The sequence below is a fragment of the Paenibacillus campi genome (genome assembly GCF_034659835.1).
GTDB classification, from domain to species: domain Bacteria; phylum Bacillota; class Bacilli; order Paenibacillales; family Paenibacillaceae; genus Saccharibacillus; species Saccharibacillus campi.
Window position 1 is genome coordinate 1095758 of record NZ_JAXSQZ010000001.1, and the last position, 57671, is coordinate 1153428.

Annotated in this window: 41 protein-coding genes, 1 pseudogene and 1 riboswitch (2 of these 43 running past the window's edge); of the genes and pseudogenes, 34 read left to right on the forward strand and 8 right to left on the reverse strand. The window is 45.5% G+C overall.

Going from position 1 to position 57671, the window contains the following annotated elements:
• Positions 1 to 1724, forward strand: the 3' portion of a protein-coding gene (locus U1I11_RS04420) for a hypothetical protein (protein ID WP_322904127.1). 49 nt of this gene lie to the left of the window's left edge; the window shows 1724 of its 1773 coding nt (coding positions 50-1773); its start codon lies off the left edge, out of view; it ends in the stop codon at positions 1722 to 1724.
• A gap of 412 nt (positions 1725 to 2136) precedes the next feature.
• Here U1I11_RS04420 and U1I11_RS04425 read toward each other — a convergent pair whose 3' ends face one another.
• The gene (locus tag U1I11_RS04425; RefSeq protein WP_322904128.1) at positions 2137 to 3060 is read right to left on the reverse strand and encodes a GNAT family N-acetyltransferase; all 924 of its coding nucleotides are present in this window, start codon (positions 3058 to 3060) and stop codon (positions 2137 to 2139) included.
• Positions 3061 to 3734: 674 nt separating this feature from the next.
• Here U1I11_RS04425 and U1I11_RS04430 point away from each other — a divergent pair.
• From U1I11_RS04430 to U1I11_RS04450, 5 genes and pseudogenes are all read left to right on the forward strand, one after another.
• Positions 3735 to 4436 carry a class I SAM-dependent methyltransferase gene (locus U1I11_RS04430; RefSeq protein ID WP_322904130.1) on the forward strand — a complete coding sequence of 234 codons (702 nt, stop codon included), beginning with the start codon at positions 3735 to 3737 and terminating at the stop codon, positions 4434 to 4436.
• A 423-nt stretch (positions 4437 to 4859) separates the two neighbouring features.
• A pseudogene (locus U1I11_RS04435) lies at positions 4860 to 4994 on the forward strand (DUF4256 domain-containing protein); the annotation flags it as partial.
• A gap of 29 nt (positions 4995 to 5023) precedes the next feature.
• Entirely contained in the window at positions 5024 to 5569 is a 546-nt protein-coding gene (locus tag U1I11_RS04440) for a hypothetical protein (RefSeq protein WP_322904132.1), read from the forward strand.
• 174 nt (positions 5570 to 5743) lie between these two features.
• A riboswitch (M-box (ykoK) riboswitch) is annotated at positions 5744 to 5912 on the forward strand.
• Positions 5913 to 6131: 219 nt separating this feature from the next.
• On the forward strand, positions 6132 to 7769 hold the full coding sequence (locus tag U1I11_RS04445) for an NRAMP family divalent metal transporter (RefSeq protein ID WP_322904134.1): 1638 nt from the start codon (positions 6132 to 6134) through the stop codon (positions 7767 to 7769).
• A 148-nt stretch (positions 7770 to 7917) separates the two neighbouring features.
• A complete protein-coding gene (locus tag U1I11_RS04450) occupies positions 7918 to 8487 on the forward strand; it encodes an SF0329 family protein (RefSeq protein WP_322904136.1) in 570 nt (189 codons plus the stop codon).
• Positions 8488 to 9009: 522 nt separating this feature from the next.
• Here U1I11_RS04450 and U1I11_RS04455 read toward each other — a convergent pair.
• The 5 genes from U1I11_RS04455 to U1I11_RS04475 all read right to left on the reverse strand — a co-directional run bounded on the left by U1I11_RS04455 (position 9010) and on the right by U1I11_RS04475 (position 15675).
• A complete protein-coding gene (locus U1I11_RS04455; protein WP_322904138.1) occupies positions 9010 to 9768 on the reverse strand; it encodes an SDR family oxidoreductase in 759 nt (252 codons plus the stop codon).
• A gap of 339 nt (positions 9769 to 10107) precedes the next feature.
• Positions 10108 to 10701 (reverse strand): GNAT family N-acetyltransferase, encoded by a 594-nt coding sequence (locus tag U1I11_RS04460; RefSeq protein ID WP_322904139.1) that lies wholly within the window; start codon positions 10699 to 10701, stop codon positions 10108 to 10110.
• Between the two features lie 294 nt (positions 10702 to 10995).
• Complete coding sequence (locus U1I11_RS04465) at positions 10996 to 12405, reverse strand: multicopper oxidase family protein (RefSeq protein ID WP_322904141.1); 1410 nt, start codon at positions 12403 to 12405, stop codon at positions 10996 to 10998.
• A gap of 14 nt (positions 12406 to 12419) precedes the next feature.
• On the reverse strand, positions 12420 to 13637 hold the full coding sequence (locus U1I11_RS04470; protein ID WP_322904143.1) for a multicopper oxidase family protein: 1218 nt from the start codon (positions 13635 to 13637) through the stop codon (positions 12420 to 12422).
• Positions 13638 to 14073: 436 nt separating this feature from the next.
• Entirely contained in the window at positions 14074 to 15675 is a 1602-nt protein-coding gene (locus U1I11_RS04475; RefSeq protein ID WP_322904145.1) for a phospholipase C, read from the reverse strand.
• Between the two features lie 1008 nt (positions 15676 to 16683).
• Here U1I11_RS04475 and U1I11_RS04480 point away from each other — a divergent pair.
• The 23 genes from U1I11_RS04480 (at position 16684) to U1I11_RS04590 (ending at position 47516) form a co-directional block, all read left to right on the forward strand.
• Positions 16684 to 17883, forward strand: coding sequence for a saccharopine dehydrogenase family protein (locus U1I11_RS04480; RefSeq protein WP_322904147.1), 1200 nt, complete (start codon positions 16684 to 16686; stop codon positions 17881 to 17883).
• Between the two features lie 17 nt (positions 17884 to 17900).
• The gene (gene nspC / locus U1I11_RS04485; RefSeq protein ID WP_322904149.1) at positions 17901 to 19052 is read left to right on the forward strand and encodes a carboxynorspermidine decarboxylase; all 1152 of its coding nucleotides are present in this window, start codon (positions 17901 to 17903) and stop codon (positions 19050 to 19052) included.
• A gap of 511 nt (positions 19053 to 19563) precedes the next feature.
• A complete protein-coding gene (locus U1I11_RS04490) occupies positions 19564 to 20460 on the forward strand; it encodes a protease inhibitor I42 family protein (RefSeq protein ID WP_322904151.1) in 897 nt (298 codons plus the stop codon).
• A 252-nt stretch (positions 20461 to 20712) separates the two neighbouring features.
• Positions 20713 to 21537 carry a protease inhibitor I42 family protein gene (locus U1I11_RS04495; protein ID WP_322904153.1) on the forward strand — a complete coding sequence of 275 codons (825 nt, stop codon included), beginning with the start codon at positions 20713 to 20715 and terminating at the stop codon, positions 21535 to 21537.
• 425 nt (positions 21538 to 21962) lie between these two features.
• On the forward strand, positions 21963 to 22625 hold the full coding sequence (locus U1I11_RS04500; RefSeq protein WP_322904155.1) for an RNA polymerase sigma factor: 663 nt from the start codon (positions 21963 to 21965) through the stop codon (positions 22623 to 22625).
• Positions 22615 to 23340, forward strand: coding sequence for a hypothetical protein (locus U1I11_RS04505; protein ID WP_322904157.1), 726 nt, complete (start codon positions 22615 to 22617; stop codon positions 23338 to 23340). The genes U1I11_RS04500 and U1I11_RS04505 overlap by 11 nt, the downstream gene beginning before the upstream one ends.
• 658 nt (positions 23341 to 23998) lie before the next feature.
• The gene (locus U1I11_RS04510) at positions 23999 to 25594 is read left to right on the forward strand and encodes an ArnT family glycosyltransferase (protein ID WP_322904158.1); all 1596 of its coding nucleotides are present in this window, start codon (positions 23999 to 24001) and stop codon (positions 25592 to 25594) included.
• Positions 25594 to 26514: a hypothetical protein gene (locus tag U1I11_RS04515; protein WP_322904159.1), complete on the forward strand. Its 921-nt coding sequence runs from the start codon at positions 25594 to 25596 to the stop codon at positions 26512 to 26514. The genes U1I11_RS04510 and U1I11_RS04515 overlap by 1 nt, the downstream gene beginning before the upstream one ends.
• Positions 26515 to 27404: 890 nt before the next feature.
• Positions 27405 to 28817 (forward strand): amino acid permease, encoded by a 1413-nt coding sequence (locus U1I11_RS04520; RefSeq protein ID WP_322904160.1) that lies wholly within the window; start codon positions 27405 to 27407, stop codon positions 28815 to 28817.
• A 481-nt stretch (positions 28818 to 29298) separates the two neighbouring features.
• The gene (truA, locus tag U1I11_RS04525; RefSeq protein ID WP_322904511.1) at positions 29299 to 30042 is read left to right on the forward strand and encodes a tRNA pseudouridine(38-40) synthase TruA; all 744 of its coding nucleotides are present in this window, start codon (positions 29299 to 29301) and stop codon (positions 30040 to 30042) included.
• Positions 30043 to 30464: 422 nt separating this feature from the next.
• Complete coding sequence (locus U1I11_RS04530) at positions 30465 to 30629, forward strand: hypothetical protein (protein ID WP_322904161.1); 165 nt, start codon at positions 30465 to 30467, stop codon at positions 30627 to 30629.
• Between the two features lie 302 nt (positions 30630 to 30931).
• A complete protein-coding gene (locus U1I11_RS04535) occupies positions 30932 to 31828 on the forward strand; it encodes an SDR family oxidoreductase (protein ID WP_322904163.1) in 897 nt (298 codons plus the stop codon).
• 385 nt (positions 31829 to 32213) lie between these two features.
• Positions 32214 to 32753: a histidine phosphatase family protein gene (locus tag U1I11_RS04540; RefSeq protein WP_322904165.1), complete on the forward strand. Its 540-nt coding sequence runs from the start codon at positions 32214 to 32216 to the stop codon at positions 32751 to 32753.
• A 79-nt stretch (positions 32754 to 32832) separates the two neighbouring features.
• Positions 32833 to 33936, forward strand: coding sequence for an NADH:flavin oxidoreductase (locus tag U1I11_RS04545; protein ID WP_322904167.1), 1104 nt, complete (start codon positions 32833 to 32835; stop codon positions 33934 to 33936).
• A gap of 434 nt (positions 33937 to 34370) precedes the next feature.
• Entirely contained in the window at positions 34371 to 35660 is a 1290-nt protein-coding gene (locus U1I11_RS04550) for an NAD-dependent epimerase/dehydratase family protein (RefSeq protein WP_322904169.1), read from the forward strand.
• Positions 35661 to 35935: 275 nt separating this feature from the next.
• Positions 35936 to 36589 (forward strand): M48 family metallopeptidase, encoded by a 654-nt coding sequence (locus U1I11_RS04555; RefSeq protein WP_416235596.1) that lies wholly within the window; start codon positions 35936 to 35938, stop codon positions 36587 to 36589.
• Positions 36590 to 36716: 127 nt separating this feature from the next.
• On the forward strand, positions 36717 to 38483 hold the full coding sequence (gene dhaK / locus U1I11_RS04560; protein WP_322904173.1) for a dihydroxyacetone kinase subunit DhaK: 1767 nt from the start codon (positions 36717 to 36719) through the stop codon (positions 38481 to 38483).
• A gap of 475 nt (positions 38484 to 38958) precedes the next feature.
• Complete coding sequence (locus tag U1I11_RS04565) at positions 38959 to 40542, forward strand: GGDEF domain-containing protein (RefSeq protein WP_322904175.1); 1584 nt, start codon at positions 38959 to 38961, stop codon at positions 40540 to 40542.
• Positions 40543 to 40837: 295 nt separating this feature from the next.
• Positions 40838 to 41488 carry a TetR/AcrR family transcriptional regulator gene (locus U1I11_RS04570; RefSeq protein WP_322904177.1) on the forward strand — a complete coding sequence of 217 codons (651 nt, stop codon included), beginning with the start codon at positions 40838 to 40840 and terminating at the stop codon, positions 41486 to 41488.
• A 213-nt stretch (positions 41489 to 41701) separates the two neighbouring features.
• On the forward strand, positions 41702 to 42355 hold the full coding sequence (locus U1I11_RS04575; RefSeq protein ID WP_322904179.1) for an HlyD family secretion protein: 654 nt from the start codon (positions 41702 to 41704) through the stop codon (positions 42353 to 42355).
• An 18-nt stretch (positions 42356 to 42373) separates the two neighbouring features.
• Positions 42374 to 43897: a DHA2 family efflux MFS transporter permease subunit gene (locus U1I11_RS04580; RefSeq protein WP_322904513.1), complete on the forward strand. Its 1524-nt coding sequence runs from the start codon at positions 42374 to 42376 to the stop codon at positions 43895 to 43897.
• A 65-nt stretch (positions 43898 to 43962) separates the two neighbouring features.
• On the forward strand, positions 43963 to 45477 hold the full coding sequence (locus tag U1I11_RS04585; RefSeq protein ID WP_322904180.1) for an efflux RND transporter periplasmic adaptor subunit: 1515 nt from the start codon (positions 43963 to 43965) through the stop codon (positions 45475 to 45477).
• Between the two features lie 524 nt (positions 45478 to 46001).
• The gene (locus U1I11_RS04590; protein WP_322904182.1) at positions 46002 to 47516 is read left to right on the forward strand and encodes a sensor domain-containing diguanylate cyclase; all 1515 of its coding nucleotides are present in this window, start codon (positions 46002 to 46004) and stop codon (positions 47514 to 47516) included.
• On the opposite strand, the gene U1I11_RS04595 is transcribed toward U1I11_RS04590, so the two are convergent.
• Positions 47513 to 47704: a hypothetical protein gene (locus U1I11_RS04595; RefSeq protein ID WP_322904184.1), complete on the reverse strand. Its 192-nt coding sequence runs from the start codon at positions 47702 to 47704 to the stop codon at positions 47513 to 47515. The genes U1I11_RS04590 and U1I11_RS04595 overlap by 4 nt on opposite strands.
• Before the next feature lie 539 nt (positions 47705 to 48243).
• A complete protein-coding gene (locus U1I11_RS04600) occupies positions 48244 to 49944 on the reverse strand; it encodes a methyl-accepting chemotaxis protein (protein WP_322904186.1) in 1701 nt (566 codons plus the stop codon).
• 421 nt (positions 49945 to 50365) lie between these two features.
• Between U1I11_RS04600 and U1I11_RS04605 the strand changes: the two genes are divergently transcribed.
• The 5 genes from U1I11_RS04605 to U1I11_RS04625 form a co-directional block, all read left to right on the forward strand.
• A complete protein-coding gene (locus U1I11_RS04605) occupies positions 50366 to 51718 on the forward strand; it encodes an MATE family efflux transporter (RefSeq protein ID WP_322904188.1) in 1353 nt (450 codons plus the stop codon).
• A gap of 438 nt (positions 51719 to 52156) precedes the next feature.
• Entirely contained in the window at positions 52157 to 53257 is a 1101-nt protein-coding gene (locus U1I11_RS04610) for an ATP-binding protein (protein ID WP_322904191.1), read from the forward strand.
• Between the two features lie 72 nt (positions 53258 to 53329).
• A complete protein-coding gene (locus U1I11_RS04615) occupies positions 53330 to 55933 on the forward strand; it encodes a DUF5682 family protein (RefSeq protein WP_322904193.1) in 2604 nt (867 codons plus the stop codon).
• 120 nt (positions 55934 to 56053) lie between these two features.
• Positions 56054 to 57232: a VWA domain-containing protein gene (locus U1I11_RS04620; RefSeq protein WP_322904194.1), complete on the forward strand. Its 1179-nt coding sequence runs from the start codon at positions 56054 to 56056 to the stop codon at positions 57230 to 57232.
• A 193-nt stretch (positions 57233 to 57425) separates the two neighbouring features.
• Positions 57426 to 57671: the beginning of a DUF4132 domain-containing protein gene (locus tag U1I11_RS04625; RefSeq protein WP_322904196.1), read on the forward strand. Its footprint extends 3315 nt past the window's final position; the window shows 246 of its 3561 coding nt (coding positions 1-246); it begins with the start codon at positions 57426 to 57428; its stop codon lies beyond the right edge, outside the window.

Consider the following 57671-nt stretch of genomic DNA (forward strand, 5'->3'; position numbering starts at 1 on the left):
CAAGCGAAGCACCCAATTGGCTCAGAAACCGGATGGACATGAAGCGAGCTTTCCCTTCGCCATTTCAGGCTGGGCAAATTGATCCGCTGGCGATTGAAGCGGCTCTAGCTATTCGCAAATTGGATGCGCTGAAACAGTCTGCTGGAGGACCCGCTTATCTGGGGGACACTCCGTCCGTACAGCCTGATTATGATCATGTTCAACAAGCCGAACTGGCGCCTCATATGGAAAGTGTAAGCCAAGTGGTGGAGGAAGCGGTAAACCTGTTCAAAGGGCTGCCCAATTGGAACCATCCGTTAACGATGCCCAATGTCATTCCGCCTTCCAATATTGCCTCCGCTCTTGCTGCAATGTTGACAGAGGTGTTCAGTCCTAATCTTATCGAAGGCGAGTACTCATGGAATGTAGAAGTGTCCGAACTGGAAGCAGCCGTAATCGTTGCCAAGTTGATCGGATGGTATAATAAAGATCATACGCCTAAGGAAGGGATTAAGCCTGGCGGCTTGTTTACCTTCGGTGGGTCGGGTTGTTATTTGTACGGCTTGAAGTATGCGCTGACTAGAGTGCTCGGCAAAAATTGCCGCTTCGAAGGCATCCGTACCGATGCCAAGTTGCTAGTTTCCCAACAGGGGCATTATTGCAAGCTGAATTCGACAGACTGGTCCGGTCTTGGGATGAATAATATTGTCCAGATTCAAACTAACGAGAGCAATTGTATGGATTTGCACGATTTGGAAGCGCAGATGAAGCAATTGCATGAGCAACAGATACCGATTGCTTCGATTGTTTGTACGATCGGTTCAACAGATGCTTATGGAACCGACGATGTGGCAGCTGTTCGACAATTAATCGAGAAGTATCCGAATCCAGATGGATATGGAAAAACCTTTTTGTATTGCGATGCGGTAATTGGCTGGTCTTGGCTCACGTTCAATAATTATGACTTTGCAGCGAATCCGCTCGGATTTTCCACGGCGATCCTGCCTATTATTCAAAGCAATTACAATTTCGCCAAGCAGATGATTCATGCCGACGCGATTGGCTGCGATTTTCATAAAGTAGGCTGGTCTCCGTATAATTGCAGCCTTTTCATGATCCGCGACTATAAAGAATTTGTAGATTTGATGAATCGCCCTCCTTCCAAATATTTGCAGGAACGGACGTCTTATAATCCAGGGCTGTATACGTTGGAGGCGTCCCGTTCGGGAGCATACTCTATGGCGGGTTGGGCTACGCTGAAGTTTTTCGGTCACGAAGGCTTTCAGTCCATATTAGGTAGCACGCTTGAAATGGAATTTTATTTAAGAAAAAAAATGTTGGAGCTGTCCGCTATTGATCCTTCAATTTTATGTGTAAATGCTGAAGACCACGGCTTTGTTACGTTGTTCAGAGTTTATCCTAAAGGTGTCCATGCGCGAGAACAATACAATAGAGAGCTGACTGACCCACAGTATAGAGAGAAATTGATCGAAAATAATAAGTTTCAGGCGCAAATAGCGGATAAACTATGGAATTGGTTCCGGAGCGGCGAGCTGCATCATGGCTCCTATGCACCTTACATTAGCTATACCTCCGGCTTCCGTCCGACGACGTATAATAAAAATATGCAGGATGAAGAAGCAGTCATCTTCGCCCTTAAAGCTTTTCCTATGAATGTAAACATTGATGCTAAGTCTATGGATACCGTTATCGAGCAAGTATTGGCAGCTCGGGACGAACTGTAAGCTCACTAGTAAGCGGATTTCCGTGATCTGATCGGGCGAAGAAGCTCAATAATATAAATAAACAGCCGCTCCTAATCGTTGGTTGGTCAACACCTTATTTAGTACGCATTACAAAAGACATTGGTCTGCAAACTGACGTCGGTACTTTATCGGCGTCAGTTTTTTTAGTTTCCGTTGTGGTCATTGTCGGTTGTAGAAACGGATATAGGTTTCAATAGGTGCTGAAAGTATGGCAAATACATCATTCTATTAATCTTTGTATAAGCAAATGCTATGCTGAGATAGCCTTGTTTTACATTGGTAGATCAATAAGGACTCTAATAGAAAGAGCAATGGAGCATAAATATTATGTTATCCAATGCGCAAACATAGGTACGACAAAACAAGAGGAGCAATATGCCCCTCTTGTTTACTATTCCAAATTGATAAAACATCTTCTTTCTTCCTTAACAACACGAAAACCAACCGACTGATACAAACAAAGCGCCGATGCATTAGTAGTAAACACCTCTAAATTAGCCGATGGCAGCCCCTTTGCTTTCAGATCAGACAAAGCTTGCGTTAACAAATATCGAGCGAATCCACGTTTTCGCCAAGTTTCACGGACAAAAACGTCCTCAATTACGCCATCATCATCTTCCTTCCACACCATCAGCCCTGCGACGATGATGTTTTGTTGGCGTATGACCATCGATGTCCATAATTCATTTTTTTGGTATTCCGCTAATTTATTGCTGCCAAGCGGGGTATCAGGCCAAACTTCGGTTTCGAGATCAAGATAATGTTGTTGTTCTGCAACTGTTTCCATTTTCCACTGGGAGAATTGGAAACCTTCTGCAAGTTTAACCTCAATGATTGGTTCATTTAAAGCTCGTGTCATTCCGTACAAACTATTTAAGTATACATATCCTTTTTGCCTAAAAAACTCGTTATTTGCTATTTCCGTCGCATCATTGCCTACACATAGTATCGTTGCATATTCGTTTGAGAGCGTTTGCTTTAACTGCTGTGCTCTTATGAATACATGTTCATAAACGTCTTCGAGTAATGCGAAATCATTTTCTCGTTCAGTGATCGTTTTCAGGTTAAGATAGATAGAATGGCAGTTATTGTTAAGACGACCAGGAGGCACAATGTTGACAATGCTAACCTGTCCTTTAGCGATCATTTTACCATGTTCAAATGCACAATATACATTGTTCCAATTATGTTCGTCTCCGACCCACCAAAATGTTGCGTTTTCTGTAGCTGTTACGGATTGATACAACTCGCCAAGCAGTGGCATATCTTCCTCTTGAAAATTACGGATAAACCATTCTGTAGATGATAGACTCACAACAATACCCCTCTCAATAGTGGGGGAGTTCGCAGTTTGGAGGGCTAGCTATACGAGTTCCCCTTCATGAATTCGCCCTTTGTCAACATTGGATTGATCAGCACAAACGCCTCCTTTAACGGTTATTACTACGACAGTACCATAGGATGGATATTGGTTCAAATATAATTTGAAATGATACTTATTTTCTACCAAACAGTCAGCATCCCGCTGAGAACATTAAAGCAATCGCAATATTATGCTTCGGACATTTGCAAGGATATATGGAATGATGGAGCAAACGCTAGTCATACCGATCCTTTGCGAGGCAATACATGATGAAAGTTCGTTTGTCAAAGTTCATGCGGAAGCGGCGTTGGACGATATTCGTATGTTTTGTCCATCTAATGAGTAAGGAAAGAATCAGTTTCTTCGTAGCAGAAAGTCTACAGTTGAAACAGATGCAGCGAGGAGAACGCTTACTGTTACTCGTACAATGAAGCTATAAACTCATTCCAGTTTGAACAAACACGAGCTAACCATGTACAATAAGACTAATCTATCGACAGCCTCCATTACTATCGCTAGATGATACAGTTAAATTGGCAGAGTTGAAGAAATGATATTGCAACAGAGCAAGCAATATGACTAATGATTCACAACGAGCACAGTATAGAAAGGTGAGATGAGCGAAGATGAGTAGAGACGAGATGAGTTTAGATTTGAGCCGGATTGTATTTATTGGGAGAACGTTTCAAGAATATTTGTCCATGTTCAATTTGACAGCACAGCAGCTAATCGGGCGCCGAATATTGGATTGTCCGGCAGGTGCATGTTCGTTTACAGCGGTTGCCAGTGCGTTAGGGGCGGATGTGACCGCAACCGATATGGCGTACTATTATCCATTTGCACAACTTGCGGAAAAAGGGCTTGCAGATATTGAACATACGATGCTGCATATGGAAAAGGTGCAGTCCAATTATGTATGGGATTATTTTCAGTCTGTTGCTGGATTGCAGCAGCATCGGTCGCAGGCGTTAGCGGATTGTGCTGCGCATATGCAGCAATTTCCAGAACGTTATATTCCGGCTACATTGCCAACGTTACCGTTTGAGGATGATGCGTTTGATTTGACGTTGTCGGCTCATTTTTTGTTTACGTATGCGGATCGTTTGGATATTGAGTTTCATTTGCAAACAATCGGGGAATTGTTACGTGTGACAAGGCAGGAAATACGCATTTTTCCATTGGTCGATCTGTCGTGTCGAACCTATGAGCATTTGGATCAATTGCTTACGTATATCGAAAGTAGCGGTTATCGAACGGAGGAAGTGACGGTTGCTTATGAGTTTCAAAAAGGGGCTAATCGGATGTTGCGCATAGTGAAAGATGAATGAGAGATCGACAGTAATCGTTAGACGACAAAACCGTATATTGTTGCAAAAGACAAGTGCATACGCGTAACTTGTCTCCATTTCATTCACGATATGTTTAGCTCGTCATCGCTTGATCATAAACATGTTTAGTTACGTCCAAAGCTGATTTTGAATGCAGACAACGGGACTAGCCGCTAACCTGCTATAAACAACCTAAGATAATAACTAGGAAAATAGAGTACAGCGTACTAACGATGTGGACGTACAACTCCATTTTATATCGACAAGAGGGGATAAATTTCCCTCTTTTTTATATTATAAGCTGCATAAATTTTTGTGCTTGTAAAACAGGCATGATGGTCATTAAATAAACTGAAGCGAACTGATGGCGAGCCGGATGTGCTCGGACAAGATGCTGTAACTGAGTGATATTTAGTTGGCGATTGTACTGCCAAAAGTCCAAAAGGACACAGAAGTATAGGTTATGATCGCGCCGCATTGCAGTCGAGAAAAGAACATAAACCTGCGTTTGAGGCAGGGTTTTCCACACCAATCGCGAATGTTACTTTAGGCAGTTAGAGATATACGATTGGATAAGGAGGATCAATATGGCGCTTCAAGCAGAGACGTTAGTTGAAGAATGGCTGAACAAAAATGGATATTTTACGATTCGTGGAATACGGGAAAAGGTAAATGAGATCGATTTCCTGGCGGTCAAATATGACGCTGAAACCGGATGGGAATATATTCATTGCGAAGTACAAGTCAGTGTCCGCCCGGTCGCTTATATTAGCAAGCTGACCAAAACACAGATGGAAAAACTCGGTGTACAATCGAAAACGAGTGCTAAAGCTAGAAATTCCGATAATATAAAAGATAGTGTCAAAGCATGGGTCGAACTGAAATATACGTCCGATAAAAAACAAAAGCTAAGAGATGCGGTCGTCAATGGAGCGAATTGGAGTTACTGGTTTGTACATGGAAAAGTAAAAGAAAGCCAGGAGCTGGAGGCAATCGAAAAGCAAGGGGTACGGCTAATTGCATTTAAAGATATTTTGCATGACTTGACGCTCAATACGACGGAGCATAAATATGCGGCTGCTGCTGCCGGTGATCTGATCGAGCTGATGAAATTGCTCAATACGCAGGAGTAAACGCTGTGGCGGATTTTCCATCATTATTTATGTTCAAAGATGGCATTTATGCCACAAAATAGTTCGCTATCCATTAGTAAAATGAGCACAAAATCGATATAGTTTTTTTGAAAAAAAAGCAGTTGACAACTCGTTCATACGCGAGTAGACTTACCTTGGATATGAAAATAATATAATATTTCTCGTTAGGCGAGGCTCCTGTACAAACACAGGCTACTGCCCGGAAACATCGAAAGATGCCAATGGGTAGAACAGGTATTGCCGGATTAAGGCTCTACTTAAGGTAGCTGAGTGAAGTTCACTCTACGTTGTACAGTGCCGAAGCTCAACCAGGGGAAATGCTCGTGAACAGCCATGTTTTTTTGGCATGTGTCTTCATCCCCCTGTGCTTTTGACAGGGGGATTTTTGCCTCTAGGGGCTTTGATGAATAACCAATCCAAGCATAAAGGAGGTGGCAGGTATGAGTGATGGCGCCAGTATACCAGGTCGATCGTGTAGTTTACCGTTCATTTTGGCTGATCATTTTAATCCATATCGTATATTTCAAGGAGGTCGTTCGACATGCAAAACCAAGCTCAAGCTCGTAACCTGCCACCAGCCGTACTCGATCAAGCACATGTAGGGGATATTCGTGGTGCATTTGGCACCGTTCGTGAACATGATCTAGGTCAACGTAAAACATGGCTCGCTCGTCTGCGCACATTGCTCGTCATTATGGGTCCAGGTCTGATCGTTATGGTCGGTGATAACGATGCTGGTGGTGTAGCCACTTATGCACAAGCGGGTCAAAATTATGGAACTCATCTGCTGTGGGTGCTGTTGCTGTTAGTTCCAGTGCTGATCGTCAATCAGGAAATGGTCGTCCGTCTCGGTTTGGTTACCGGTGTCGGTCATGCCAAACTTATTTTTGAACGGTTCGGTCGTTTCTGGGGTGCGTTTTCGGTAGGTGATCTGCTGTTTGTTAATTTTTTGACATTGGTGACCGAATTTATTGGTGTCGATCTGTCGATGTCGTATTTCGGTGTTAGCCCTTATATTTCGGTACCTGTTGCGGCAGTGCTGCTGATCGCTTCGACACTAACCGGCAGCTTCCGCCGCTGGGAAACCGTTATGTATCTGTTTATTGCCGTTAACTTTTTGGCGATTCCGCTGGCGTTCATGAGCCATCCGGTTGCAGGTACAGTGATTCATGACTTTTTCATTCCGCAAATGGGATCGCATTTTGATTCCAATATGATGTTGCTGATTATTAGCATGGTAGGTACAACGGTTGCACCGTGGCAATTATTTTTCCAACAATCGAATGTGATCGACAAACGTTTGACTCCACGCTGGATGGGATACGAACGGGCAGACACTGTGATCGGTTCGTTTGTCGTCATTATCGGAGCGGCTGCACTCATTATCGCGACCGGCTTTGCGTTTCATGGCACAAATCTGGCAGGCGCGTTTGTCGATGGAGGCGCTGTTGCCAAAGGATTAAGCGCTACGCTCGGCTCCTTTGCTGGCACCTGTTTTGCGATTATTTTGCTGAATGCTTCGTTAATCGGAGCGGCTGCGGTTACACTGTCTACTTCGTATGCGATTGGCGACACATTTGGCATTAAACATTCACTGCATCGCAAAGTGTCGGATGCACCCGGCTTTTATATCAGCTATGCACTGCTCGTACTGGTAGCAGGCGGAATCGTACTCATTCCACATGCACCGCTCGGTGTGATCACAACAGCTGTTCAAGCGCTTGCCGGCATTTTGCTGCCTAGTGCGACTGTATTTCTGCTGCTGCTGTGCAATGACAAAGAAGTGCTCGGCCCTTGGGTTAACAAACTGTGGCTCAATATCGTAAGCAGCTTTATCGTCGGTGTGCTCGTGATGTTGTCCTTTATTCTCGCTGCACAAACGCTGTTTCCAAACATCGATATTTGGCTGTTTATTAAAGTGTTGATCGTCGTATTTGCAGCCGGACTGCTGGCAAGCATTATGATGCTGTATCGCAGCAAAGGCAAAGCGAATACGGCTGCAAAAGAAGCAGCGATTGAGATTGATCCACGTATGTGGCGGATGCCACCACTGCAAGAGCTGTCCAAACCAGTATGGTCGAAAACACGCAAATTCGGCATGATTGTGCTGCGCGCGTATTTGCTGATCGCTGTCATTATGATGATCGTGAAAGCGATCCAGCTCGGACTAGGAATGTAATTATACAAACGACGAAAGCTACCGAATACATTGTGTTCGGTAGCTTTGCTATGTATTCCTCACACGATCCGTGCTAATCTAAAGAGAAGTTGAAAATAAGCATGGTCATTAACGATACCAATGATCGGCTCGCAAAATAGGAGGGTTTATGTCCTGGAGTAAATTAAAGCAAAATTTGGAAAGTTTTCTTTGTCCGGCATTACAAGGAAAAGTGGAATACCGTGCTACAAGTTATCGGTATGCCCCCGATAAATCGGGCAATTGTTATATTACGGTCGACAAAAAGAATATTTTAAATATGAAAGACACGACCACACCGATTCGTTGGTACGAAAGCGAACAGGAGATCAAAAACAACCCGGATATCGATGTGCCGCTAACTGCACAAGAGATCGAAAACGTTAAACAGGATCGCAACGGCAATATTCCGGACGATCGTTTGCAGATTATCGCCCGCAATCGCAAGCTAACCGAGTGTGCGAAACAGATTTTGTCCGCCCAGACGGCGCTTAGTAAATCGAATTTTGATACGATGGCGAACCGATTTTTGGCACGTCCGATTGAGGAAAGTTTGGACAGTCCGGATATACTGCTTAATATTCTCGCTTTGATCGATCGTCGTGTAGGGAAGAAGCGGCTGCAAAATATGAGTGATACGGTCAAATTGAAGCATCCGGCGGTGCAATATTTCTATGAACTGCGGCGGCGTAGTTTTTGATCGTTACGGGTGGAGTGGTGCATCGCTCTTTTCGTTGCAGCAGTGTCGCGCAAAAGTTGATTTTGCCTAGCCAGGACGTGTAAACAAATTCGTAGGTTACGAGCTGCACTTCACTGTGGAAAGGAAATAAGGAGTAAGGACGGCTTTTGAGCATGGGAGTCTATCCCTTATTCCGTACCGCAGTGGTGGTTAGAATATTGGATCGTCCATTTTGAATGACTGTGAACTAGGCAGTGTCTTCAAACTTTCAGCGTTGTCATTTTATTGTTCAAGTTGATCGCGTTTTAGGTGAGTTGAGCTGCGTATACAAGCGTAATCTAATAAAAAAACGCATCGAACTGCCTACGAAGCAGTTTGAAGACACGCCCTAGTATGTTGCCATAACAAATAGTATACGGTTGGAAAACAAGCCTTTTACGAAGTTAGCAAAGCCGATCTTCTATTGCAGAAGATCGGCTTTATTTGTTATGAGCTGTATTTTAGGCTGTTCCAACAGCAATATTTCGTTTGTTCGTGTTCCGCTCACACCATATTTTTACTTGCCGCATACATTTGTTCTGTATATTTATCGATATCATCGCGTGACATACGCAGGCGATCTGCTGAGCTGCCGTAACCAATTTCCAGCTTGCCAGCTTGTAGTCCTGCAAAAATACCATCCGCAAATTCAGCGAGCGGTTCGCCATGAGTATGCAAATTGGCTCCTCCCAAATCGGTATTAACGGCTGGTGGAACGACTTCGATTACTTCAACTGCCGTATCGGATAGCTGATGCCGCAAACTCATCGTAAACGAATGCAGCGCCGCTTTAGTTGCCGAGTAAATCGGTGCAATCGCAAATGGCGTAAATGCAAGCCCGGATGTTACATTGATGATCGCCGCTGCTTCTTTTTGTGCCAGAAATGGAGCAAACAGCATACATAGATGAATCGGCGCGTCTACATTGGTTTCAATCTCTTTGCTAAAATAATCCCAATTGCGGCTCGCATCCGCTTTTAACATATGAAAACGCTGCTGAATCCCCGCATTGTTAACGAGCACATTGATGTCTGGACGATGTTCGTTCACCCAATCAAATAAGGCAATACGTTCGGAAGCAATGCTCAGATCGCATACCCGTATTTCAAGCCTGGACAGTTTGGCTTGTGCTTCTTGTAGCGCGCTCTCACGTCGTCCGCATATAATGACCTGATTACCAGCTGCGATAAATCGTTCTGCAAACGCAAGCCCGATTCCGGTTGCTCCACCTGTGATCAAAATCGTATTCCCTGACATGTTCATTCGTATCCCTCATTTCTTGGATTGTTGTTGCCACAATCATTAACGTTTGAACACAATCAACCTGCACGATCATGTCGCATCAGGTTGTCCATATTGTGCATAGAGCTTGTGCATTAATCCATCGTCTAGTCCGATGAATGTATCATCTACGCTCATTGTCGATTGAACAGATCGAACAATACAGTCTATAGTTTTGGCTATAAAATGAAGTTGTTAAGCGCCAACGAATTAAGATGTATGCACCATCGCATAAATATAGCTTGAAAACCATTACCCATAAATTAGCGATTCATTACCGTATAAATTGATTCGTCATGTACAGATCGATTTGTGCTGCCTTTACTCATATTCAGCCCCACGCACTTTGGCAAAAATCAGCGTATGTCGCAACGATCCTTGTGTATCCAGCTTATGATTGCGGAGCGTTCCTTCCAATGTATAGCCGCAACGCTCCGCTACCCGTGCGCTTGACACATTGCGTGCATCACAGCGGATTTCGATCCGATTCGCTTGCAAGCGTTCGATCGCAAATTCGGTTATCGCACGCACCGCTTCGCTAATGTAACCTTGTCCGGCATAAGCTGTAGACACCCAGTAGCCAATCTCGAATTTGCGCACTTGCCAGTCAATCGCATGTAGACCGCTACTGCCAACAAATTGCCCGGTCTGTTTATCGAGCAGTAACAGCCGCAAATCCCGCCGTTCCATAAATTGCACCTGCGCCAGCCGCAAATTTGCCTCCGATTGTTGCACTGTCGGAAGTTGCTGTGCCCACGGCATCCACGGTTGCAGCTCGTTAATGCTAGTACGAATCGCTTCATTCATCGCCGCACCGTCGCCCGGCTGCGGTGCTCGGATGAGTAGACGTTTGCTTTCGAAATGGTTGGGGATGTCGAGCAGGATAGGGTGGGAGGAGGTTGGGTGATTGGGCATGGGAGAGGGCTCCTTTCAAAAACGAGCTGGTGTAAAAATGATGTAGTCGTTCGTCTCATTTTAATTCAGAATATGTGAATTTCTCGTTCATTTAATTATAAATATAAGTGAGAATATTTAAACCTGATTTTAATATAGAACGACATAGCAACGTATAAAAAAGCATAATGACATACAACAAGCCTTATAGTTGATTGGCTTTGAACGGTATGTCATTATGCTCCAAGTAGTAGAGCTATGTTATTTACGTACAAATTAATTTCATTGTGCAAAACAATACGATAAACAATTCAATTAGGAATGACCCATCATATCCAGCGATTTGCTAAAATTTTTTGCCCTATTAGAACCAGTAGTACTTGCCGAACCCATCGAACTCATATCACTCATCGAACCCATCGCCCCCGCTGATCCCGACTGCTCCGTTCCCGTGCCGTGCACGATAAAATTCGTCATCAATCCACCCATTTCATCGTCATCATCGTCCGGATTGATCGTATGATCGAGAATATGGCAATGGAACATCCATATGCCTGGCGCATTGGCGGTAAATTCGATATCGACCGTTTGTTCAGGGGCGACCGAGACGACGTTCATTGCTATCGGTTTGGACAGATGGCGTCCGTCTTGGGCGACCAGTTTAAATGTATACCCGTGTAGATGCATCGCATGGAATGATTCTGCGCTACTGTTTACGATCCGCACGAGCACATGTTGACCTTGCTGAATCGACAGTTCGGGGGAATTGGGATACGGTTTACCATTTAACGTAAACACATTTTCCTCCACTTTCTGGTCAACGACAAAGGAACCGATATCGAATAGGGCGTTCACATCCGCATCCGGGTACTCTTTGCCTTGTACTGGGTCGACGAGCAGTACGCCATGCAGCCCGTGGTTAATTTGTTTGTCCATATCGGTCGTGCTGAAATAGCTGTGAGTGCCGACCATATCGTCCGTAATTTTGAATGTATACGTCAGGGACGCATTAGGGGCGACCGGATGATGCGGAATGCCGCCCATTGTGGCTGGAACTGCGATGCCGCTAAAGCCAAGACTGGTCGGTTCAGGCAGTTTATTTTTTAAAACGATGCTTATGGTGTCACCGACTTTTACGCGCAGTACCGGGCCGGAAATTTGACCATTGTATCCCCATGCTTGTATATTTTTTTGCTCATACAAATTCCAGATGAGCGGGGCGGCGGTGAGCACGAACTGTTTCGTGCCGTTGGCGAGTAGATGCGGTACCATGCCTTGCTCATTCATCGTACGGAGCGCCAGATGGTTTTGATGTGTAATATTCGCTTTCGTTAACGCATCGGTAGCGGCATCCAGTACGCCGGGTAGTAGATCGTTGGTCGCTAATGGCGGCGCAGCGACTGACGAATCGCTGGTGGATGAGTGCGCCGAAGCCGAAGCGGCTACAGAACTTGGAGTTGGCGAGGCAGACTGGGCTGCTTGCGCCAGTTGGACATAAGACGGCAGCGAAATTAATGCCAAGCAGAGCGATGTGGTGATCGCTGTTTTGACAGTGAAGCGGCAGCTATTTGGTCGATACCGATTGTTTTGTTTATCCAAGCTTGTCTGCCGCTTGCGGTGTATTGTATCGGATCGTAAGTTTTGTCGGTATATGCCGTATGAATAGCTTCCAAGCGTCAAAGCGATCGCGCTGCTGGCTGTGAGCCACAGTTCGTGGAATATCATCGCTACATTCCTCCTTACTTCACATGGATCAGCGTCATCATACCGCCTAGATCATCTGTTGTATCATCAGGATTAGACAGCTCGCTGGCGATGGTGCTATGGAACCACCAGTCCCCGGTTCGATTTGCTGTAAAAGCAATGTCCAATGTTTCGCTCGGAGCAATCGAGACGACACTAACGTTTTGCGGATCAGGCAATGGTTGACCATCTTCGGCTACGATCGTTAATGTGTAACCATCCAGCGTAATCGCGTGATAATCTTCGGCGCTCGCATTTACGAGTCGCAGCAATACACGTTGTCCTTTTTGCACCGTCATTTGCGGGGTGTACGGATAAGATTTGCCGTTAATTGTAAACGCATTTTCCGGATCAGCACCATCGACTTTGGTGGCACCGAGCATAAACAGTTTATCGACATCATAATGCTGTCCATCGGTAGTAGTGGTCGTTGTACCGGTATTGCTGCTCGGATCATCTACAATGATCGCGCCGTACATACCGGCATCTACCTGGAAATCGTCATCATAATGACTGTGATACCAATGTGTACCGATCATTTGCTCGGTAACGGTAAATTTGTAATGGAAGCTTCCGTTAGGCTGAATCGCTGGATTAGGCATACCTGGCACCCCATCCATTGCATTCGGCACTTGCAGACCGTGCCAGTGCACCGTCATCGGCTCGTCCAGTTGATTATGAACGATAATATCAACTTGATCGCCAACATTCAGACGAATAAGCGAACCGGGAATCGTGCCGTTAAAGCCCCAGCCTTCCATTACTTTGCCTGGGTACAGTCCCCATGCAAAAGTGGAAGCAGTTAGCACAAATTGTTTAGTGCCATCGGCTAATATCGTTGGCGTCAATGCTTGTTCGTTCATAAGATTGACGGCGCTTTGATTTTGTTGCTTGATATCTTGGTCAGTTAGCTTGAAATCGGTCGCCGTGGAAGTTGTGGAATTGCTTTTAGTTTTGGATGTCGTTGCAGATGGGGAAGAACTATTCTTCATCCCGGTCATCGTATCCGCTTTTGCGACAGGCGTCCAGCCAGTAGTTAGCAGCGCTAGTGTTAACACGGTAACGGTCATAACACATAAGGCAGTGCGGCTGAACATGTCATGGCGTTGGGTGCATTTATGTTGCTGTGAACGTAGCATTAGTTTGATCACATGAATCATCGTCCAGCCGAATCCAATTACGAGACTACATGCAATGATCGTTTGTATAATCATCGGTTCATCATCCTTTCATCATGCCAAAGTAACAACAGTAAAGCTACAAATGAACGTTAACGATAAACTACTGCGTTGACCGAAATTAATTTGAATGTTGAATAGGATGCAATTGCTGCATAATCGTGAAACGAGTACCCAACTAAAGTTGTAATTTAGATGGAGTTGATCAGACATTACATTTAAACCGGTCAAAGGACTACATCGTATCGAATACGAATCAATGTCTATATTTGTATATCGATTGTAAGCAACTGAATGAAAACAAAGCTGGATACCCATCCTGTCCAATGATCGGTATCCAGCCTGTTTTATAAAGGTACAAACACTTGTACATCCCATCAGCAAATAATCTGTCATATAAAACCTATATCAACATAAAAGTACATCATCATACTGATGTAGAAGTACGGTAGTCTAGGTAAACCGTAATAGATTATTTCATATCTTTATAAATTTGCGCGATATACTGTTTCGTTTGAATTGCCGCATCTTTTTTGCTTTCAGCTTCGCCAGTGTGCGGATTCAGGAACAGCGCTGTATTGCGGTCTTTATTTGTAAAATCAAACATATGCGTCAATGTGCCTGCCACTTCATCCATCGAATGGTTACCGATGCGTCCCAGTTTCCAGTTATCTTCGATAAATTTCAAAATACTGGATTGATCGGTCAGCGTATTATCGACAAAATTATGTTTGGCATATGGCGAAATGATCAGCAATGGCAGACGTGGGCCATAGCCGGCACGACCTTTATAATCGCCCATTTTAGGTGTGCCTGCATCGCCTTGACCGTTAAGCGTATCCAGCTTTGGATCGTTGGAGCCGTTAACGAGTGGTGGCATCACATGATCGTACCATCCATCGGAATCATCATAAGCGATAATGACGGCGGTATCTTTCCATTCTGGCAGTTGTTGCAGCTTGTTAATCGTATTGGTCAGAAATACTTGCTCATCGATCGGATCGGAATAACCGGCATGTCCATCTTCATACATTGGCGCTTTTAAAAAGCTGACTGCTGGCAGGTGACCGGAATCCGCTGCCGTCCAGAAGTCTGCCAGATCGTACTGATGGTTCGCACGATCGCTTTTGCCGATCATCGCATTGGACGATGGTGCGACATGGTTAGGGTTGGACGTCGATTTGTAATATTGAAATGGCTGGTGGTGTGGGCTGTAATCTGTCACTATATGGCCACCGATATTTTTGTGTTGTTCTTTGATATTGCGGAATCCGCCTTGGAACCAGCCCCATGTTACGCCTTTTTGGTTAAGCAGATCACCAACGTTTTTGTTCGTATCGTCCATTGCGGCAGTCGTACCGGTGGAAGCTTTATCATAATAAGGGTTGTAATCATCGGTAATAGTGCCGCTATCCAGTTGCGAAGTAGCTAGTTCGCCATGCTCGGTGGCATTGGCGCTGTACAGCTTCACACCATGCGTTTGTCCGGAGATCAGATTCAATGCACCCGGAGTAGATGGGCCATAACCGGTGCCAAATGAATTATCGTTCAGTGTAAAATGCTGCGCATAATTCCACATTGCCGTTACGGTATTGCCGTCAAAATAGTCCATTACGACGCTGGAGCCTTTACCGCCGTATTTAACGAACTGATCCATTTTGCCACCATTAAATGCGCTCTGTTCTGCCGAATAACTGTGATCCATATCTGCTGTCAGCGCCTGTGAACGATCCAGTCGTTGTGGATTGACACCATTAGGGTTTTTCGTAAGTAAAACGCCGCTTAGCCCGTTCACGGTAGGCGTATTGGCGGCTGGTTTGAATGCAGGCTCACCTTTTGGATTGACCGCATAAGGGTAGGTGCCAAAATAGTGGTCAAACGCGACATTTTCTTGAAAAAGAACGACCACATGTTTGATTGGTGTTGTGGTGGCGGAGGAAGTTTGTTTTACCGCTGCTTTAGCTTCTGCTGTCGGAAACAGCTGGGAGGAAGTTGGTGCCAGCACGAGTGCAGAGCTGAGCGTTGTCGCCATCAACAGTTTAAACGGAGTGGACATCAGTTTCTTGGTCATCATAAAGCCTCCATACATATTTAAGTAATTGCATACCTAGTATGAATTTATTTTATTAATTCTAATATGTTTAACTGTGTACACAATGTAAAACTGTAGTCGCTACATATTCCAGCTCCAGAAGCAGTGTTGAAATGGCAGCGCATTTCGCTAATCCGCTCACTTGCAGTTCATTTCTAGCATGGTAAGCTTAAAAGTAGCTGGATATGCCGTATGTACGATTTCCAGCTCGCTGAACAATTGTAAAATGAATGTAATTTTTTGTTGCCGACAGCAGCTAGTAGACAAGCTTGATCATTAACGACGATGATCTGTTTACAATTAAAATAGAGCGAAAAGCAGCCGATAGTTTGCATTTGGATGATTATTTATAATATCGAAGTTATAAATATTCAGTATGCTCTGCATAAAGAAAAATTGTGAACGAAATGTGAAACGAAGGCGTAGCCTATCCTATGGCTCTACACAATAAATGATTCGTCTCGTAGTATCATGTGCCCATTCATTACATGATGCTAATCATTGTTTGTACATCGTCTAACTGGCTATAGCGATCTTGTAGCACCATTATAGTGATCGACAAAAGCGGTATGGTCAAACTAGGGCAGCTGTTGGCGGCAGTTCGATTTGCATCATATATGTGTTCTTGATCGCATCGATAGCGATCAAGCTGATCGCCATGCTCCAACTAAAACGTATAAATATCCATTTTGAAAAATTTAATCTTATTCGATTGAAAAATCAGTCTGTTTACCCTTGTTATTTACTGCGCTAAAGACTGTAAATGGAAGCATTAATGCGTATTTCGAAGTATTTTCAAGGAAAATCATCGTTAAACATGTGCCACAACGAAATTTGTCGATTTTTATTGATTAACTGCACATACTTATGTATAATCAACGTTGGCGTTTTTGATTGACAGGTGGGTAGTAAGACCTGTACGTCGCGATGTTCAGGCGTGACCTTGAGCATGTAGAGCAAAACGAAACGGACTTTAAGGAGGTCAATATTTTGGGAAAAGCGTTAATTATCGGCGCCGGTGGCGTGGCTAGTGTGGTTGTACACAAATGTGTACAGAACCCGGATGTATTCGAGGAAATTTGCATCGCAAGCCGTACAGTTGAAAAATGTGAAGCTTTGAAAAATAAATTGGACGGAGGGAAAACCAAGATTAGTACCGCGCAGCTCGATGCCGACAATACGGACGAGATCATCGCTCTGATCGAAAGTTTCCGTCCTGACGTTGTAATCAACGTTGCGCTTCCGTACCAGGATCTGACCATTATGGACGCATGTCTTGCGACCAAGACTCACTACCTGGATACAGCCAACTACGAACCGCCTGAAACGGCGAAATTCGAGTATAGCTGGCAGTGGGCTTATAAACAGAAATTTGAAGAAGCTGGCATTATGGCTTTGCTCGGATGCGGTTTTGACCCAGGCGTAACCGGCGTATTTTCCGCGTATGCGATCAAACATTATTTTGACGAAATTCATACGATCGATATCGTGGATGCGAATGCAGGTGACCACGGGTATCCGTTTGCAACCAACTTTAACCCAGAGATTAATATCCGTGAAATTACGGCAAATGGTCGTTATTATGAAAACGGCGAGTGGATCGAAACTCCACCACTGTCCGAGAAAAAAGTATACGATCTGCCGGAGATCGGTCCTAAAGATATTTACTTGTTATACCATGAAGAACTAGAGTCACTGGCGAAAAACATCCCTGGTATCAAAAAAATTCGTTTCTGGATGACATTCTCGCAAAACTATCTGACTCACTTGAAAGTGCTGGAAAATGTAGGCATGACTTCGATTGAGCCGATCAACTTTGAAGGCAAAGAGATTATTCCACTGCAATTCCTGAAAGCGATCCTGCCTGATCCGGCTTCACTCGGCCCAAGAACAAAGGGTAAAACCAACATCGGTATTATCGCTCAAGGTACAAAAGATGGCGAAGAAAAAACGTACTACGTCTACAATGTATGTGATCATGAGGAATGTTATCGTGAAGTTGGCTCCCAAGCGATCTCTTACACAACCGGCGTACCGGCGATGATCGGCGCGATGCTGATGATCAAAGGCGAGTGGATGAAAGCAGGCGTATACAACGTCGAAGAAATGAATCCCGACCCATTCATGGAACAACTGAACAAACAAGGTCTGCCTTGGCAAGAAGATTTCTCGCCAACGCTGCTTGACTAATGATAAGGGAGACGGAAATGACCGATAACTTGAAACCGATCGATTACAGCGCTGTTCCTTCTCCAAGTTATGTCGTAGACGAGCGTCTGCTCGTGAAAAATTTGGAGATTTTGGATTCCGTACAACAACGTACTGGCGCGCACATTTTGCTGGCGCAAAAAGGCTTTTCAATGCATGCGCTATATCCGCTGATCGGACAATATTTAAAAGGTGTAACGTCCAGTTCTCTATTTGAAGCGCGGCTCGGCTATGAGAAAATGGGTAAGGAGACACATGTGTATGCACCGGCTTATGTCGATGCGGAATTCGATGAAATGATGACCTATAGCGATCATATTGTCTTCAACTCATTTTCCCAGTGGCACCGTTTCAAAGATCGTGTGCAACACGCGGACAAAAAGATCAGTTGCGGCATTCGCATCAATCCGGAATATTCGGAAATCGAAGTGCCTTTGTACGATCCTTGTTATAACTATTCCCGTATGGGTACAACGCTGGACAATTTCGACGAGAACGATCTCGAAGGTATTGACGGTTTGCACTTCCATACGATGTGTGAACAGAACTCCGACACATTGGAGCGCACGCTGCAAGTGGTCGAGGAGAAGTTTGGTAAGTATATGCATGCAATGAAATGGGTAAACTTTGGTGGTGGACACCATATTACCCGTGCCGATTACGATCTGGATACGCTGTGCCGCTGCATTACGCACATTAAAGAAACGTACAATGTGGAAGTGTATCTGGAACCAGGCGAAGCGATTGCGCTGAATGCTGGTTATCTGGTCGCTACCGTACTGGATACGATGAAAAATGGGATGGATATCGCCATTCTTGACACGTCGGCAGAATGCCATATGCCAGATGTACTGGCAATGCCATATCGTCCGCATATTATCGGCTCCGGCAAACCGGGCGAGCATCCGTACACCTATCGTCTAGGTGGACTGACTTGTCTTGCCGGTGATGTGATTGGCGACTATTCATTCCCTGAGCCGCTGCAACCTGGCGATCGTCTCGTGTTTACCGATATGGCGATTTACAGTATGGTCAAAAACCATATGTTTAACGGTGTAAATCTGCCTTCTATCGTTAGCTATAATGATGAAGAAGGCGCTCGTGTCATTCGTACATTCCAATTTGAAGATTTCAGCGGACGTTTGTCGTAAGCGGTATTTCATCATTGGATTGTAAATATGCTCGGCAGGAGTAAGTTGCATGAATAGCATTAATGATCATGTAACCTGAGCAGTGGAGCATCATGGGCAGATAGAGCCTAATGAAACATTATGATTAGAACTGTTTTTTCGATCTCGTCCATTGCGCTAGACAAGTTACTCGATCATCGTTATACATGATTGTATCGACATCCCGATGCTGCTTAAGCATCGGGATTTTTTGGTATCAGGATGTTTCTGTTATCGTTATGGATGGATGTAGGTTATAGACGCACAGACGAATGTATAGAGTATCCTTATTAAAGTTGCAGTGTGGACGATAAACATGATAGTTATATTTTTGAATATGTTTTGTATTCATTGCAACAATAGCTAAGTTTTTGGTGTGTATTGGATAGAAAGCAGATCACAACAAGGCAAAACACGAACACGACAAGTGAATAACGAGCAAACAGCAGTATTTCCAAACCGCTAACAATGGACTGACAAGGAGAGAATTAACATGAAACAGAATGCAAACGAACAATCAACCGCTTCACATGCACGTCGTCAAGGCTGGAAAGGTATCGCAATTACAGCAGGCTGTGTCGCCTTACTCGGAACCGGAGTGGGGGGCGGTATGATCTATGCAGCGTCCGATGTGGCACCTTATACGTATGTGGTAAGTTCTGTAACGACGACGCCGATTGATCCTCAACAATTTGGGCAAATGACCGAAGGAGCGTCAGCAGTGAACGAGTCTAAAGTAACCAATAAAACAATCGCAGCGAACACCGACGCAACATTCAACATTAAATTACAACAAAACGAATCGACAGGCTATTCATGGAGCTACAAAGCTGATTCGCACATTCAGTTTGTCAACAAAACGGAGACATCTCCAATACCTGCCGACGTCGATAAAAAAGATGTCCCGATCGTAGGTGCACCAAACGACACGATATTAACATTTAAAGCGGACAAACCGGGCACATATAAACTGACATTTGATTATGTACGGGCTTGGGAAAAAGATGCCAAACCAGCCGAAACGGTCATTTATACGATTAAAGTGAATGACAAAAAAGCAGCAGACCAAGCGAATGTGAGCAACAAAAAGATCGAAGCTACAGCAGGCAAAACATTCGACATCAAGCTGGAACAAAACGACTCCACTGGGTATACATGGAATTACAAAGCTGAGCCACAGCTGAAATTAGTAAAAGCATCTGAACAAGCAACAGCTTCCAGCAGTAAAAGCAAAGACGGTGAAACGATCGTTGGCGCACCAACTAACAAAACATGGGTATTTCAAGCCGACAAACCAGGCACTTACAAATTGACATTCAAATACGAACGCGCCTGGGAAAAAGGGGTCAAACCAGCACAAACCGTCGTCTATACTGTTCATGTTAAATAAGCAGTTTGATGTCACCAGGTGCTTGCACCAAGCCAGCTCATTCCGTTTGTACAGTTGGCGAATGGTGCGCAATTTCCATAGTGAATGGATGCAACTATAAAATAATTAAAATTTCTGCACACATTGCAACAATAGCTAAGCAGCTAGTGTATACGAGATAGAAACAAGAAAATAACACAACGAAGCCACAGCGCAATTGCAATTAACGAAAACAAAAACCTATAACAACTTATTGACAAGGAGAGATTCAAAATGAACAAAAACGTAAACAACCAACCTGCTTCAAAAACAGCACGTCGTCAAGGATGGAAAGTATTCGCACTGACAGCAAGTTGTGTAGCATTGCTCGGAGGTGTAAGCGCAAATGTCATTCATGCGGCGCCAAGTGCAATGCATACGATCAGTGCGGAAACACATAAAACATCGACCTCAAAAGAAGCGAAAGTAGCGTACAAAACGATCAAAACCGTAGCAGGTGAAACATTTACGATCAATCGCGAAGAATTGGGATCGAACGGTTATTCCTGGACGTATACAACCGATAAAGGCATCACATTCGTATCCAAGTCTGAAAAATCTCCAAAAGGAGAAAATGGGATGGTAAAACCGACCATTAAAACATGGAACTTCAAAGCAGACAAGCCAGGTACGTATAAAATCACCTTCAAGTATGTTACCGCTTGGAAAAAAGATGCCAAACCAGCTGAAACGGTCATTTATACCATTAAAGTGGGCGACAAAAAACAATCTGAGCAAGCGAATGTAACTCACAAAAAGATCGAAGCTACAGCAGGCAAAACATTCGACATCAAGCTGGAACAAAACGACTCCACTGGGTATACATGGAATTACAAAGCTGAGCCACAGCTGAAATTAGTAAAAGCATCCGAACAAGCAACAGCTTCCAGCAGTAAAAGCAAAGACGGCGACACAATCGTTGGCGCACCAACTAACAAAACATGGGTATTTCAAGCCGACAAACCAGGCACTTACAAACTGACATTCAAATATACACCCGCTTGGGAAAAAGGCGCTAAACCAGCAAAAACCGTAATCTATACCGTTCATGTAAAATAAAAGTAGGCATCACAAACGGATTATGATTCCAGTCATATAGCATACAAGGTGTAGCACGAAGGCAAAAAGCATTCCGAACTATATTTCGGGATGTTTTTTGCCTGTCTGTAGTGGAGTTTATGTGTATCATGGGGATTCGAAGGCACTGTATACCGCACTATTGTTGGAGGTAGTACACTATTTTTAGGTATAAATTCCCACAATTGCGCAACAATTAGCGCTCTGTCGTTGTGTACTATGTACAGTACCTTAATCCGAAACGATAACGACAGCATCCGTATAATCACGTATAATGAAAGGGAGTCAGATCACAACAAACGGTTTGTACAAGCTGTAATTGTAGTTGAGGTTGTGCTGCTGTATCCCTGGCAATCCCATTTCACCAGTGAAACCAATCCTTAATTTGTCGTGTAGGAGGTCATTTTTTGTTTGAGACAGGTACTTCCATATATAATCCTTTTCATACGTTGATTAGTAAAATAAAACAGGTCGTTTTGCGTCTAACGTCGCTCTGGAAAACGGCGATCGATCAGGAGCAAGATCGCTCGCCACACGAATCGGCTCGTGATACGGTAGCTGTATTGCAACAGCCGCATACATGGCGTGAGCAATCAAACCGCAAAGCAGAATCGGTGTTGGAGCAGTACGGTAATTCCATTTTACGACTGGCGTATTCGTATTTGCACAGTATGATGGAAGCGGAAGATATCGTGCAAGATACGCTGATTCGGTATATGCAGGCGGCGCCGGAGTTTAATAGTCCAAGCCATGAGAAAGCATGGGTACTGCGGGTCGCGATCAATTTATGCAAAAACAAAATTCGCTACAATCGGGTTCGCCAAACGAGTGAGCTGGATGAAGGGCTAATCGCTGATAACGAACAGCAGCTTCAATTTGTATGGGAGGCGGTGCAGCGGTTGCCGGCGATGTACAGTGAAGTGATGCATCTGTTTTATCAGGAAGGGTATCCGACGGCTGACATTGCGGACATTATCGGCAAAAAGGAGACAACCGTACGCTCTTTGCTGCATCGCGCACGGGAAAAGCTAAAGCAGGTGTTGAAGGAGGAGTATGATTTTGACGAGTGAGCCGCGTAAGCGAAACAAATACAACGAAATTATGGAGCGGATTCAGGTAACTCCTGACATGCATGAACGCATTATGAGTCGGATTCGCACGATGGATATACAACCAGCTACGCCGGCAAAACCAACCGTATGGACACGTTACCGCAAATATATGGTAACCGCAGCTAGTCTAATCGTCGTACTCGCAGGGGTACTAACCGCTCAGCATGGATTTGCGCCAGGCAATGAATCGGTTCGTACAGGTACAGCCGTGCCGGAAGCAACAGGAATCGGGCCACAATCGGATATGATGGCGCCAAGCAGAGCGGATTCCACATTACGATCTACTACGATTACCGGCAGTACACCCTATGATTCATTGGCAGCATTAACGAAGGCAGCAGGTTTTGCAGTAAAACAAGTGACTGTATTGCCTTTTACAGCGCAGCAGACAAAGTATGCGCTGCTTGATGGGGTAGCAGAGATTCGTTATATAGGTAGCAGCAATCAGCTTACATTGCGTATGGCATCTGGTGGCGGCGACATTAGTGGCGATTATACGGACTACAGTAGTAAGCGTACGGTTAATCAGAATGGATTGTCAGTTACGATTAAAGGCAGTGACAAAGGCTACAAACTGGCAACATGGGAGCAGAACGGCTATACGTATTGTATCTCAATGGAACAGCCGATTAGCAGTGAGCAATTGCTGGCAGCGGTAAGTTCGGTCAAATGATCCATCATTTCGGGGGCTGCACAAAATTAGCGGCATTGCTCAAGTGGTGCAGAGGCGCACAATAGCGAGCAGCTGAAGCGGGATTTGTGGCAAAATCGGTTGAAAGTAAAGTGTGAACGTGAACGGATTCGATCACAATGCTGCTGGACGGTTGCTTATTCACAATCAGCAGTGATAACATTCAAGCATATAGCCTCGATCGTATAAAAGGGGCATCTGTAAGCAGTTGGAACTCTCCTAAGCAATGCTTGAGGGTTTACAATATGTTTGCAGGCGCCTACGTATGCGGCTCGGGGTTTTTGCTATGCAAACAAACAGATCATTATGAGGCGAAATGGGCACTAACCGGAACGAAGTGCAAAAGGAATAGCGAACAGACTGTAGAAAAATAATGAATTGGAGTTCGTATACAATTCATATCTATACGTTATGCTTCACATAGATGTGGGTGGCAGCAGTGCAATGTGGGCACATGATAAATTTTATACATTTCTGTGCTGATTTTCAGGCATTTTTCATGTTTACCGTTTATAATAGCGGCGATAGATCGACAAAAATGAGAGAGTATGACCGATCTGCCCTGCTTTTCATCCATCATCATGGGTATACGGTTCCTTGCACAACTGGCTACCATTACACTACGCAAAGGGGTTTTTGCATGCAAACTTGGTTTCAGAAAATGGTATACGGGCTGTTGATTTTTTTTACGGCTCTTTTTATCGTGTCATGCTTTTTTATACATGCCGAGTATATTTATGCGGTCTATGCAGATAATCCGCTACTGGAGCGGCAACAATGGCTTATTTTTGTGCCGCTAATTATCGTGCTGACCGTGCTGGGCGTTGTGTTATATCGGCTCTGTTTAAAACTGGAAGCGTATCGACCGCGCACGGTCATTCCGCTCGTGTTGCTAGGCTCGTTGCTAATTCAGCTGGCGATTATTTTTATTTTCCCACGGCAGCCGACCGATGATTCCCAGACGGTGATTGGACTGGCGTTGAGCATGCTGTATAAAGGTGATTATTCGACATTCCAGCCGGGCGGATATTTGCATATGTTTCCGTTTAATTATTCACTTGTGTTGTATTTGGAAGCATTGTTAGCACTGTTTCCGGATAATTATATCGTGCTCAAGCTGTTCAATATTTTGTTTATGCTGCTGACCACATCGATGATTTATTTGATTTATAAGCAGCTTAACCCGCAGCGTCAGAGCAAGGACTATGGTGTGCTTGTATTTGCGGCAACATTTATTCCGGCGCTGTTTATGAACAATTTGATTTATAACGATGTGGTCGGGACATCGTTGTTAATTAGCGGATTTTATTTTGCGTTACGGTTTATGAATGAACGGCAGATTCGGCATATTGTGTTTGCAGCGATTTTGCTGGCACTTGGCAATTATTTGCGTGGTATCGGGGTACTGTTCCTAATTGCGATTGTGCTGACATTACTGTTAAAACTGCGCAGTATCGGTTGGAAAAAGGTATTGCTCGGAATCGTTATCATGGGAGCACTATTTAACGTGCCTAGCTGGGCGCAAAATGCTTGGTTGCAAGCATCTGGTAAAGTATCCGGTTCGGTCACAGCCAATTCGGCGCCGATTTATATGTGGCTGAATATGGGCATTAATTTGCAGCGCTTTGGCTTTTGGGACAATATGGAAAGCTATGTCATTTATCAGCGTGAAGCGGATTATAACAAAGCGAAAAGCGCTGAGCTGTACAAGCAGTCGATTGAACAAAAGCTGTCCGCAGCTACGCCATTACAGCTTGTAGAAATGTATTACAAAAAGCTGATCTGGACATGGACAGAAGGAACATACCAATTGGAACGTTACGGGATCGGTACAGACGGCACCGGGGCAGACGGTTTGCGCATGCGCGGCATTATGGGCAGTTATAGTTATACGAATCCAATCATTACGCTGTTTGCAGGCAATTCGCCTTACCGGATCGGCACATTATGGATTACGTATACGATTAGTTTCCTCATGTATGTGTTTATGCTCATTCGTTTGGTTGGTAGTGTACGAGCGAAGCGGTATGAAGAAGTGTCGCTCGTATTGGTCATTTTGGGCTTTATCGGCTTCTATCTGTTATGGGAGATCAAGTCAAGGTATGTATTCCCGGTTTATCCACTGCTTATTTTGTTATCGTATATGGGTTTTCGGGATGTGTACGAGTGGCTGGTAGAGCGTAAAGGGTGGTCTTGGCTTGCGGTATCCGAACGTCAAAAAAGAGGTGGGGTTTGATGAATAGAGAGCAATATAACAGATTAGCATTACACGGTGATCGGGACAGCAATAGCAGCTCAACATTACAAAGTGATGGAGAGCATCGCAGTTCCAGACCAGTCGTTACCGTAGCACGTCGTCATCGTCGTCATACGCTGACAACGATGACGGTATTGCTCGGCAGTGTATTGCTGCTAAGCGCCTGCAATCCAATCACTGCGCAAAATATTAAGCTGAGCGCGGCTGCCGCTACAGGTGCCGGAGCAGGCATGATGCGACCGCTACGTGATGTCGGCATGACTGCGTGGACGCATCCCGATGTGATCGGTCGTGTGCTGTCTGTTCATGGTAGCAAAGTGAAAATGGAGTTAATGGAGTCGAGCGCCAGTAAAATAGACGCGGCTGCACGTAGCAATGCTAGCGATGTTATCGATCAAGCAGCAACGGCAACGAGTCGTACTGATAAAGTTACCGGAACAAGCACCGGAACGAACGGAGCTGATTACACCGCTACTGGCAAAAAACAAACGATTACATTATCGCAGCAAGTACAGATTTCCGAAATGTCCACATTGATGGAACATTCCGGCGGTCGCAATGGCGGTATGAGCAGAGGTGAACGTCATAATGACGGCAGCTTGGGGAGCACAGGTACTGCGACTTCTTCCGATTCATCTGCTAGTGGAAGTGGGTTGACCGATCCGACACGTTCCAGTTCCAGTATAGCTGGAGCCAATGCAGCGTTGCCAGCAACAAGTCGTTCAACTGGCGGTTCCGCAGTGGATCATACTAGCGCAGATCGTACGCCAACGAATGGTGTGCCAAGTATGAGCAATGATGCACAGCAAGCTGAGCTAAAAACAGGCGATATAGTGATGGTTTGGTATGAACCGGATGAGGCTGTGGCGAAGCGGATCGTTATTTTGCCACTACAGTGAGCAGCGTATAACAATGCGCCAGACGATACAATATCTATAATCAGTATGGCAATTAAAGTGGAATTATATAGTATACATTATCATACAGCAGCATAGGTTAGCGCATGATAAGCTGGATTAGCTGAGTAGGCTGACCGTGCTAACTATGGAATTTAATGTTGTATAGCCTGCACAAGTTCATGCTGTACGACAGAGATATAGGCATAACGCTGGCGTGGATCAAACAGCATATTTAAGTTGGTCAGCCTAATAGGTAGTTGTAGCAAACAAAGGATGTACATGAATTAGTGTACATCCTTTGTTTTATTGGAGATCGATTGCGGGAGTTGACGGTGATATGAGCGTAACTAGCTATAGATCGTTGGCAGGCTGTCATCTTACAAACAGGACGCAAATACTGAAAAACGAACATCATAATGGCAGGTTGTTCTTATGAAGTAGACAATTTTAGTAAAACGCTGTATTAAATATTGTCACAATTTCTTCAAAAAGTATGCGTAGAATGGACATATTCCTTTCTGCGCATACGAAAAAGCAATAGTAACGTTTAGATCACTGTAAAAGATAGCGGAATTGAGAATAATATACCAAATAGAAAAGATAGATAAATCTTGTTATGACACTATTTTACATAAAAACAAACAATGATAAGCGAATATAGTGCGCATCCATTTTAATTTCAAATCTAAAGTTGCTGAAACTAAAATTACAAAACTGTCCACTCCATACAAACAATATATGACCGACTTCCACATCCGTCTCCAGTGGAATGTATAGCATACTATTGAAATTACATATCGTTTACATTACACTGGCACAGTGTTGTTCTGTAGTGCGTTAACGCGTGTAGTTGGCAGCACCAAAGCCGTTTGCATAAAGGGGAGCTTGTTGTGGAGCAAAAGCAATTAAACAGGGGATTAAAATCACGGCATATCGAATTGATTGCGCTGGGCGGAACGATTGGGGTCGGTCTGTTTATGGGCTCATCCAGTACGATTCAGTGGGCAGGGCCATCCGTACTGCTCGCTTATTTGCTTGCGGGTATCATTATGTTATTTGTCATGCGCATTATGGGCGAAATGTTGATCGTACAGCCGGTAACCGGCTCATTTGCGACGTTTGCGCATCGTTATATTGGGCCGCTGGCTGGATTTGTGACCGCATGGAGCTATTGGTTTTTGTGGGTGACCGTCGGGATGGCGGAAGTGACCGCGATCGGTATTTACGTCAATTACTGGTTTACCGATATTCCGCAATGGTTACCCGCTCTCGCCGGGGTAGCGATTATTGCAGCTGCTAATTTGGCAGCGGTTAAGTTTTATGGGGAGTTTGAATTTTGGTTTGCGATGATTAAAATCGTAGCGATTGTATCGATGCTTGTGCTGGGCACGGCGATGATTTTTTTCGGCTTTGGCAATGGAGGCGAACCGATCGGACTGTCGAATTTGTACAGTCATGGTGGCTTTTTTGCTGGCGGGTTAAAAGGATTTCTGTTTGCGCTTTGCATCGTTACAGCGGCATATCAAGGGATTGAGATGATCGGTATTACAGCCGGTGAAGCGGAAAATCCAAAACAGACGCTACGCCGTTCGATCAAAAATATTATTTGGCGTATTCTGATCTTTTACGCTGGTGCAATCTTTGTCATTGTAACGATTTATCCGTGGAATGAAGTTGGGCAAAATGGAAGCCCGTTTGTACTGACATTTGCTAAAGTCGGCATTGTGGCAGCTGCCGGTATTATTAACTTTGTCGTGCTAACCGCAGCGATGTCCGGCTGCAATAGTGGAATTTACAGCGCTGGACGAATGCTGTATACACTGGCGGAAAATGGACAGGCACCGAAGTTTTTTGCCAAAGTCGCCGCTGGTAGCGGTGTGCCACGCAACAGCATTGTTACGACGATTGCGCTGCTGCTCATCGGCGTGCTGTTCAACTATTTATTTCCGGATTCCAAGCTGTTTTTGTATATTTATAGCGCTAGCATTTTACCGGGCATGGTGCCGTGGTTTGCGCTTGCGATCAGCCAGTTTAAATTTCGTCGTCACAATCGTGCGGAGCTGAAAGAGCATACGTTCAAATCGCTATTTTTTCCGGTCAGCAATTATATCGTCATTATGTATTTGATCTGCGTGTTGATCGGCATGTGCTTCAACCCGGATACACGCGTACCATTAATCGTAGGCGCTGTCTTTATCGGGATTGTCATTGTCGGTTACTTTATTTTCCGGATGGGTAAAAGCGACAAGCACAGTGAGCGAGCTGCAACGGAGGAAGTGAGCGGTGAATCGCTTCGTTCGTGATAGTTTGCTAGTAGGAGCTGGAAAGGTGAGGGTATGAAGTGGATTTTGGGCATCTGTAGCTTATTTGCGGTTTATGTAAAGGCTGATTATGAACAAAGGTAAAAGGTAAGAGCGTTCAAACTAGCCATTAAATGGAATCAGCCTACAGTAGCTTGACTAGCTTACATGCCATGTCCGATAGACTACATTATGCCAATACACTGGAATGTTAGCAGTAGAACATCGCTGCTCGGCACGATCAAACTGCTTATTTAACGCGGTCAAGCTATTAGCGTATCGTTCCTATTTGACACGTATAGGCGAGCCAGTCCTTTATGATCATGACAAGGGCTGGCTTTTTGTTGCTCTCGTTAACCGTTGCTGATAAGCTAAACAACGGGCAGTTTGTTAGGATGATGTATACGATATGCTGATCGGTTTGACGATCGGTGAACATCATTTTAACAATAACACTTACTTTATCGATGCGGGAGCAATGCAGATGAACAATTATAAACTAACGATCCAGTACGATGGCAACCGTTATAAAGGCTGGCAACGTCTAGGAGACAGTGATAATACGATTCAAGGCAAAATTGAAAAGGCGGTATCGGTACTGACTGGAGAGGAAATTGAAATAATCGGTTCCAGCCGTACCGATGCAGGTGTACATGCGTTGCAGCAAGTCGCTAATTTTAAAACAGCACAGTCGTTGTCGACCGAGCGTGTGATGAGCTTTCTGAATCATTATTTGCCGCCGGATATTAGCATTAGTAAGGTGGAACAGGTCGATGAGCGTTTTCATGCGCGTTTCCATGCTACAGACAAAACGTATGTGTACAAAATTTGGAACCGCGAATATAGCCAGCCTTTTTTGCGCAAATACAGTATGCATGTCGTCAAAAGACTTGATCTACACCGTATGCAGGCAGCGGCAGCGCATTTTATCGGTGAATATGATTTTACCGCCTATGCCAATGCCAAATCAAAGAAAAAAGATTCCGTGCGCACGATTTATCAGTTAGAGATGACCGAGCAGGATGGGATGATCGAAGTGCGCGTAACCGGCAATGGTTTTTTGTACAATATGGTACGCAAAATGGTCGGTACGTTAATCGCAGTCGGGTTAGGTGAGAAGCAGCCGGATGAGGTACCAGGCATTATTTTGTCTAAAGATCGTTCGCAAACAGGCGGTATGGCAGATGCGGAAGGGCTTTATTTGGAGCAAATTCGCTTTAAATCATAAGGGCAGTTTGTATTCGTATCATTTGCAGACGGGTGAAGTGTGAATTCAGCAGTTCAACCGTATGGTACAGTAAAATCATCGACTACACTATTATGAAAAGAATTCATTTAAATACAAAAGACGCCTATAGTAGAGGCGTCTTTTGTATTACTAAACAAACTATGGGGGAACGATCTGAATACGGTTGTAACGATTGGAATACGCTTATATATCGTCTATCGACAGCTTAAAGCATTTGCAGGACGGCAGCAACTGTCTTGGAATAAGGGCGTTCCCGTACGCTTGTATACTCGAAAATAAAAATCGTATTTTAATAATTATAAACTGGCTTTCCAAAGGCGATTCATAAGTAATAAAACCGTTTAATAACACTCAAATCACCTAACAACCAGAGGCACAACGCCGAAAAGGGAGCGAGAACGATGAACGAAAATCGCAATGTCGATGTGGATAAACGGGAAGTACGGGTAGAGCGCAAATCTGACTCTGGCATGGTCGCTTCGACGTTTATTAAATATGCAGCTTATATTATTATTTTGGCGATTGTACTGTGGTTTGTCATTAAGTATATGTTGCCAATGTTTTAAGTGACTGTAGTGTAAGATCATGTGGAAGATTAGGGAATGATCTGTTGCTTCCTTATTATTTTACAACATATGAGTAAGACTGCATCATTGTATGCCCAGCCCAGCCTGCCAGCGTATGCTGCGGGTGTGGGCTGTTTGGCATGTAATTTTCCGGACTAAAGACAGGTTTGCAACGATAAGCTTGCATAATAGACAATTCAGTAGGTTCGTTTAGACTGCATCGATCACGGTTACATAAAAAGAGTTGGGATTGATGCAAGAACAGCATGTACATCTATCTAATTTAGAGGAGGGCATTCATCATGGCAGATCAATACACAATGCAAGACCCAACTAAGCAATTTACGAAAGCAGGGCCCGAATTCAAGCAGCAACAGCAAGAACCAGGCTTGCAAACGAAAATGACGCCAGTACCGGATTGCGGTGAGCAATCGTATCGTGGTACAGGCAGACTGGAAGGTCGCAAAGCGGTTGTTACGGGTGCCGACAGCGGAATCGGACGCGCTGCCGCTATCGCTTATGCGCGTGAAGGTGCAGATGTCGTACTGTCATATTTGCCGGAAGAAGAAGAAGATGCTCGTCAAGTTGTTGAACTGATCGAAGCGGAAGGCCGCAAAGCGGTAGCCGTACCAGGCGATCTGAAAGATGAGCAATACTGTGTACAGTTAATTGAAACGGCGGTGCGTGAGCTGGGTAGTATTGATATTCTAGCTAATGTTGCTGGTAAGCAGCAATATGTTGAAGATATCGCTGATCTGACGACCGAACAATTTGACCATACATTTAAAACGAATGTATACGGACTATTCTGGGTATGTAAAGCGGCAATTCCGCATATGAAACCAGGCAGCAGCATCGTCAATACATCGTCCATTCAAGCATATAGCCCATCGGAAATTTTGCTTGATTATGCGACAACCAAATCTGCGATCAACACATTCAGCAAAGCGCTTGCTCAGCAAGTGGCGCCAAAAGGCATTCGTGTTAATGTAGTAGCGCCAGGTCCGATCTGGACACCGCTGCAAGTCGTTGGCGGACAGCCTGCGGATGTGCTGCCGGAATTTGGCGAGCAAACACCGCTTGGTCGCCCAGGGCAACCGGTCGAAATGGCTTCAGCCTATGTGTATTTGGCAAGTCAGGAGTCGAGCTATGTAAGCGGCGAGACGCTGAATGCGAATGGTGGCATGCCAACGCCGTAATGAGCATGGATGAATGGTGCTTGCAATGAGTATACATTAGCTATGATCGTGAGTTAAACATGGATATAGTTGGCAAATAGGCAAGTATACAAATTGTTCAACTTACGTATGTTAAGCAACTGTATCGTACGGATGTTGAAGATATATTGTTAAATAAATCATCTATTGTTAAAATAAGCCTGGAGATGGCGCGGCATAAGCTGCACCTGTCCAGGCTTGTTGGTGTTTGTCTATAAATGAACGGCATACAGCATGCATAGTGCATAATGGGAACTGATCTACATGATCGACCGCATAAACTATCGGTATCGCGGCGTGGCAATACATACAAGCACAGCAACGACTATAATCGTTGCCACTCCATCGATAAAGGAGCATAGATGGAATGAAAGAACTATACATCATTCGCCATTGTCAAGCTACAGGACAGCAGCCTGCTGCACCGTTAACTACGCTTGGACAAGTGCAAGCGCAACATGTTGCTGCACAGTTATGTACACTTCCGCTCGATTATATCGTGTCCAGTCCATATGTACGGGCACTACAAACGATTGAACCGCTGGCGTTACAGCTGGGACTGCCTATACATACAGATGAACGTCTAATTGAGCGTGTGCTTTGCCATACCGATGAGCCGGATTGGCGTGCTATGCTGCGACGTACGTATGATGATATGGAGCTATGTTATACGGGTGGTGAATCGAGTCGGCAGGCGACCGAGCGTGTCAGCGCGGTTGTGGAACAGTTTAAGGCGAGCGATCATCGGTGTGCGGCGCTTGTGTCGCATGGCAATTTGATTTCGCTGTTGTTGCGTATGTATGACGGACGGATTGGTTTTACCGAATGGGAGCAGCTAACGAATCCGGATATGTATTATATACGGCTAGATGCGGAGCCGCCGGTCATTAAGCGAGTGCCGGTTTGATTTGCATAGATTGCTATGTTAAAGTATTGTCGTTACGAAAAATAATCAAATAGTACATCATATACGAGGAGGCTTATTAATGAACACTGCACCTTTGTTCCGTCCGTTTCATAGTGATAAGTTACAGCTGGATAATCGGGTCGTGATGGCACCGATGACACGTGGCTTCTCGCCAGGCAATATTCCTGGTGATGATGTGGCTGAATATTATCGCCGCCGCGCTGCCGGTGGGGTAGGGTTGATTATTACCGAAGGAACCGGGATTGATCATCCGGCATCTGTCAGCGGAGCGGCGATTCCGGTTTTTCATGGCGAGCAAGCGCTTGCCGGTTGGAAAAAGGTAGTTGATGCCGTTCATGCTGAAGGTGGCAAAATTGCCCCCCAATTATGGCATGTCGGTATGGCGCGTAACGTTGGGGATGAGCCAAATCCATCCGCCCAACCGGTTGGACCGTCAGGCTTCAATTTGAAAGGTGAGCTTGTTGGTGAACCGCTATCGGAAAATGAAATTGCCGATCTGATTCAGGCGTATGCACAGGCTGCTGCGGATGCAAAAAAGATTGGTTTTGACGCGATCGAGCTGCATGGAGCGCATGGCTATTTGCTCGATCAGTTTCTGTGGGAAGTTACCAATCGACGTACCGATCGCTATGGCGGCGATCTGGCGGGTCGTGCTACGTTTGCAGTTGAAGTGGTGCGTGCTTGTCGTGCGGCTGTTGGCGAGGACTATCCGATCATTTTCCGCTATTCGCAATGGAAAATGTACGATTATGGCGCACGTCTTGCCCAAACACCGGAGGAACTGGGACAATTGCTCGGTCTGCTTACCGATGCAGGTGTCGATCTGTTCCATGCATCTACCCGTCGTTTCTGGGAACCGGAATTTGCAGGTTCCGAGTTAAATCTTGCTGGCTGGACGCAAAAGTTGACTGGTAAACCAACGATCTCGGTCGGTTCGGTTGGATTGCAGGCTGAATTTACGCCTGGCGCTGCCCAAACCGAGGAAACCGATCCGACTGCACATTTGGACGAATTGCTGCACAAATTGGAGCAAAATGAGTTTGATCTGATTGCAATTGGTCGCGCACTGCTTAGCGACCCGGAATGGCCAAACAAAGTACGTGAACAGCGCAGCGATGATATTCATATGTTCAGCCGTGAGGCGTTGCAGACGCTCGTATAAATTGAACTGAAATCTATTGCAGTTAAATAGCTACGAATCAACCTGGTAGGCTGTCTCAAATAAAAATCAAGTTCGAACGTATCTGAGCGCATCTATGATCAAACGATGATCAGATCAACACGATATATGTATTTGATATAAGCTACTAGTGACTTGTCTCAGGAAAATGTAAGGTTGCGTCCATCTGAACCGTGCTTGAACCGTACAGCATTCAGACGAACACAATCCCTGGATAAATTTGAGACAAGCTACTAGCCTGACCGCTTGATAGGACTGGAGACCGTCATGCGGTCAGGCTTATTTTTTACATAAGACAGGGCGAGAGATTATGTTTGCGTTGACAGAGCGACACTACAATAAAAGTGGGTCTGCTGCCTCGCATAACAGGGCAGTGTACATGGACAACATCACATTACGGAAAAGGTGGGTTTCTATTGAATACTGCATCCGAACAAGCATGGACTGAGCAAAGGAAAAAGATTTTCGTATTAGGCGGAGACGGATTTTGCGGTTGGCCGACGAGTTTGCATCTGTCCCGGCTCGGTCATGATGTGATCATTATCGATAATTTGTCCCGCCGCAATATTGACAATGAATTAGAAGCAGGTTCACTGACCCCGATTCAGCCGCTCGGCATTCGACTTGAGGTGTGGGCGCAATTGAGCGGACGACGAATCAGCTTTGAGCGACTCGATCTGGCGCAGGAGTATGAACGATTGTTACAGTTAATCGTGCGGGAACAGCCGGATGCGATTATTCATTTTGCGGAACAGCGTTCTGCCCCATATTCGATGAAATCATCGCGTCATAAGCGTTATACAGTAGGCAATAACTTGAATGCGACTCATAATGTGCTATGTGCGATTGCTGAATCCGGGCTGGATATTCATTTGCTGCATCTTGGCACGATGGGCGTGTATGGTTATGGCACATCTGGCATGCAAATACCGGAAGGTTACCTCGATATCGAAGTGTTAACCTCACAAGGTGAGCGCGTGCAGCAGCAAATTTTGTATCCGACCAACCCAGGTTCCATTTATCATATGACCAAATCACAAGATCAATTGTTATTCCACTATTACAATAAAAATGATGGGCTGCGCATTACCGATCTGCATCAAGGCATCGTCTGGGGCACCAACATACACGAGACGATGTTGGATGAACGATTGATTAATCGTTTTGACTATGACGGTGATTATGGGACAGTGCTGAATCGATTTCTAATGCAGGCAGCGGTCGGGCATCCGATCGTTGTGCATGGCACTGGCGGACAGACACGCGCATTTATCCATATTCAAGATACAGTGCGTTGTGTACAGCTTGCGCTGGAACATCCACCTGTACGTGGAGACAGAGTGATGATTTTTAATCAAATGACCGAAACGCATCGTATTCGCGATCTGGCGGCACTAGTTAGCCGTTTGACTGGGGCTGAGATTGCGTATGTACCTAATCCGCGCAAAGAAGCGGAGGAAAACGATCTGCATGTACGTAATGAACTGTTCCTAGCGCATGGCTTACAGCCGATCAAATTAAACGAAGGCTTGTTGCAAGAAGTGACACGCATCGCTAAAGGCTATGCCCATCGCGCCGATTGGAGCAAAATCCCGGCGCGCAGCACCTGGACAAATGAACAGCAACCGGGCATATTGACAGTAGTAAATGAAGCGGATCAGGCGGCGCAAGTAGTTAAAGTAAGGGATAAACAGTCGGTGCGTTAAGTGCACGGAGAGCGGAAGTTGAGCACGCGCAATAGAAATAGCTAGAACGATTCAGTAGGCATCTTTACTCGGTTCGCAGCGAGCAGAGGTGCCTGTTTTCATTTCAAGCCATAATTATTAGCAGGTAACAAAGCACAGTATGTACACTACATCTTGCCATCGTGCCACTTTGCTCATCCATCCGCTCGTCGTGGTCCATTTATGTCGATCCAGTACATGCATGATATAATGAACCTAGCGCTTGAGGTAGAGATAAAGGGGAAATGACAGCAATGATCAACATTACGATTGGCGACTATACGGTCGCTTGCCATGTACAATATTCGCGGCGTGGCAAAGTGTCGATGCGGATGGAAAGTAATGGGCTATTGACCGTCCAGGCACCCAATGGCACGACAGCAGCGGAGATTGTACGCATAGTGCAGCGACATGGAGACTGGATTAACGAACAGCAGCATCGCCTTGCCAGTCAGCATCCATTGCCGCAAACGCGTGCCTATGAAGATTATGGTACGTTTATGCTGCTCGGACAGGAGCAGCCGCTGCAAAAGCTAATTGATGTGACCGATGCGGATGAGCAGCAATTGCGTACACGGCTGAAACGATATTATTTTATGACTTGCAAACGCATTATTCATGAGCGGATTACTGCTTATCAGCAGCAGCTGCGGGTCAAGCCTGCCAGCATCGAGATTGTCGAATCAACGACACGCTGGGGTAGTTGCAGCGCCGATAAAAAGCTGACGTTTAACTATCGGCTGGCGATGGCACCGGTTGAGGTGATCGATTATGTGATCGTGCATGAGCTGTGCCATTTGCTGCATATGAATCATGATCGTTCATTTTGGCGCAAGGTAGGCAGCCTGATGCCGGATTATAAACAAAAAGAACAATATTTAGCGCAATATGGACGTTATATGACGCTATAATTAAAATGTAAGTAAGCGCTTTACTAATGAGCGACGATTGCCGATTATGATTAGCGCAACCGCCAATAAGGTTAACTACGATGTGTGACCGAACGAGCCCAATACGTGATCAAAAGGAGGAAGACGGATGAAAAAAGTAATGAATCGTGCGGACGATATCGTACTGGAAATGGCAAAAGGCATGGTGCTCGCCCATCCCGAGCTGGAGCTAATTCCAAAGTACAAAATTATTAAACGCAAACAGATCGATCCTCATAAAGTAGCGCTTATTAGCGGTGGCGGCAGCGGGCATGAACCGGCACATGCAGGTTATATCGGCAAAGGGATGCTCGATGCAGCGGTCTGTGGCGATGTGTTTGCATCTCCGTCTCAAATTCAAGTGTATCAGGCTATTAAAGCAACGGCAGGTCAGCAAGGCGCACTGCTGATCATCAAAAACTATAGCGGCGATATGATGAATTTCAAAAATGCTGCTCATCTTGCCAGCGAAGATGGCATTCAAGTCGATTATGTTAAAGTGGATGATGATATCGCGGTCGAGGATAGTTTGTATACGGTTGGGCGACGAGGGGTTGCCGGGACGGTATTCGTACATAAAATTGCCGGAGCCGCCGCTGCGGAAGGGCGCGATCTACAAGGCGTGAAGGCAGCAGCGGAAAAGGCGGCTGCTCATGTGCGCAGCATCGGCTTTGCACTCACTTCCTGTACGGTGCCTGCTAAAGGAACGCCTACTTTTGCGCTAGGTGAGCATGAGATGGAATATGGGGTTGGTATTCATGGCGAGCCAGGGATGGAGCGGATCGAACTGACAGCGGCGAATGAACTGGCGCAGCGGATGGTCGGTGATTTGCTGCGTGATCTGAAGCTGGAGGCAGATGGCGCCGAAGTTGCGGTGCTCATTAATGGTTTTGGCGCGACTCCGCAGCAGGAGCTGTATTTGTTCCATCATGCGGTAAGTCGTGAATTGTCACAGCATAGTATTATCGTTCATCGCAGCTTTGTCGGCAATTATATGACAAGTATCGATATGGCAGGATTATCGGTCACATTGATGAAGCTCGACGATGAGCTAAAACAACTGCTATCTCGCGAAAGTGATACACCAGCATTTAAAGTGTCCGGACCGATCGAGCCGGTTTCATACAGTGATATCGACGAGGAGGCACAAGCACAGGAGTCGGTATCATATACGGTTGAGACTGATCCAGCGGCAGCGATCGTGAACGACAATACGATTACACTGGACAATCTGATCTATCTGATTGACCGGATGAGTGAAGTTATTATCGCAAATGAAGTGCCGTTTTGCGAGTTGGATTCCTTTGCCGGAGACGGTGATTTTGGGATGAGTATCGCCAAAGGATTCCGTCAATTGAAGCGCGAGTGGAAGACGATTTTGGCGCATCAGCCGCTTACGATCGGCAGCTTTTTGCATGATGTGTCGCTGATCATTATGGAATCATGCGGCGGTGCTTCCGGACCGATCTGGGGTTCGGCATTCCGCGCGGCAGGCAAAGCGGCAGGCGAGCGCACCGAGTTGACGATCGCTGCATTTGCCGATATGTTGCAAGCGGCAGTAGCGGGCATTCAATCGACAGGTGAACGATCGTTTGGACGCGGTGCTGTCGTAGGTGACAAAACATTGATCGATGCGCTCGTACCTTGCGCCGATAGCTGGAAGACAAGTGCACAAACCGGTGACGATGTGCAGACGGCATTTCGTAAAGGGGCAGAGGCAGCGGTTGACGGTGCCAAACGCACCGCTAATATTGTGGCGCGTATGGGCAGAGCAGGAGCGGTCGGTGAACGCAGTCTCGGTTATGCTGATGCCGGAGCACATGCGCTAGGCGTTATTTTCACAGCGCTGGCGGACAGTTTGCGTCAGCAGCATTAAGCGGGTGTTGGGCAAACGGAATACAATCTAGATGCTGTTTGGTAACATGGGTGGCAGCAGTGTGATCCGTTTAGCGTTAATATTGGATAGCGTATGGAGCGGTACGACGGTAAATATAAATATAAATATATTCCAAAAAATTGTTCATCAATAAATATATGTAATATAAATTAATTCATTTACAAAGAGCCTGTTTTGCTTCTAAATTAGAGAAACAGGCTTTTTGGATCGATGTTGCTGTCGGAAAAAAGACGTAAAAGGCAACTGAAATTGTCAAAAGTAGTAGTTTACATAAAAAATATGCGAAAATTCGTCATTTTTCGCTATTTATTGTTGTCAAATCGTGCTCGTTTTCTTACGATAAGAATACTGGAGACTTATACTGTTACCGTTACAGTGACATCAAAGACGATGTGAATTGGAAAGTAGTATAGGCTTTACGTGTAACCTACCTGAATCGGAAAGGAAATTGCCGATGAGCGCACTTTTTATGGATTTTTTGACGATCCAGTTGCCGACCTACTTTTTTATCTATATGGCGATTACGTTAATTTATCGAAACCGGCGCAGTATGATCAATCGTGTTGCCGCTTTGTTAATGGGCTCGCTTGTATTTTATTTTATGTTCGAATATTTGAAAACATCGCTGCTACCGGAGTATCAGATGCAGCTTGTACTATACGGTAGCGCACCGTCGTTATTGCTATTTATTAGTACGCTTGTTCATCTGTGCACATTGCTTGGTGGTGAGGTGACCTATTCGTTTAAGCGGCTTGTGCCAATCGTGTATGTGACACCGTATTTAGTATGGTTATGGTTTATCGTGATGTGGGATCATCAACTATTGTACAATGTGCATGTGACCGATGGGCGTAGCCCGCTTCATCCGACGTATTTGCTGGCGACGATCATCTTTGTGATCGGGTATATTTTGCTGTCGGTCGTGCTGCTGGCGGTGAGCTGGTATCACACAGTAGAGCGTAGACGGCGGAAAATTTTTCGGTCGCTGCTGGCAAGCGAGTTTTTGCTATTTGGCAGTTTTGCGGCGATTACGACATTGCTACAGTCAGGTGTGATCGTTACACGTGTGGCGATGATCTGTTATTTTATCGGCTATTTAGTGTGGGCAATCCGGCTGCGCCATTTGATCGGCAAATACAATATTATGCCGGATTATCGCAAGCTGTTTCAGGTGTTGTTTGAATCGGCGCCGACTGCGATTTTGCTGCTGGATGCCAAAGGTAGCATCAAAAAAATGAATCCGCGCGCACAGAGCTGGTTTGAAGGAATACCAGCTGCCGATATTGCGCAGCGGTTTGAGTTTAGGCAGGGGCAAGGCTTACAACAATTGCTCGCTTCGTATGTTGCGGAATCTGCTGTACAATCACATTGGGAAATGCGAGTGAACGATTCGCACAAACAGCAGCTTGATCTGATAGTCGGCATCGATCGGATTGAAGACGCGAATGAAGACTTGTTTGTACTGCATTTGACGAATGTAACTGTGCTTAAAGATACCGAGCGGCGGTTGATTGAATCGGAGCAAAGCTACAAACATAGCGCTTATCATGATCCGTTAACAGGACTGTACAATCGTACCGCATTAGAGGAAGAACTGCGCCTACGGACAGACGCGATAGCGCCATTTGCGGTCGTGATGATTGATCTGAATTATTTTAAACCGATCAACGATACGTATGGGCATGCGGTAGGGGATATGTATTTGAAATTTATTGCCGACTTGCTGCAAAATTTGCTCCACAAGCCTGGTGATGTAGTTGGGCGTATCGGAGGGGACGAATTTATTTTGTTGCTTAGTGTCGCTGATGCCAATTACGCTTATGTCGCTGAATTGGTAGACCGTCGACTCATGCTGCTGGACAATAAAATGTTCTGGTATGGCGAACGCGGTATTACCGTTTCGTTTGCCGCAGGGATGAGCATTTATACGGCAAATGGCGAAAATGGCAACAGTCTGCTCCGTTTGGCAGACGAAGATATGTATCAACGTAAACGTGCCCAGCGCAAAAGCCGTGAATTGCTCATTCGTGAGCTGTAATGATTTGCCAAAGATAGAGTCCGCTGTTTCGCCCTGGACGGGCAAACAGGCGGGCTTTTTTGTATGCCAATATGATTTTATTCCAGTTCATTTACATTCAACTAACAACGGCATAAAGTTTTATATGTATAAATTTTAATAATAAGATTGACACATGACACGGTGTCACCTATAATTCTCTATGTAACTTTTTACAACAATCTAAGCCTGCCTACAGCTAAGCGCCTTTTTATTCGTCATCGTATCGTATTATTAATCAAGCGTCCGGGGTTGCAGGGGGCAGTGGAGTGAACATATGCCAACCAAAACCTTTTTTAATTTGCCTGGGGAAAAGCGGCAAAACTTGATCGATGCAGCATTGCGTGAGTTTGCACGCGCTTCGTTTGCGGATGCGTCGATTGCGAATATTATTAAGGATGCTTGCATTCCGCGCGGCAGCTTTTATCAGTATTTTGAACATAAAGCGGATTTGTTTTTTTACATTTTGGAGGAGCATAGCGCCACAAACCGCGAGCGCATGATGTCGCTGGCGATCAAGCATCAAGGCGATTTGTTCACCTCAGCGGCAGAATTTTTTGAGACGACATTGCATCGTTTTATTCACGATGAGCGTAGCGAACAGCGCGAGTTTGCACGTAATATTTTCCTGAATATGAATTACAAAATTGAGTACAAGCTCATTTTGGATGTGAAAAATCCGACGACCCGCGAGCGGATACGCGATTTTTACCGCAACTATATGGGGTTGATCGACACAAGTGGATTGAACATCCATAGTGAAGAAGAACTGCTGCACTTGATCCAAATTTTGCGTGCGATTTTGATTCAGAACTTTATCCAGTTTTTTGCTGGCGAAGCGGATGAGCAAGAAGTGTTGCACCACTTTAGGCTAGAGCTGGAATTGTTAAAAAGAGGCTTATATACCGCTACGAGTAACGAAGCGTAAGGAGCGAAAGACCGGCGGCTAGTGCGCGCGATCAAAGCGTCCTCTAACTGCAATGTGTCTAACCCCAGTTCCTTGCTTTTTTTATGCCTGATGCCTCTAAATTGAGAAATTGGCATTGTATTATATTGTGCTGCTATCTATTTGTACAGATTGCACACATGCGATCGTTTTACCGATCATCCTATTTTATTAGAACTGCAGAGGTGGAGTACGTTGAAAAGAAAGATTATTTTGTCAATACTGGTTGTGCTGCTCGTCGTTAGCGGCGGAACAATCGGTTATTACTATTGGTATCAAGGCACCCATTATGTATCAAGTGACGATGCGCGTATCACTGCCGATCAATACAAAGTGATGCCACAAATTACCGCCGAAATCGATCATATCGATGTGGAAGAAGGCGATGTGCTGAAACGCAATGAGCCGCTCGCTGAGCAAAATGTATCCGGTCTGGATGCTAGCGTCATCAGCAAATCCGTGCTGCGCGCGCCGATCGACGGTACGGTGATCAAAGTGTATTCCAAACAGCACGAAATCGCATCCCCAAGCGCAGCGGTTGCGATTATGGCGGATATGAACAATTTGTATGTGTCGACCAACATTGAAGAAACCGATATTAATCGAATTAAACCGGGGGAACTCGTAGATGTGACGCTGGATGCGGACGGTAATCATGTGATCCAAGGTAAAGTTCGTAAAGTCGGACAGGCGTCCAACTCCGTATTTGCGATGATCGCAGCGACCAATACAAGCGGTAACTTCAACAAAGTTACACAGCGTATTCCGGTCGAAATTGCACTGAGTGTACCGCAAGGTATGACGCTCATTCCAGGCACAAACGTTGAAGTGAAAATTCACACATCTTAATTAAAGGAGGGGTCGATGGTGGCTTCCGAAGTTATTGCCGCTGCTCCTCCTGCTGATTCGCCGCGCGAGAAATGGCTTGCCTTTTTCGCGATTGTATTGGGCGCCTTTGTGGCGATTTTGAATAACAGTCTGATCAATGTGGCGATTCCGCAGTTGACGACCGACTTGGGCTCGACAACGTCGCGCATCCAGTGGGTCATTACTGGCTATACGCTCGCTTCCGGTATTATCGTACCGATTACGGGCTTTATGGAACAGCGCATCGGGTACAAAAAGTTTCTCATTGCAGCGTTGAGCGTATTTACGCTCGGCACAATATTTTGCATTTTCGCGTGGAGTGATACATCGTTGATCGCTGCGCGTATCGTTGCCGGTCTCGGTGGCGGTGTTATTATGCCGCTTAGCATGACGATCGTGTACAAAATTATTCCGCGTGAACAGATCGGGATGGCGCTGGGCATTTGGGGCATTGCCGCGATGGCAGCACCAGCGATTGGGCCGACATTGAGCGGTTATTTGATCGAATGGTTTGACTGGCGCTTTCTGTTTATCGTCTGTGTGCCGGTTGCCCTGTTTGCGATTTTGATGGTCATCTTGCTGATCAAAGAACCGCCGCCAGGAATCAGGGTCAAATTCGACCTGCTTGGCTTTCTATTGGCAGCTACTTGCGCTGGTACATTGTTATACGCACTGTCAAGCGGTTCGACCGATGGCTGGGGATCGTTCAAAATTGTCGGGCTGTTTTTTATCGCTTTCTGGGCGCTCGTATTTTTGATCTTTGTGGAGAGTGGGCAGGAGAATCCGGTCATTGATATTTCGTTATTTAAAAATTATAAATTTGCGATCAGTGTGATCACGTCCAGCTTTGTCATGATGGGGTTGTACGGTGGTACATTCTTATCGCCGTTATTCCTGCAAAATATCCAGTCGGTATCGCCGGTACATACCGGGATTATTTTGCTACCACAGGCGATTGCAATGGCGGTGATGATGCCGTTTGCCGGTAAATTATTTGACAAAATTGGCATCGTGCCGATCGGTCTAGTCGGTCTCACACTTACGAGTGTAATGACGTATCATCTGCACACTTTAACACCGCAAACACCACATTTATGGCTACAAATTGTGTTAATGTTTCGTGGAATGGGCATCGGTATTTGTATGATGCCATTGTCTACTGTCGGTATGAACGCTGTACCAAAAGAAAAAGTCGGCAAAGCTTCAACCGCGTCCAATCTGGTGCGTACGATTGCCGGTTCGATGGCGATTGCCATTTTGACATTCCTAATGCAAAGTCGTACCGCACTGCATAGTCAGCAAATTTCCGAATCGATTACGCCGGATGCGGCGAATACGTTTCAGTCGATGCTAGGTAGCTCATGGACGTCTACGGTGTCTGGTCTGATTACGCTTGATGCGTATTCACGCGGCATTGCCGATACATTCCTCGTATCGTCGATCCCGTTATTTTGCTCGATTCCGTTTGTGTTCCTATTTATTACAAGACGCAAAAAAAATGTGCTGCAAGAAACAAAAGTGTAAACAAACGCCGATCGCCATCTACGATCGCTTGAAAATTTGGATTACAGAAAGAAAGGGAACATGCAATGAACATTAAAAAATGGGAAGTTACCGCCACTGCATTGCTGCTCAGTTCGGTTATGCTGGCAGGTTGTTCAACCGCCGGTAGTGAAGCTGCTCAGCCAATGAGCGTAAATGTAAAAGTCGCCAGCGCCCAGCAGGGTATGATCGGTCAAGGCGATATTTATACCGGTACAGTCACACCGTCTGAAACGGTAAACATTATGCCCAAAATTTCCGGCAAAGTGTCCGCTGTCAATGTCGATGTCGGCACCGAAGTGAAAAAAGGTCAAGTGCTGTTAAAGCTGGAAGATAGCGATATCCGCGACAATTTGGACATCGCCAAATCGAATGTGAATGCGGCTACGGCTGGTGTAAATACCGCCAAAGATTCACGCGAGTCCGGTATGGTATCGGCAAGCTCCGGTGTCGTCAGCTCGAAAAACGGCATTATCTCGTCTCAGAGTGCGATCACACAAGCAAAAGGCAATATCAATTCTGCACAAGGTGCTGTCAACCAGGCACAAACAGCGGTCAAACAAACAGAAACCGCTGTCTCGACAGCAAGCAATACGATCAAACAAACAGCGGAAGCACTGGCGACTGCGCAAAAAACATTAACACGCACCCAGTCGTTGTTTGACAATTCACTGGCAACACAGGCAGAGCTGGAACAAGCACAAGCCGCTGTAGTGAACGCCAAAACTGCCTACGATAATGCGGTAAATGCGAAAGCAAATGCCCAAGACCAACTGGCAGGCGCGCAAAAATCGCTGCAAACTGCTCAAACCGCATTGTCAACCGCGCAAGAAGCATACGGCAATGCGACTAGCAGTTATGAAAATGCCAATTCCGGCTATAGCAATGCACAGCGTCAGCTTGAAGTGTCGCAAAGTACAGCAGGCATCGAAGCTAGCCAACAAAAGTTGGAGCAAGCGAAGCTAAACGTCCAAATCGCCCAAAACGCACTGGATGATGCGGTAGTGAAATCGCCAATTAACGGGATTGTCACAACGAAAAATGCAGAAGTGGGCGAAATGGTAAGCCCTTCTGCTGCTTCGATCGCCATCGCTAATCTAAGCACCGTCAATATGCTGATCTATGTACCGGCAAACGAGATCAATCAAGTGAAAACCGGTGATCAAGTGCAAGTACGTGTAGCTTCGTCCGATATCGTCACGAGCGGTAAAGTGACAACCATTAGCCCGATGGATGCGAGTGGTAACGGTTATCCGGTTAAAGTGACCGTATCTAACAGTGACGGCAAACTGAAATCCGGTATGCTTGCCGACATTAGCTTTGTGAGCAAAGATGCAAAGCAAGGGCTAATCGTACCGAGCAAAGCGATCCAAACAGACGGTGACAAACGCTACGTATATGTAATTACTAACGGTCATGCGGTACGTAAACAAGTGACGGTCGGATCAGATGTCGGCTCGGAAGCATTGATCACTAGCGGTCTGAAAAACGGTGATCGTGTAGCTGAGAACAATTTGGCACTGCTTAGCGACAATTCGCCAGTGACCGTATCGCAATATTAAAAGCAGTTCCATACAGGCATGAAGGAGAATACAGGCTGTTATAGACTGTATTCTCCTTTTTTTGATATAAAACGAATCGTTTTCAATGTACAGCTGGTGCATACTGTTTGATCCGGTACGTCATTGTTATATAAACTCCGGCACGAGTTGGCGGAGTTTTTTTTGTGTTTAAAATAGTTGCAATAAAAAGCTGACTTGCTCCACAATATGAGCGATAATATAGAAACTAGTACTTTTTCACGCATACGATCCTATACAAGTGCCACTCGATTCATTTCACTATAATTCAGAATAGATCGTAATGCGCGATATCATAAATTAACCATTACAAATATGTATAATATAGTAAATATCTTATAAAGTGAACTAAACGAACCGATATATAATACAGTAATGATGACGTAAAGTAAGGAGAATACAAGATGCGGTTTTTCTCGGAACGCCGAGCCAGAAAATACAAACTGTCGACGTTAACATGTGGCTTGGCTTTTTGTGCTTTTTTCCTTATTCTTGCGGCATGCTTAATGATTAGCTATGTTAGTCAAAAAGAATCTGTAGAGCAGCAAACACTGAAGCTCAACGAGATTCATGCCAAAGAATTAAGCAGAATTGCCCAAACATTAATTTATTCAATGCAGTCTTCGCTTGCGCGTACATCAAAATACATAATGGCTAACCGGGATCAAACAAGCGAACCGGCTGGTCAACAAATGCTGGATTATTTTCGCCAATCGACCAGCTTCTTTAATGCGGTGTTTATTGTAAGTGAAAAAGGTGCAGTCGAGCTCGCTTCACCTGTCAATCTGTATCAGCGCGGTGTGATGCTTACAACGCTGCAAATTGAAACAGCATTGCATAAACGGGAAGGCTATATTTCCAAACCTTATCGGGACAGCAATGGGCGGCTAGTGCTGATGATCAGCTATCCGCTGTATACGGATAATGGGAATTACAGAGGCATTTTGGCAGGCATTTTATATTTGGAGGAATCGAACCGTTTAAGTGAGTTGTTTGGCGAAGGCAGTAAAAAAGAAGACGGCTCTTACTTTTATGTCGTTGATAATGAAGGCAATATCGTCTATCATCCGGTCGCCAAACGGATCGGACGTCATCTGACACCAGCGGACAATCCGATCATTGGCGAATTGAATGATGGCAAAAGCGGTCATCGACTGGTGATGAATTTGGAGCATAAGGAGATGCTAGCTGGTTTTGCTTCTATTCCTGGCATACGTTGGGGCATTATTTTTCAAACACCGGTGTACAATACGACCGTATTTTCGGCGCAACTGATTAAAAGTATGTTGTTTTATTTAGTACCGGTCATTATTTTGCTGTTAATGATCATTTATCAGTTATCACTACGCTTATCTCGCCCGTTAGAGGAATTGGCGGATTATGCTCATAGTATAGCTAGCGAATCAAAAGGTTCTTTTCAGCCTGAACAAAATACGTGGAACTATGAAGCATATGAGCTGCATTATGCGATTATGACATTGGAACAGCAGACCCGTGAAAAAGAACGTAAATTGCAACAAGAAGCGCATTATGATGCTCTGACCGGCGTGCTCAATCGGCGTGCATTACGAGCGATTATGCAAAACTGGATCGACAATCAGTATCCGTTTTCCGTCATCATGCTAGATATCGATTATTTTAAAAAGATTAACGATACGTATGGTCATAAGATGGGAGATGAGATGCTAAAAAGGGTAGCTATATTAATTGAAGCGCAAATTCAAGCCGCCGATTTATGTTTCCGTTACGGTGGGGAAGAATTTGTAATTTTGTTATTTGAAGCGGATTGGGCATTAACGTTACGAATCGGTGAACAGATTAGACGGATGTCGGAGCACGAACCGACTCCATTTGGCGAATCGGTAACGGTATCGCTTGGAATAACATTGTATGATGGGGATAACAGCACGATGGAGGAGCTATTGGAGCGGGCGGATTCCGCCTTATATGATGCAAAAAAAACCGGCAGAAATCGAATTATGGTCTCTGATCCACAGAGCGCCCTTTCTGCCGGAGATTAATGGACAACTGCTGTTTTGATGCGTTTGATCGTCCAATATGGGAAAGTCAACTCACCGCAATCGGTATGAATAATAAAAAAGTTTGGATTATCATGAGTTTCGCAAACGCCAATATACGTTTCGCCGCTAATGAGATGAACATGTAACGGAGTTTGATTATGCATCGCTTCTTGGATGGCTGGTTTCACTTTACATTCTCCTTACTTCATTAGAGTGTACTATTGCTCTAGTTGCTAACGTTTGAATTTTGATAATGTGCGACAAAATTCTACATTTTTCATCAATATTAAACATCACTTCCCTGTTTATTACCCGCTCGATCGGATAATAAACAGGGGTTACTAAATTTTAACTAATTATTTTTACATATAGTTCATACAAATGGGAATTTTTCTGCGATCTACAATGAAAGGCGATTAAATTGCATATGTGTTGCTTGAATGGAGCACGCTCATACGCAATTATACGCTCCTATTTCTTATGCAAATAAGCAGCTTATCTATAAGATAAGCTGCTTATTGAAGTACAGAAATACGGTTATCCAATAGCGATCCAATAGCATGATAATTGGATTACCATATCGATGTATCGTCTAGGACGATAATGACTACTTTATAATGAACATATTCAGATGCGTTCAAGGCTGATTTTAACTTTCAAGCTATGGCATAGGATAAGCAAATACAATGATCGATCATTCATAAACGATTAGTATGGACGTATATGCTCATATTTTACAGTTGGCAACGAGTTGTTGCAGCTGTTCAGCAAGCGTAGACAGATGACGTGCAGAAGCCGCGACATCTTCCATAGTGGACATTTGCTGTTCGCTCGCTGCGTTCATTTCTTCAATGCCAGCGGCAGCCTGCTCGGAAATGGAACTGAGATGTTCCATCGCTTCAGCAATGGAATGAGACTGGTTGTTCGTGTTATGAATCAATTCGCCGACAACAGCAGTTTGCTCAGTTGTGCGCAAGACGGACTGCTGGATCGCTGAAAATGCTTCACTCACCTGCTGGCTGCTATTGACACTTGCTTGTACGCTTTCGACCGATTCGTGAATTTGCTCCACCGCATGACTGCTTTCGGTTTGCACATCGTGGACGAGACGGTTGATCGTGGTCGAAGCTTCGGCAGCACTTTCGGCAAGCTTACGAATTTCGTCAGCGACGACCGCAAAACCGCGCCCGGATTCTCCCGCACGTGCAGCTTCGATCGAAGCATTAAGTGCCAGCAAATTCGTTTGCCGGGCGATTTGCTGAATGGCGGAAGAAGCAAAGCCGATCTGCTCCGACTTTTCATTCAGCTCGGTCAACACGTGCAATGTATGATGAATATCGGTAGACAGCTTTTGGATCGACGTTTGAATATCGGCAACTTCATGCTGCCCGGACTGGGCGGCTTGTTTCATCGTTTCAGTCATCGTTTGCACATTGGAAGCACTGCCGGCAATATCGTTCATCCGATCTGCCATTTGCACGACCGCTGCGCTCACTTGCACAATCGTCTCGGTCTGCGAATAAATACCGTTGGACAACTCACCGGATGAAGACGCAATATGGACGGAGGCGCGTGATGTCTGATCCGCACTTGCGGTCAGTTGTTCAGAGGAGGCAGATAATGTGATTGCGCTCTCGTCGATATTTTTGATCAATCCGCGAATATTAGTTACTAGTGTATTGAATGCAGTCGATACGTTGCCGATTTCATCTTTGGATTGATACGTAGAGTTAACGGTAAAATCTTGTGCGGCAGCACGTGTCATCAGTTCCTGTATATAGCGCAACGGTTTAGTAATGAGGCGAGTGATCCATGTGCCAAATAACAGCGACACCACAATACCAGCAACTAAAATCCCGATCGCCAGCCACAATGCATGTTGAAATGTGCTGTCTGCGAGTGCTTTGTTTTGTTTGGCTTCATTTTGTAAGTTTTGACGTAGCTCGCCAATGTTCTTGTTCAGTTGCACACGGGCATCGCGTACATCGCTATATGCTTGCCGTGTGGCATTGTCGTCGACATCGGCGATCGTTTGTATCATTTTATTTCTGGCGACATCGAAGTTCGCCGCCGATTGTTTAACTTGTTCATAGATGGCTAGATTTTTGGCACTTAAATGACTCTTTTCCAAGATGGCATAATTTTCACCGGTATTGGCAATTGTCGTCTTAATTTTATTAATCACGTCGGTTTGATCTTCATCGAGCGTTTTGCTGTATATGCGTAACAAACGGGTTTCATTTAAACTATAATTTAGCGTAATTTGATTGATGGCAATAATCGGAGTCAAATTTTCGTTATACAGATTGGACGTAGTTGCAGCCATACGATCGGTCGATGTGAAACTGTTTGCTCCTAGAATCGCCATAATAAACACATTAATAGCAATCAGTAAAATGATTTTGGTGCGGACGGATACATTTTTCAAATAGAATCAACTCCAGCTATAGAATATATAGAATAAAAAATAACAATTAATAACGCAGTTCACAAAAAAAGCAATTGCCGCCAAAGGAAGCGTTATTTTTAAAAATGGGATATGGATACAATAGGAGTAACTTAGTAAGCTAACAAAAAATTTTATATGTCGTTATATGTCGGAAGAATGAAGTTTTTTGTTTATAGTAAGTATTAAAAAAATGTAATTATGCAAAGAATGGTTAGAAATGTGAAGTTAATAATTGTAATTTATATATAATAACGGTTTAAAAGTAAATTAAAGGGGATGAAATACGGCTGTGACATTGTTGTGAACGATCGGGAGCAACACAAAGACAGCTTGTTCTAGAACGGCAAATCGTGAAATAATAAAGCGAAATGTTTGTACGATATTGTTAAAGGAGTTACATATGAAAACGAAACAGCATCTGCCTACACATCGCGACTATTTGCTGCTCGGCTTGCCGCTAATCGTATCAACGATTACGACGCCGCTGCTCGGACTAGTCGATACAGCTGTTGTAGGGCATCTATTTGATCCGGCTTATCTTGGCGGAACTGCGATTGGGGCGTTAATTTTTAATACGTTGTACTGGTTGTTTGGCTTTTTGCGTGTGAGTACATCAGGCTTTGCGGCGCAGGCGCGAGGCAAAGACGATCTCGCTACAGGTGCCGCTGATCTGTTGCGCCCGCTGGCGATTGCCCTCGTCATTGGACTTGCTTTTATCGCATTACAGGTGCCGATTTTTAAAGGGGCATTATTGCTCATGCGTCCTGATGCGGAAGTGGCGCATTGGGCAGGCGTGTATTTTCATATTCGAATTTGGGGAGCGCCGATCACATTGCTCAACTATGTATTGATCGGTTGGCTAATGGGCATGTCCCATATTCGCCAGACGCTGATGACGCAAATTTCGATGAATGTGCTGAATATGATACTGGCGATCTGGTTTGCGCAGGTGCTGCATTTTGGGGTGGCAGGTGTGGCGGCGGCGACATTGTTTGCCGAAAGTATTGCGTTGCTGATTGGTATATCGTTTGTATGGCGCTCGCCTTATTTGCAATTGTCGCTTGTACGCTGGCGTGGTTTGTTTGCTTGGCACAGCTTGTTACCGATGTTCCGCGCCAATAGCGATCTGCTTGTGCGTACGATCTGTCTGCTGGCGATGTTTAATATTTTTACCGCGCAAAGCACCGCATTTGGACCGGAACTGCTTGCTGCCAATTCCATTCTGATTCAGCTTCATTATATGATGGCGTATTTTTTTGATGGTTTTGCCAATGCCAGTTCCATCTATGCCGGACGGGCAAAAGGCGCTGAAGATGCCAGCATGTTAAGGCGCAGTTTGCAGCTGGCACGCACATGGACATTGCTGACAGCAATGCTGTTAACATGTATGTACTGGCTTGGACGTGAGCTGTTTGTGCGCCTATTCAGCGACAATGAAGCCGTCATCAGTTTGGCGCTTATTTATAACGGCTGGCTGTTGTTATTCCCACTATGTGCAGGTTTCGGGCTCGTATTTTACGGCATCTTCACCGGCATGACATTAACCGCCCCGGTACGCAATTCGATGTTGCTCGCCTTACTGCTGTACATACTGTCCTGTCTCGTGCTCGTGCCACTGTATGGCAATCACGGGTTGTGGATCAGCTTCCTGCTGTTCGCTGTCGGACGATCTTTGTTTTTGATGATGTATGTGCCGGGGTTGGAGCGAAGGTTTGCACGATCGGTACAGGAACGTGTGGTGTCGGCTGGGTGATGGAGAATAGATGGCAGTTACGGATTGAATGACATAGTGGATCGTTTGCTAGGGTAGAAAATCGTTATTTTTGCACTCATTAATGAGGCTGTCGAGAAAATTCGATAGCCTCTTTGCGTTTTGTTTAGAGAAAACGTGACTTAAAGATTGCATAGGGCATTTCATAGGTGTATTTGCAAGTAAGAAATTCGTTATGATGCAAGCCGCACATATCGCAGTGGGGAATGGCTAGCCAAAACGGTTTGCGTACGCATGTACTATTCAACAACTTCATACACCTAATTTTCAAATAGAACCGTGCACATTAGAGCATCCCCAAGGTCTTTCAGCCTATTTTTGCAGCAAAAACCATCTACAATTCGCTTTACCAAAACAAATATGCTAAAATAACAACAAAAAAGGGAACATATGATCTTGTTATCAAAGGAGAATATGATCATGAATGAGATGATAAAGCCGCCTGCCGAGGTGTTGTACGAGCGGGAATTGCTAGCATTACGCCAAGAAGACAAGGGCAAGCGCCCACCAAACTGGCAGTTGTCGCCGCCATACATACGAGATTTTATGATCGGACGTGCTCAGCCGGCAATGCTGGATGGAGAGCCGATTCCGATTACACGCAAATTTTATGGTAATGATATTTTGATTGAACGAGCGGTTGTAACGCTAGCTGGCAATCGCGGGCTCATGCTCGTCGGTGAACCGGGTACCGCCAAAACGATGCTAAGCGAGCTGTTGTCGGCAGCGATTTCTGGCACTAGCACGAATACGATTCAAGGAACAGCTGGCACTACCGAAGATATGATCAAATATTCGTGGAATTATGCGATGCTGCTTGATCAAGGCCCGTCTGAACAGGCGCTTGTACCTGCGCCGCTTTATTATGGGATGAAGCACGGTGTAGTGACCCGTTTTGAAGAAATGACACGCTGTCCGTCTGAAGCGCAGGACAGTTTGATTAGCATTTTAAGCGATAAAGTGATGAATATTCCAGAGCTGGATGGTGGTGTGCTGTTTGCCAGACCGGGCTTTAATGTGATCGGTACCGCTAATATTCGCGATAAAGGCGTGAACGAGATGAGCAGTGCGCTAAAGCGACGCTTTAATTTTGAGACGGTCAAGCCGATCGGCAATGTGAAAATGGAAGCGCAAATTATCGAAACACAGGCACATCAGCTGCTACTGCATGGCGGTATCGACATTCCGATCGAACGTGAGATTGTGGAGCTGCTAGCGACGACGTTTATGGAACTGCGTACTGGCAAAACGCGCGAAGGATACAAAATCGATATCCCGCAAGCGGTGATGAGCACAGCAGAAGCGGTATCGGTATACGTGCAAAGTGCGATGACATCGTATTATTACGAAGGTGGTAGTGTAACACTTGATCGGTTAGTGCAAAATATGCTGGGCACCGTCGCCAAAGAAGACGAAAAAGACCTGGGCGCACTGAAAACGTATTTTTCGCGAGTCGTCAAAGAGCGTGCTGGACAGGAGCCGCTCTGGTCAGCTTATTATGAAGCGAAAAAATGGATTTGATTGCAAACGATAGCATAATAAGCAAAACAAGCAACTGCCGTCATAACAAACGCAAGGATAGAGGTGAATGGGATGGATCGATTCACTCATTGTGAAGATGAGGCGATAGCGACCGCGGCTCAGCAGCACAAGCAATCATGTCAGAGCCGCTTGTCTGAGCATAATTTGGTAGCTATGGATGAACAGCAATGGCTGGAACATGTATTCCAACATCATGTGTTCAATTTGGATGACAGCGTCGTATATGTGCCGATTCGACATCATAGTCCGGGCTGCTCTTATCATCTGTTGCGCACGATTGCCGATTATCGTCCAGAACTTATTTTGATTGAAGGGCCGGAAATGGGCAACCCGCTCATCGATGTGATTGCTGATCCGACAACACGAACGCCGGTCAGTCTGTATTATACATATGAGCAGGGCGAACAACGTGGGGCGTGTTATTTTCCAATGCTTGCTTATTCACCGGAATATGTCGCTATTTGTGAAGCGGCAAAATTAGGCATCCCGGCAGCGTTTATCGATCTGAATTATCGTTATTCACAAGTTGTAGCTGCTGCGGAGCCGTCTCGTGCAAGTGAACAGCCGCCAGAGCAGACGGCAGCACAGGGTAGCTCCTATCAGGATGAAACGCTGCTGACCGGGTCTTCGTTTATGAACCGGCTATGTGCTGCTTTGCATTGTCGGAACTTTGATGAATTGTGGGATCGCTGGTTTGAAGCGGGCGCAACCGAGGTGGCGACAGCGCAGTATATGGGAGAGTTATTTCTGTATTGCTCGTTATCCAGATGTTGTTATACGGCAGCGCAATTGGAGCATGATGGTACACTGGCACGCGAGCGCCATATGGTACAGCAGATCGCGGCGGCACGTCAGCAATATAGCCGAATTTTGGTCATCACGGGCGGATTTCATACGCTCGGATTGCTAGAGCTGCAAGGGCTACAACGCCTGCGATTGGACGCTGACGCACCGGAGCAGACGGCTAGCACCGCAGCGTCTGTTCCAACACCGTCTGTCATACTATCGCCTCAACAAACTTATCCGCCGCACCAAGCAGATAAGGGTAAGCAGCGTCATGCGCTGACAGAGCAAATTTATCCGATGGTGTACACATTTGAAGAAGCGGATCGGCTAAACGGTTATGCGAGCGGAATGCCATATGTCGCTTATTATGATGAAGTGTGGACGATGATGCAAAAAGGCATCGCTCAGCCGCAGCAGCAAGCATCGCTGCGACTGTTATCGTTATTAATGCGTGAACTGCGCCGCGACGATATGGAAGTGTCCACGAGCGATGCGATTGAAGCCTACAGCATGCTGCAAGGTTTGGCGACGCTACGCGGTAAGCCGGAAGGCAGTGTGTATGAGCTGTTGGACGGGGTGACTTCGTGTTTTATGAAAGGCGAGCAAACGCTAGCAACGGTGAAGCCACTGGAACAGCTACGCAAGTTGCTGACCGGTGATCGGATCGGTGAGGTGGCAAGCAGTCCGTTTGCTGTCCCGATCGTAGAAGATTTTAAAAAGCAGGCAGCCGCTTGCAAATTAAAGCTGCAATTTACCGGACGTCACAAAAAGGTACTCGATCTGTACACACGTCCACACCATCGGCAAATGAGCCGTTTGTTCCACTGTATGACTTTTCTTGGCACCGAGCTGGCGGTGTTTGAGTCGGGACCGGATTGGGTCGCTTATCGAGATACGAACCGGATGCGCGAAACGTGGACGTACACGTATTCCTCTTATACGGAAGCACGTTTGATCGAAAATTCCATCTATGGCGGCACGATTGCGGCAGCAGCGACGAGGCGATTGGAAGCGATCGTGGCAGAGCTGCCAGAACAGCATAGTGGACAAGCGGCTCAGTGGCTGCTGCGGGCGCTGTTAATGGGACTGGAACATAGTGCGGATGGACTGTTGCAACATACACGGCGGGCGTTGCGCCAAGATGGCAGTTTTTTGTCATTGGCACAGGCGCTCACATTGCTGGAACGGATCGTCACCTATCGTCGTTTGCTCGGTTTGGAAAGTGAGATCAGTTTAAAAGAGTTGCTGGAAGAAGCCTATCAACATACGGTGGCAGCGATCGATACGCTTGCGCATGTGCATCCTGACGATCAGCCACAGGTCGTGCAGACGCTGAAGCAACTTCATATGTTGTCCACAGCGACAACCGCGCGTTTTGCCGCTGAACTGCTGTATGATCGTTTGCAGGAATTGCTTGCACGTACCGGATTGCCGCCTGCGTTGGAAGGTGTAGCGGTCGCTATTTTATCGCGTGCCGGTATGTTGCCGTCAGCGGAAATTACGAAGCGTGCGCGCGGGTATATGCGTGGTACACCAGCGCAAATGGCGCATACGGCAGCATATTTGCAAGGCGTGTTCGCTGCGGCAAGGGACGCTTTTTTGTATGATACAGAGCTGCTGAGCGAGCTGAATGAACTGTTGGCACGGCTGTCCCATGAAGATTTTGTACGGATGATTCCAGAGCTGCGGATGGCGTTTACTTTTTTTACACCCGCCGAGACGCGTACGATCGCTACGCGCGCCGCGGGTTTGTTCGGTCAACCGGAGCATGTGTTGGATGCGCCTGCGATTGACGAATCGGTATGGCTACACGCTCACGCAACGGATGCCGCGATTCGGCAGGAACTGGAACGTTGGGGGTTAATATAAAGGGAAGCAAGCGCTGAAAGTATGAATGATCTGATGTTCCATCCGCAAGCGTGCGCAGCATACTTTAGAAGTATGGACTCGATCGGTAACGGTCAACATATACACAAAGGAGGGAACATCATGAACAACCGATCCGAGCATAATAAGGAGGTGACACAAGAGCGGCAGACGCTTAATCGTTGGCGTTTGTTGTTAGGTGAAGCGGCGGAGGAACCGTTATGTCACTCCGCTGCCGGTAAGTATGATACCGACAGCTTTATGTATCAGGAGCTGGATGATGTACTCGGTTATTTGTACGATCGGGAATACGGTGAAACTCAAGGCTACCGGGAACAGGAACGTGGCGGTGGACGCGGTTCATCGCAATTAACGGTACCTGTCTGGCTCGAGCGTGTGCGCCGCTTATTTCCGAAGGAAACGGTGGACATTTTGGAAAAGCAAGCGCTTGATCGCTACGGCTTGAGCGAGATTTTATTTGATAAAAAAGTGCTGGAATCGTTAGAGCCGAATATGGCGCTGCTCAAAAATATTATGCAATTCAAAGGTCGCATGAAAGGCGAGCTATTAAAAAGCGCACGCGACATTGTGAAACAGGTAGTAGAACAACTGCGCCATCAATTGGAGCATGATGTACGAACGAGCATCATCGGCAAGCGCAATCGGTATACCGCCAGCCGTACACGTTCGCTCCGCAATCTGAATTTCAAAAAAACGATTCAACGTAACTTGAAAAATACGGATCGTGAACGACGTCGTTTGGTCATTGATAAGCTGTATTTTGACGGTAATGTAAAGCAGCATAATCGCTGGAATATCGTGATTGCCGTTGATGAGAGCGGCAGTATGCTTGATTCGGTCATTTACAGTGCGGTGATGGCAAGCATCTTTTACCGACTGGAAACGCTGCGGACGCATCTGATTATTTTTGATACCGAAGTGGTCGATCTGAGCGGACGCTTGGAAGACCCGGTTGATCTGCTTATGAATGTGCAGCTTGGTGGCGGTACACATATCGCCAAAGCGCTACGGTATAGCGAAACGTTAATCGACCATCCGGCACGAACGATCGTTGTGCTCGTCAGCGATCTGGAAGAAGGATATCCGATTCAGGGCATGTATGCAGCGTGTAAAGACATTTTGGATGCAGGCAGTCGGCTAATTGTGCTGCCGGCACTTAATTTTGAAGGCACAGCGGTGTATGATCGTATCGCCGCACGCAGACTGACCGATATGGGGGCAAATGTCGCCGCCATTACGCCCAATCGGCTGGCAGAGTGGATTGGTGAGATTATTCGGTAATCGGACTCGGACAGAAGCACAGGAGCTAAAGTGAATAGGCATAAACAGTAGTGTCAACGGCAGTGAGTATGAACAAGTACAGATTGACTTATCGTTGTACATTACACAAACAGCGAGTATGTCTAATACGGGATTAAAACGAGGCAAATGAATAAGATGGACGATAATGATCACGATGACAGGAGGAATTATAATGTCGATTTCGCAAACGATTGATCCGTTGTTAGAACGTTTTGCCGCTAATTTCTCGGATGAGTATTCCAAAACGACCGATCGTAAACAGCAAATTTTGGATTTTGTGACCGGGGTGACTGATCAGCTGCCCGATGTGCTGAAAAGCTCCAATACAAGTGCTTATCGCACGATAGATACGTTGGAAAAGCTTGCGCGAAAAGAGCATAATGACGCTTTTTATCGTGCCGCCTCACTTGTGTTATAC

What these genes read in the sequence shown, in the direction of transcription:
- U1I11_RS04445 (WP_322904134.1), top strand. Translation starts at nt 6,132, where the DNA reads ATGCAAAACCAAGCTCAAGCTCGTAACCTGCCACCAGCCGTACTCGAT.
- U1I11_RS04545 (WP_322904167.1), top strand. Translation starts at nt 32,833, where the DNA reads ATGAACACTGCACCTTTGTTCCGTCCGTTTCATAGTGATAAGTTACAG.
- U1I11_RS04450 (WP_322904136.1), top strand. Translation starts at nt 7,918, where the DNA reads ATGTCCTGGAGTAAATTAAAGCAAAATTTGGAAAGTTTTCTTTGTCCG.
- U1I11_RS04515 (WP_322904159.1), top strand. Translation starts at nt 25,594, where the DNA reads ATGAATAGAGAGCAATATAACAGATTAGCATTACACGGTGATCGGGAC.
- U1I11_RS04510 (WP_322904158.1), top strand. Translation starts at nt 23,999, where the DNA reads ATGCAAACTTGGTTTCAGAAAATGGTATACGGGCTGTTGATTTTTTTT.
- U1I11_RS04535 (WP_322904163.1), top strand. Translation starts at nt 30,932, where the DNA reads ATGGCAGATCAATACACAATGCAAGACCCAACTAAGCAATTTACGAAA.
- U1I11_RS04590 (WP_322904182.1), top strand. Translation starts at nt 46,002, where the DNA reads ATGATTAGCTATGTTAGTCAAAAAGAATCTGTAGAGCAGCAAACACTG.
- U1I11_RS04620 (WP_322904194.1), top strand. Translation starts at nt 56,054, where the DNA reads ATGAACAACCGATCCGAGCATAATAAGGAGGTGACACAAGAGCGGCAG.
- U1I11_RS04455 (WP_322904138.1), bottom strand. Translation starts at nt 9,768, where the DNA reads ATGAACATGTCAGGGAATACGATTTTGATCACAGGTGGAGCAACCGGA.
- U1I11_RS04605 (WP_322904188.1), top strand. Translation starts at nt 50,366, where the DNA reads ATGAAAACGAAACAGCATCTGCCTACACATCGCGACTATTTGCTGCTC.
- U1I11_RS04530 (WP_322904161.1), top strand. Translation starts at nt 30,465, where the DNA reads ATGAACGAAAATCGCAATGTCGATGTGGATAAACGGGAAGTACGGGTA.
- dhaK (WP_322904173.1), top strand. Translation starts at nt 36,717, where the DNA reads ATGAAAAAAGTAATGAATCGTGCGGACGATATCGTACTGGAAATGGCA.
- U1I11_RS04615 (WP_322904193.1), top strand. Translation starts at nt 53,330, where the DNA reads ATGGATCGATTCACTCATTGTGAAGATGAGGCGATAGCGACCGCGGCT.
- U1I11_RS04465 (WP_322904141.1), bottom strand. Translation starts at nt 12,405, where the DNA reads ATGATATTCCACGAACTGTGGCTCACAGCCAGCAGCGCGATCGCTTTG.
- U1I11_RS04585 (WP_322904180.1), top strand. Translation starts at nt 43,963, where the DNA reads ATGAACATTAAAAAATGGGAAGTTACCGCCACTGCATTGCTGCTCAGT.
- U1I11_RS04430 (WP_322904130.1), top strand. Translation starts at nt 3,735, where the DNA reads ATGAGTAGAGACGAGATGAGTTTAGATTTGAGCCGGATTGTATTTATT.
- U1I11_RS04475 (WP_322904145.1), bottom strand. Translation starts at nt 15,675, where the DNA reads ATGATGACCAAGAAACTGATGTCCACTCCGTTTAAACTGTTGATGGCG.
- U1I11_RS04540 (WP_322904165.1), top strand. Translation starts at nt 32,214, where the DNA reads ATGAAAGAACTATACATCATTCGCCATTGTCAAGCTACAGGACAGCAG.
- U1I11_RS04470 (WP_322904143.1), bottom strand. Translation starts at nt 13,637, where the DNA reads ATGATTATACAAACGATCATTGCATGTAGTCTCGTAATTGGATTCGGC.
- U1I11_RS04565 (WP_322904175.1), top strand. Translation starts at nt 38,959, where the DNA reads ATGAGCGCACTTTTTATGGATTTTTTGACGATCCAGTTGCCGACCTAC.
- U1I11_RS04610 (WP_322904191.1), top strand. Translation starts at nt 52,157, where the DNA reads ATGAATGAGATGATAAAGCCGCCTGCCGAGGTGTTGTACGAGCGGGAA.
- U1I11_RS04490 (WP_322904151.1), top strand. Translation starts at nt 19,564, where the DNA reads ATGAAACAGAATGCAAACGAACAATCAACCGCTTCACATGCACGTCGT.
- U1I11_RS04460 (WP_322904139.1), bottom strand. Translation starts at nt 10,701, where the DNA reads ATGCCCAATCACCCAACCTCCTCCCACCCTATCCTGCTCGACATCCCC.
- U1I11_RS04570 (WP_322904177.1), top strand. Translation starts at nt 40,838, where the DNA reads ATGCCAACCAAAACCTTTTTTAATTTGCCTGGGGAAAAGCGGCAAAAC.
- U1I11_RS04440 (WP_322904132.1), top strand. Translation starts at nt 5,024, where the DNA reads ATGGCGCTTCAAGCAGAGACGTTAGTTGAAGAATGGCTGAACAAAAAT.
- truA (WP_322904511.1), top strand. Translation starts at nt 29,299, where the DNA reads ATGAACAATTATAAACTAACGATCCAGTACGATGGCAACCGTTATAAA.
- nspC (WP_322904149.1), top strand. Translation starts at nt 17,901, where the DNA reads ATGACCGATAACTTGAAACCGATCGATTACAGCGCTGTTCCTTCTCCA.
- U1I11_RS04495 (WP_322904153.1), top strand. Translation starts at nt 20,713, where the DNA reads ATGAACAAAAACGTAAACAACCAACCTGCTTCAAAAACAGCACGTCGT.